Annotated in this window: 52 protein-coding genes and 1 tRNA gene (2 of these 53 cut by a window edge); 17 read left to right on the top strand and 36 right to left on the bottom strand. The window is 58.6% G+C overall.

The genetic code is table 11. The features are described from left to right. From ptsP to treP, 4 genes are all read right to left on the bottom strand, one after another. Positions 1–1,040, bottom strand: partial view of a phosphoenolpyruvate--protein phosphotransferase gene (gene ptsP / locus HF257_RS21275; protein ID WP_185708160.1) — the 5' portion only. 1,477 nt of this gene lie to the left of the window's left edge; only the first 1,040 of its 2,517 coding nucleotides appear in the window; the start codon lies at positions 1,038–1,040; its stop codon lies beyond the left edge, outside the window. Positions 1,041–1,210: 170 nt separating this feature from the next. Beyond that, complete coding sequence (locus HF257_RS21280; protein ID WP_185708161.1) at positions 1,211–2,431, bottom strand: maltoporin; 1,221 nt, start codon at positions 2,429–2,431, stop codon at positions 1,211–1,213. Positions 2,432–2,502: 71 nt separating this feature from the next. Then, on the bottom strand, positions 2,503–4,149 hold the full coding sequence (treC, locus tag HF257_RS21285) for an alpha,alpha-phosphotrehalase (RefSeq protein WP_185708162.1): 1,647 nt from the start codon (positions 4,147–4,149) through the stop codon (positions 2,503–2,505). A gap of 64 nt (positions 4,150–4,213) precedes the next feature. After that, the gene (gene treP / locus HF257_RS21290) at positions 4,214–5,656 is read right to left on the bottom strand and encodes a PTS system trehalose-specific EIIBC component (RefSeq protein ID WP_185708163.1); all 1,443 of its coding nucleotides are present in this window, start codon (positions 5,654–5,656) and stop codon (positions 4,214–4,216) included. Positions 5,657–5,909: 253 nt separating this feature from the next. Between treP and treR the strand changes: the two genes are divergently transcribed. Beyond that, positions 5,910–6,614, top strand: a complete 705-nt coding sequence (treR, locus tag HF257_RS21295) for a trehalose operon repressor (RefSeq protein ID WP_185708164.1) — start codon at positions 5,910–5,912, stop codon at positions 6,612–6,614. A 218-nt stretch (positions 6,615–6,832) separates the two neighbouring features. On the opposite strand, the gene HF257_RS21300 is transcribed toward treR, so the two are convergent. Further along, entirely contained in the window at positions 6,833–7,408 is a 576-nt protein-coding gene (locus HF257_RS21300) for a hypothetical protein (RefSeq protein ID WP_185708165.1), read from the bottom strand. A 549-nt stretch (positions 7,409–7,957) separates the two neighbouring features. Between HF257_RS21300 and HF257_RS21305 the strand changes: the two genes are divergently transcribed. Further along, positions 7,958–10,030 carry a TerD family protein gene (locus HF257_RS21305; RefSeq protein ID WP_185708166.1) on the top strand — a complete coding sequence of 691 codons (2,073 nt, stop codon included), beginning with the start codon at positions 7,958–7,960 and terminating at the stop codon, positions 10,028–10,030. A 271-nt stretch (positions 10,031–10,301) separates the two neighbouring features. On the opposite strand, the gene guaA is transcribed toward HF257_RS21305, so the two are convergent. The 4 genes from guaA to HF257_RS21325 all read right to left on the bottom strand — a co-directional run bounded on the left by guaA (position 10,302) and on the right by HF257_RS21325 (position 15,012). Continuing rightward, positions 10,302–11,879: a glutamine-hydrolyzing GMP synthase gene (gene guaA, locus HF257_RS21310; protein ID WP_016977685.1), complete on the bottom strand. Its 1,578-nt coding sequence runs from the start codon at positions 11,877–11,879 to the stop codon at positions 10,302–10,304. 81 nt (positions 11,880–11,960) lie between these two features. Further along, complete coding sequence (guaB, locus tag HF257_RS21315; protein ID WP_010207937.1) at positions 11,961–13,430, bottom strand: IMP dehydrogenase; 1,470 nt, start codon at positions 13,428–13,430, stop codon at positions 11,961–11,963. 104 nt (positions 13,431–13,534) lie between these two features. Beyond that, positions 13,535–14,083 carry a sugar ABC transporter ATPase gene (locus HF257_RS21320; protein WP_185708167.1) on the bottom strand — a complete coding sequence of 183 codons (549 nt, stop codon included), beginning with the start codon at positions 14,081–14,083 and terminating at the stop codon, positions 13,535–13,537. Positions 14,084–14,244: 161 nt separating this feature from the next. Further along, positions 14,245–15,012 (bottom strand): sulfite exporter TauE/SafE family protein, encoded by a 768-nt coding sequence (locus HF257_RS21325; protein WP_185708168.1) that lies wholly within the window; start codon positions 15,010–15,012, stop codon positions 14,245–14,247. A 99-nt stretch (positions 15,013–15,111) separates the two neighbouring features. Between HF257_RS21325 and HF257_RS21330 the strand changes: the two genes are divergently transcribed. The 5 genes from HF257_RS21330 (at position 15,112) to leuA (ending at position 24,149) form a co-directional block, all read left to right on the top strand. After that, positions 15,112–16,002 carry a LysR family transcriptional regulator gene (locus tag HF257_RS21330; RefSeq protein ID WP_185708169.1) on the top strand — a complete coding sequence of 297 codons (891 nt, stop codon included), beginning with the start codon at positions 15,112–15,114 and terminating at the stop codon, positions 16,000–16,002. A 10-nt stretch (positions 16,003–16,012) separates the two neighbouring features. Then, positions 16,013–17,392, top strand: a complete 1,380-nt coding sequence (gene xseA / locus HF257_RS21335) for an exodeoxyribonuclease VII large subunit (RefSeq protein ID WP_185708170.1) — start codon at positions 16,013–16,015, stop codon at positions 17,390–17,392. Positions 17,393–17,395: 3 nt separating this feature from the next. Further along, on the top strand, positions 17,396–18,217 hold the full coding sequence (locus HF257_RS21340; RefSeq protein ID WP_185708171.1) for a peptidoglycan DD-metalloendopeptidase family protein: 822 nt from the start codon (positions 17,396–17,398) through the stop codon (positions 18,215–18,217). A gap of 147 nt (positions 18,218–18,364) precedes the next feature. Continuing rightward, positions 18,365–22,063 carry a dermonecrotic toxin domain-containing protein gene (locus HF257_RS21345; protein WP_185708172.1) on the top strand — a complete coding sequence of 1,233 codons (3,699 nt, stop codon included), beginning with the start codon at positions 18,365–18,367 and terminating at the stop codon, positions 22,061–22,063. Positions 22,064–22,469: 406 nt separating this feature from the next. Next, the gene (leuA, locus tag HF257_RS21350) at positions 22,470–24,149 is read left to right on the top strand and encodes a 2-isopropylmalate synthase (RefSeq protein WP_185708174.1); all 1,680 of its coding nucleotides are present in this window, start codon (positions 22,470–22,472) and stop codon (positions 24,147–24,149) included. A gap of 173 nt (positions 24,150–24,322) precedes the next feature. Here leuA and HF257_RS21355 read toward each other — a convergent pair whose 3' ends face one another. From HF257_RS21355 to trmJ, 21 genes are all read right to left on the bottom strand, one after another. Then, the gene (locus HF257_RS21355; protein WP_185708175.1) at positions 24,323–25,114 is read right to left on the bottom strand and encodes an amidohydrolase; all 792 of its coding nucleotides are present in this window, start codon (positions 25,112–25,114) and stop codon (positions 24,323–24,325) included. After that, positions 25,102–26,250: a pyridoxal phosphate-dependent aminotransferase gene (locus HF257_RS21360; protein WP_185708176.1), complete on the bottom strand. Its 1,149-nt coding sequence runs from the start codon at positions 26,248–26,250 to the stop codon at positions 25,102–25,104. Before HF257_RS21360 ends, HF257_RS21355 begins: the two co-directional genes overlap by 13 nt. Positions 26,251–26,371: 121 nt before the next feature. Continuing rightward, positions 26,372–27,841, bottom strand: a complete 1,470-nt coding sequence (gene der, locus HF257_RS21365) for a ribosome biogenesis GTPase Der (protein ID WP_185708177.1) — start codon at positions 27,839–27,841, stop codon at positions 26,372–26,374. Positions 27,842–27,975: 134 nt separating this feature from the next. Then, positions 27,976–29,127, bottom strand: a complete 1,152-nt coding sequence (bamB, locus tag HF257_RS21370; protein ID WP_185708178.1) for an outer membrane protein assembly factor BamB — start codon at positions 29,125–29,127, stop codon at positions 27,976–27,978. Next, positions 29,120–29,761: a YfgM family protein gene (locus HF257_RS21375; protein ID WP_185708179.1), complete on the bottom strand. Its 642-nt coding sequence runs from the start codon at positions 29,759–29,761 to the stop codon at positions 29,120–29,122. The genes bamB and HF257_RS21375 overlap by 8 nt, the downstream gene beginning before the upstream one ends. Positions 29,762–29,802: 41 nt before the next feature. Then, positions 29,803–31,092: a histidine--tRNA ligase gene (gene hisS / locus HF257_RS21380; RefSeq protein WP_185708180.1), complete on the bottom strand. Its 1,290-nt coding sequence runs from the start codon at positions 31,090–31,092 to the stop codon at positions 29,803–29,805. Between the two features lie 23 nt (positions 31,093–31,115). Further along, positions 31,116–32,225, bottom strand: a complete 1,110-nt coding sequence (gene ispG, locus HF257_RS21385) for a flavodoxin-dependent (E)-4-hydroxy-3-methylbut-2-enyl-diphosphate synthase (protein ID WP_099585613.1) — start codon at positions 32,223–32,225, stop codon at positions 31,116–31,118. 2 nt (positions 32,226–32,227) lie between these two features. Then, positions 32,228–33,202: a RodZ domain-containing protein gene (locus HF257_RS21390; protein WP_185708181.1), complete on the bottom strand. Its 975-nt coding sequence runs from the start codon at positions 33,200–33,202 to the stop codon at positions 32,228–32,230. Next, positions 33,202–33,960, bottom strand: a complete 759-nt coding sequence (pilW, locus tag HF257_RS21395) for a type IV pilus biogenesis/stability protein PilW (RefSeq protein ID WP_185708182.1) — start codon at positions 33,958–33,960, stop codon at positions 33,202–33,204. The genes HF257_RS21390 and pilW overlap by 1 nt, the downstream gene beginning before the upstream one ends. A gap of 12 nt (positions 33,961–33,972) precedes the next feature. Then, a complete protein-coding gene (gene rlmN / locus HF257_RS21400) occupies positions 33,973–35,121 on the bottom strand; it encodes a 23S rRNA (adenine(2503)-C(2))-methyltransferase RlmN (protein ID WP_185708183.1) in 1,149 nt (382 codons plus the stop codon). A 29-nt stretch (positions 35,122–35,150) separates the two neighbouring features. Next, positions 35,151–35,576, bottom strand: coding sequence for a nucleoside-diphosphate kinase (gene ndk, locus HF257_RS21405; protein ID WP_083356869.1), 426 nt, complete (start codon positions 35,574–35,576; stop codon positions 35,151–35,153). A gap of 92 nt (positions 35,577–35,668) precedes the next feature. Further along, a complete protein-coding gene (gene iscX, locus HF257_RS21410; RefSeq protein ID WP_135291183.1) occupies positions 35,669–35,869 on the bottom strand; it encodes a Fe-S cluster assembly protein IscX in 201 nt (66 codons plus the stop codon). A 14-nt stretch (positions 35,870–35,883) separates the two neighbouring features. Then, positions 35,884–36,225 carry an ISC system 2Fe-2S type ferredoxin gene (fdx, locus tag HF257_RS21415; protein WP_017736823.1) on the bottom strand — a complete coding sequence of 114 codons (342 nt, stop codon included), beginning with the start codon at positions 36,223–36,225 and terminating at the stop codon, positions 35,884–35,886. A gap of 3 nt (positions 36,226–36,228) precedes the next feature. Next, a complete protein-coding gene (gene hscA, locus HF257_RS21420) occupies positions 36,229–38,091 on the bottom strand; it encodes a Fe-S protein assembly chaperone HscA (RefSeq protein WP_185708184.1) in 1,863 nt (620 codons plus the stop codon). Positions 38,092–38,144: 53 nt separating this feature from the next. Further along, positions 38,145–38,666: a co-chaperone HscB gene (hscB, locus tag HF257_RS21425; protein ID WP_185708185.1), complete on the bottom strand. Its 522-nt coding sequence runs from the start codon at positions 38,664–38,666 to the stop codon at positions 38,145–38,147. 8 nt (positions 38,667–38,674) lie between these two features. Further along, a complete protein-coding gene (gene iscA / locus HF257_RS21430) occupies positions 38,675–38,998 on the bottom strand; it encodes an iron-sulfur cluster assembly protein IscA (protein ID WP_003175963.1) in 324 nt (107 codons plus the stop codon). Positions 38,999–39,026: 28 nt separating this feature from the next. Beyond that, positions 39,027–39,413, bottom strand: a complete 387-nt coding sequence (gene iscU / locus HF257_RS21435; protein WP_028617851.1) for a Fe-S cluster assembly scaffold IscU — start codon at positions 39,411–39,413, stop codon at positions 39,027–39,029. 99 nt (positions 39,414–39,512) lie between these two features. Then, the gene (locus HF257_RS21440) at positions 39,513–40,727 is read right to left on the bottom strand and encodes an IscS subfamily cysteine desulfurase (protein ID WP_185708186.1); all 1,215 of its coding nucleotides are present in this window, start codon (positions 40,725–40,727) and stop codon (positions 39,513–39,515) included. Positions 40,728–40,777: 50 nt separating this feature from the next. Continuing rightward, positions 40,778–41,269, bottom strand: a complete 492-nt coding sequence (iscR, locus tag HF257_RS21445; RefSeq protein WP_003194020.1) for a Fe-S cluster assembly transcriptional regulator IscR — start codon at positions 41,267–41,269, stop codon at positions 40,778–40,780. Between the two features lie 302 nt (positions 41,270–41,571). Further along, on the bottom strand, positions 41,572–42,354 hold the full coding sequence (gene cysE / locus HF257_RS21450) for a serine O-acetyltransferase (protein WP_185708187.1): 783 nt from the start codon (positions 42,352–42,354) through the stop codon (positions 41,572–41,574). A 2-nt stretch (positions 42,355–42,356) separates the two neighbouring features. Continuing rightward, positions 42,357–43,127, bottom strand: coding sequence for a tRNA (cytosine(32)/uridine(32)-2'-O)-methyltransferase TrmJ (trmJ, locus tag HF257_RS21455; RefSeq protein ID WP_185708188.1), 771 nt, complete (start codon positions 43,125–43,127; stop codon positions 42,357–42,359). Positions 43,128–43,272: 145 nt separating this feature from the next. Here trmJ and suhB point away from each other — a divergent pair, with 145 nt between their 5' ends. After that, positions 43,273–44,088 carry a type III secretion system regulator SuhB gene (gene suhB / locus HF257_RS21460; RefSeq protein ID WP_185708189.1) on the top strand — a complete coding sequence of 272 codons (816 nt, stop codon included), beginning with the start codon at positions 43,273–43,275 and terminating at the stop codon, positions 44,086–44,088. Between the two features lie 200 nt (positions 44,089–44,288). Here suhB and HF257_RS21465 read toward each other — a convergent pair whose 3' ends face one another. The 6 genes from HF257_RS21465 to queA form a co-directional block, all read right to left on the bottom strand. Further along, complete coding sequence (locus HF257_RS21465) at positions 44,289–44,831, bottom strand: glycine zipper 2TM domain-containing protein (RefSeq protein WP_065908615.1); 543 nt, start codon at positions 44,829–44,831, stop codon at positions 44,289–44,291. 123 nt (positions 44,832–44,954) lie between these two features. After that, positions 44,955–45,869, bottom strand: coding sequence for a protein translocase subunit SecF (secF, locus tag HF257_RS21470; RefSeq protein ID WP_028617853.1), 915 nt, complete (start codon positions 45,867–45,869; stop codon positions 44,955–44,957). A gap of 9 nt (positions 45,870–45,878) precedes the next feature. Beyond that, positions 45,879–47,747 carry a protein translocase subunit SecD gene (secD, locus tag HF257_RS21475; RefSeq protein WP_185708190.1) on the bottom strand — a complete coding sequence of 623 codons (1,869 nt, stop codon included), beginning with the start codon at positions 47,745–47,747 and terminating at the stop codon, positions 45,879–45,881. 62 nt (positions 47,748–47,809) lie between these two features. Then, a complete protein-coding gene (yajC, locus tag HF257_RS21480; protein ID WP_003175975.1) occupies positions 47,810–48,148 on the bottom strand; it encodes a preprotein translocase subunit YajC in 339 nt (112 codons plus the stop codon). Positions 48,149–48,191: 43 nt separating this feature from the next. Next, the gene (gene tgt, locus HF257_RS21485) at positions 48,192–49,307 is read right to left on the bottom strand and encodes a tRNA guanosine(34) transglycosylase Tgt (RefSeq protein ID WP_162303237.1); all 1,116 of its coding nucleotides are present in this window, start codon (positions 49,305–49,307) and stop codon (positions 48,192–48,194) included. A gap of 5 nt (positions 49,308–49,312) precedes the next feature. Further along, complete coding sequence (queA, locus tag HF257_RS21490) at positions 49,313–50,362, bottom strand: tRNA preQ1(34) S-adenosylmethionine ribosyltransferase-isomerase QueA (RefSeq protein ID WP_185708191.1); 1,050 nt, start codon at positions 50,360–50,362, stop codon at positions 49,313–49,315. Between the two features lie 108 nt (positions 50,363–50,470). Here queA and HF257_RS21495 point away from each other — a divergent pair. From HF257_RS21495 to HF257_RS21535, 9 genes are all read left to right on the top strand, one after another. Continuing rightward, positions 50,471–50,555 (top strand) — tRNA-Leu (locus tag HF257_RS21495). A 165-nt stretch (positions 50,556–50,720) separates the two neighbouring features. Next, positions 50,721–51,962, top strand: coding sequence for a tyrosine-type recombinase/integrase (locus tag HF257_RS21500; RefSeq protein ID WP_185708193.1), 1,242 nt, complete (start codon positions 50,721–50,723; stop codon positions 51,960–51,962). Positions 51,963–52,207: 245 nt separating this feature from the next. After that, positions 52,208–53,146, top strand: coding sequence for a hypothetical protein (locus HF257_RS21505; protein WP_185708194.1), 939 nt, complete (start codon positions 52,208–52,210; stop codon positions 53,144–53,146). A gap of 82 nt (positions 53,147–53,228) precedes the next feature. Further along, positions 53,229–53,483, top strand: a complete 255-nt coding sequence (locus HF257_RS21510) for a helix-turn-helix transcriptional regulator (protein WP_172791591.1) — start codon at positions 53,229–53,231, stop codon at positions 53,481–53,483. Continuing rightward, positions 53,480–53,785, top strand: coding sequence for a hypothetical protein (locus HF257_RS21515; protein ID WP_185708195.1), 306 nt, complete (start codon positions 53,480–53,482; stop codon positions 53,783–53,785). Before HF257_RS21510 ends, HF257_RS21515 begins: the two co-directional genes overlap by 4 nt. A gap of 376 nt (positions 53,786–54,161) precedes the next feature. Beyond that, entirely contained in the window at positions 54,162–54,320 is a 159-nt protein-coding gene (locus HF257_RS21520) for a hypothetical protein (protein WP_185708196.1), read from the top strand. Next, the gene (locus HF257_RS21525; protein ID WP_075948570.1) at positions 54,317–54,598 is read left to right on the top strand and encodes a hypothetical protein; all 282 of its coding nucleotides are present in this window, start codon (positions 54,317–54,319) and stop codon (positions 54,596–54,598) included. The genes HF257_RS21520 and HF257_RS21525 overlap by 4 nt, the downstream gene beginning before the upstream one ends. Next, complete coding sequence (locus tag HF257_RS21530) at positions 54,595–54,879, top strand: DUF3077 domain-containing protein (RefSeq protein WP_185708197.1); 285 nt, start codon at positions 54,595–54,597, stop codon at positions 54,877–54,879. Before HF257_RS21525 ends, HF257_RS21530 begins: the two co-directional genes overlap by 4 nt. After that, positions 54,876–57,671 carry the 5' portion of a DUF927 domain-containing protein gene (locus tag HF257_RS21535; protein WP_185708198.1) on the top strand. Its footprint extends 96 nt past the window's final position, so the window shows 2,796 of its 2,892 coding nt (coding positions 1–2,796); the start codon lies at positions 54,876–54,878; the stop codon falls past the right edge of the window. The genes HF257_RS21530 and HF257_RS21535 overlap by 4 nt, the downstream gene beginning before the upstream one ends.

Genomic DNA, 57,671 nt, shown 5'->3' on the forward strand with positions numbered 1-57,671 from the left:
GTGGGGTCTTCAAGCAGCTCCTGGTGGGCACGGAAAATATCCGCTTGAGCACTGCCGACGGCCTTGCCCTGCAACGCTTGCAGCGCTCCGTTCGCGGCGCTCAGACCGCGCTGCAAAGCCGCACGTTCGAGCGCTTCTCCTGCGCCCGACTCAGTGATGTTCAGCTCAGGTTCGGTCACTTGCACCACCTGGCCAAACGCCGAACCCGGCGATGCACACACGCCCTTCAACACTGACGTCGACAACACCGGCTCAACCACCGCAGCCGGTGCCGCAACCGTCTCGCCACAGCCCTGCGCCAACAACGCAACCAACGCGGCGATCGCCGCTTCGGCATCTTCCCCTGCGGCGCTGACTTGCAAGCTATCGCCGTGCACCGTCTGCAGCGCCATGATCGCCACCAGCGACTTGGCGTTGGCGCTCTGGGTTTGCTTGTGCAGGTAGATACTCGCGTTGAAACCTTTCGCGGCCTGGGCAAATACCGCCGCCGGGCGCGCGTGCAGGCCATTGGCATTGGGTAAAGTCAACGGTTTGGAGAACAGCGCATCGCCCTCCTCCTCGTCCGCCGCTTCAATGGTTGCGCTTGTGGATAACTGCAACAGTGGCTGGCCTACTTCCACGAGGTCGTCTGCCAACACGGTGAACGGCTCGCCGCTGACCACCAGCATCAACGTCAGCAAACTGCGTGCATTGAGCGCCACATAGTCAGCGTCGAATTCAATCAGCGCTTGCCCGGCGGTCACCCGCTGGCCTTCCTGCACTAAGCGGGTGAAGCCCTGGCCGGCGAGGTTCACGGTGTCCAGGCCAATATGCAGCAATACCTGGACGCCATGGTCGTCGGTGATGCTGACCGCATGCCCACTGTCCTGGATATTGCTGATCACCCCGGCCAGTGGCGCGCAGAGAGTCTGCGAAGTCGGGTCGATACACAGGCCGTCGCCGATAACGCGGCTTGCGAACACCGGGTCGGGCACCGTGTCCAGTGCCAGCAGCACACCGGACAACGGCGCGAGCAGTTCCAGGGGTTGAGTTGTAGTCATGACTTCACCTGTTGTTTTGTTCTGTAAAAATCATCGGGCGGACGACAGTCCAAATGTGGGAGCGGGCTTGCTCGCGAAGGCGGTGTGTCTGATGGCAGATGTATTGGCTGAGCCGCCGCATTCGCGAGCAAGCCCGCTCCCACATTTTTAGCCCGTGTGCACCCGCCGGTTTATTTCCACCAATATTCGACTTGCACACCCACGTTCGATCCATGCCGCGCCGTGCCGTAGGCACCGGTGTCGGACAACGCCGAGCCCGCCGCCAGTTCATTGGCCGCGCGTTTGGCCGCTTCGTTCCAGCTCGCGTAGGTGTAGTACAAGCGCACCTCTGGCCGTGCCCAAAAATCCGGGCCGTTCGGCGACCATGTCGGGGCGAAGGTAAATTTGCTCAGTTTGCGCGTACCACCAGCAGCATCGACCTGATCATGCCCCAGCTCGGTCACCAGCTTGAACTGCTCGCTGATGGCATACGCCGGACGCACACCGACGGACATCCAGGTCTGGTCCTGGCTGCCGGGGCGGATGTCTTTCTGATACACGGCTTCGATCTGCCCACCAAAACGCGGGGTCACCTGCCAGTCAAAAAACTCCACGGCACGATAACTTTTGCTGCTCTTGTCCAGGAAGGTATTGCCGGTATACCCAAGGCCGGTGCCGGGCCCTTCGCCGTACTGCAAGGCGAACTTGTTCTTGCCGCCCAGGAAGGGTTTTTGCACATGCTGCGCGGTGATCGCCCAGCCGCTATTGGTGTCGCGTCCGCCGGCTTTTTCGATGTAGCTCAAGCCCAGTTCCAGCTCGCCGCCGGGGTTGGTCTTGAAGCCCGCCACGTTGAAGTCATGACGGGTGGCATAGTCCTTCTGGTACAGGTTGTCCTTGCGGGAAATGGCATAGCTGTACTTGAGGTCGCCGATCAGCACGTCCTCGATACCCCCGCCCGTGGCGCTCTGGTTCCAGTAGTAGAAGTCGGAGATATGGATGTCGTTACGTTTGTAGTAACGCCGACCGGCCCACATCGAACCGCCATTGAGGCTCGGCAGGTTGGACCACTGCGCATACATCTGCGGCATGCGCGCCGAGCCGTTGTCTTCACCCTGGAACTTGAGGGCGCGGTCGTACTTGTTGTACAGCGACGCCATGGCATCGACGCTCAGCACCGAGCCGTCGTCGAGGGTCAGCAGGTCCTGGCGCAGTTCCAGCTCGGCGTACTGTTCGCATTCGTTACCCAAACGGTACTTGGATTGCGCCCCCGGCAACTGGAAACACTGCTGCTTGCCGCTGCCCGTGGAGGTGCCCGCGCCGCTGCGCAGGTAACCGGCAAACTCCAGGGCCTGAGCGGCAAAAGGTGCGGTGAGACACGACGCAATGAGGCCCAGCTTTATTGTTGTTTTCATGAAGCACTCCGATATTTTTATTATGGTTTTTGAAGCGCCCCTGCACTCCCATACAGGGGTTGTTGCGGGCCTCAGTCCTTGAGGTGCAGCACAAACGATTCGTAAGGGCGCAGCATCACGGTGCTGGTGCGCACCAGGCTGTCGGGGTAGTTGCTGATCAGCAGGCGCTGCTCGCTCGCCGCGCTGATCACGTCATCGGGCAATTGGATTTCGCACGGCGCGGCATAGAAGTTGTTCAGCACCAGCAGGCGTTCGCCGCGGCCTTCGCGCAGGTAGGCCCAGACGTGCAGATGGTCTTGCAGCAGTTGACGGTAGACACCCTCCTGGATCAGCGGCTCGTGACGGCGCAACGCGATCAGCGCGCGGTAGTGATGCAGCACCGAGTCCGGATCATCCAGTTGGTTTTCGACGTTGATCTGCTTGGCGTTGGCCGGGATACCGATCCATGGCTCGCCGCTGCTGAACCCGGCGTTGACCTCGTTGCTCCATTGCATCGGCGTACGGCTGTTGTCTCGCGACTTTTGCTTGATCGCCGCCATGCTCGACGCCTCGGACTCACCCGCATCACGCTTGAGACGGAAGATGTTCAACGTCTCTACATCGCGGTACTGCGAGATGTTGTCGAAGCCGGGATTGGTCATGCCCAGCTCTTCGCCTTGGTACACATACGGCGTGCCCTGCAGGAAGTGCAGCGCGGTGGCGAGCATCTTGGCCGACACCACGCGGTGCTCGCCGTCATCACCAAAGCGCGAGACCACTCGTGGCTGGTCGTGGTTACACCAGAACAGTGCATTCCAACCGCCACCGGCCTGCATGCCCAGTTGCCAGTCGGAAAGAATCTGCTTGAGCTGCAGGAAATCGAAGTCAGCCCGCACCCACTTTTGCAGGTTCGGGTAATCAACTTTCAGGTGATGAAAGTTGAAGGTCATCGACAGTTCTTTCGACTCAGGATTGGAGTAGCGAATGCAGTGCTCCAGGCTCGTGGAGGACATCTCGCCGACGTTGATCAGGTCATGCCCTTCAAACACCTCGCGGTGCATTTCCTGCAGGTACGCGTGCACGTTCGGGCCATCGGTGTAGAAGCGGCGACCGTCGGTGTTGTCCTCAGGGAAATCGGCGGGTTTGGAGATCAGGTTGATCACGTCCAGGCGGAAACCACCCACGCCCTTGTCGCGCCAGAAGCGCATCAGCTTGAACACCTCGGCGCGCACCTTGGGGTTGTCCCAATTCAGATCGGCCTGGGTGTGGTCGAACAGGTGCAGGAAGTACTGGCCGGTTTGTGCTTCGTATTCCCAGGCCGAGCCGCCGAACTTGGACTCCCAGTTGTTCGGCTGGTCACGCCAGATGTAGAAGTCGCGGTACGGGTTGTCGAGGCTGCTGCGTGCTTGCTGGAACCACTCATGCTCGATGGAGGTGTGGTTGACCACGATGTCGAGCATCAGCTTGATGCCGCGCTTGGCCGCTTCGCTGATCAGCAGGTCGCAATCGGCCATGGTGCCGTAGCTGGGGTCGATGGCGTAGTAGTCGCTGATGTCGTAGCCGTTGTCGCGTTGCGGCGAGCGCAGGAACGGGGTGATCCACAGGCAGTCGACGCCCAGCCATTTGAGGTAATCGAGTTTGTCCACGATGCCCAGCAGGTCACCGGTGGCGTTACCCGCGTGGCTGTGGAAGCTTTTTGGGTAGATCTGGTAGATCACCGAGTGTTGCCAGGTTTGCATGAGGATTCCTTCAACTTGAAATGCGATCAAATGTGGGAGCGGGCTTGCTCGCGAAGACGGTGGTTCAGGCGACCCGATACCCCGGCCGAACAATCTTCATGCTCAACGCACAGGTCAAAACAAACGGCACTACCATCGCGATGACCATCCCAATCACAAAACTCGGGATGTACTGCGGAATGATCGAGATAAACCCAGGCAACCCACCGACGCCGATGGCCGACGCCTGCACCTTGTTCAGCGACAGGAAAATACTGCCCAGCGCCGAGCCCAGCAGCGCGGCGTAGAACGGAAACTTGAAGCGCAGGTTCACCCCGAACATCGCCGGTTCCGTAATGCCGAAGTACGCGGAAATCGCCGAGGTGGAGGCCATGCTTTTGTCCCGCGCATTGCGGGTCATGTAGAACACGCCGAGTGCGGCGCTGCCCTGGGCCAGGTTGGACATGACGATCATCGGCCAGATAAACGTACCGCCCTGGGTAGAGATGAGTTGCAGGTCCACGGCGAGGAACATGTGGTGCATGCCGGTGATCACCAGCGGTGCATACAGCAGGCCGAAAATCGCCCCGCCCAGCATCGGCGCCAGGTCGAACAGGGTGACCACGCCTTCGGTGATCAGGATGCCGAGGTGGCGGGTCACCGGGCCGATGATCGCCAGCGCCAACACGCCGGTGACGACGATGGTGGTGATGGGCACGACCAACAGTTGAATCGCATTGGGCACTCGCGCCCGCAGCCATTTCTCGATGACGCTCATCACATAAGCAGCCATCAGGATCGGCAGGATCTGCCCCTGGTAGCCGACTTTTTCGATCTTGAACCAGCCGAAGATATCGAAGTACGGCAGGCTCTGGCCGTCGAGCCCCGCCACCGCCTTGCCGTAGTTCCAGGCACTGAGCAGGTCCGGGTGCACCAGCATCAGCCCCAGCACGATGCCGAGGATTTCACTGCCGCCAAAACGCTTGGCCGCCGACCAGCCTACCAACGCCGGCAAGAACACAAACGAAGTGTTGGCCATCAGGTTGATCAGGCTCCACAGGCCATCCAGGTTCGGATACGCCTCCAGCAGTGTCTTGCCCTCGATGAACATGCCCTTGGCACCCATCAGGTTGTTCACGCCCATCAACAGGCCGGCGATGATCAGCGCAGGCAGGATCGGCATGAACACATCGGAGAACACCCGTACCAGGCGCTGCATGGCGTTGGTCTTGTCGGCGCCCTTCTTCTTCACGTCGGCGATGGTGGCGGCGGCGAGGCCGGTTTGCTCGCGCAGGGCGGCGTAGACCTTCTCCACTTCGCCGGGGCCGATCACCACCTGGAACAGGCCGCCGGTAAAGAACGAACCCTTGACCAGATCGACCTGGTTCAGCGCGCTGCTGTTGACCAGGCTCGGGTCCTTGAGTGCCAGGCGCAGGCGGGTCACGCAGTGGGCGGCTTGCTCAAGGTTGTCGCTGCCCCCGAGGTACTCAAGGATCTCGCGGGCAATATTGGAATAGTCGTGGCTCATGCTTGGTTTCCACTTTGATTTTTTTATTTGAGGGCAGTCATTGGCAGCACGCCGAGGGCAAAAGTACTCGTCTGTACGAGTTAAAGCAACAACTCGTCTGTACGAGTTACAAAATGTTTATTGTTTGCTGGCCCTGCATCGCTACAAGCCGCATAAATCCAAGGGTCTAATGGACAAACCCCAGCCGGCCCACTAAGGTTCCTGCCTTGAACGCGCAGTTCACCTTCACCAAGTCGGGCACAGAGCCATCCCCATGAGCAAATACAACCAGATCTATACGGATCTGCTTGCCAGCATCACCACTGAACGTCTGCAACGCGGCACGCGCCTTCCCTCCGAAACTGAATTGATGGACAGCTACCAGGCCAGCCGAGGCACTGTGCGCCGTGCTATCGAGCAGTTGCAGGAGCGCGGGTTTGCCCAGAAGATCCACGGCAAAGGCACCTTCGTTCTGTCCCCCAACCCGATTGAGTTCCAACTGGGCGGCATCGTCAGCTTCTACGAAACCCACGCCGACCTGGGCGACGACGTACGCACCGAAGTGGTCGAACTCACCCAGTTCCCGTTGGAAGGCTCACTGCTGCAACACATCGAAGCCGAACCCGGCACACTGATCACCCGCATCAAGCGAGTACGGCGCATTGGCGGCAAACGCGTGATCCTCGACATCAACCATTTCGTCGCCGAGGTAATCCCAGGCCTGGACCAGGCGATTGCCGAGCAGTCGATCTACGCGTTTATCGAACAGACCCTGCAGCTGCAAATCGCCTACGCCCAACGCACCATCGAAGCCCTGCCCCGCAGCAAAGACGACCAAGCGCATCTGGACCTCGACGGCCAAAGCCATGTGATCGTGGTGAGCAACCAGACGTTTTTGCAGGATGGGCGGCAGTTCGAGTACACCGAGTCGCGGCATACGTTGGATAAGTTTTATTTTTCGGATATTGCGCGGCGGTGAACCCACGCGCTGGGTGGACGAGCGAACGGCTTGAGCAACGCGCGTGTGTCAATCGATGATGTAGCCCCGTCGCTGATCAAACTCCTGATATTTTCGGGAGATCGCAGGATCGTCTGAATGCCCCTCGACAGTATCCGTCGTCACTAAGCCATTCAGGCCTCGGACGGAACGAATAGCGGCTTCTGAGCTAGCCCTTCGCGCCAAAGTCCTTGAATGGGTCAAACACGCTGCTTTTCCCTCAAGTAGTTGGCCAGCAAGTGAACCGCTTCCAGACCGGTGATTTTTTTCTCTTTCTTCAGCGCGATGACCAGGTTCTCAATGACATCGGTGCGAACATCGTCTCCCGCCAATCTAGAAACACTTTCCGCCCATTCATCCGCGTAAGTCCTGACATAAGCGACCTGGCAAGAGTCCGCCAGATCCATCACGTAACGCCGTAGTCCAGACTTCGGAATGATCAAGGCTCCCGTTTTGGGATGACGTCGTACCGAGCTTTTCGCTTTCCTGGGAGATGTGAGCTCGTTGACATAAACTACTGACCTTGCGCCGAGCGACAGCTTGCGACGAATTCGGCGACTACCTTTTACGCAGATTTTCGCGTCTTTTGAGGCAACTGAACGCCCGGATACAGATGAGCCGACCTGCACGGAAGCACTCACACCCAGTCGCTGAAACACCTCAACGGCAAGTGTTTCGAGGTCGGCCACAGGGGTAACAGCGCCTGTGTCAGGATTACGAGAAGCCTTCGCGTAAATGCCTATGCCCATGCGCACGATCACACCTTTGCGCTTCAACTCATCCAGAGCTACAGATACCTGTGAATGCCCCCTCCAAGCGCTGCAACACCCATGCGCAGGATGACGTTCCCCGGCATGCCATCGATGGCAGCCTGCATACGATCTTCCAGCTTCATGTACAGGCCTCCAGGATTGCGACCGCTCACAATGAGCAATGTCATCAGCTAGTACGCTCGATTTAGAACAATAGAGTAGCTTTGATTTATTTCGATTATGGGCAAGCTCGGGAGTTGCTCCAAGCCTTCCAGACTTGAAGTAGCGTTTGTAAGGGGTCAGTAGGAGCGGAGGCACGTTGCCGAGGGCGCTTAAGCGTCCCCTGCCCTTCTGGCGAAGCAGTTCGTTACGGTTGATATGCTTAGCGACCTGACAAACAGATTCAACCCTACGTAGAATGCCGGCGTGGCTATGGAACACCTTCCTTCTAACCTCCTATGACCTAGGGGTTTCGCTCTCCACACTGCGCCTGCTTCTTGCAGGCGTTTTTACACCTGCTGTAGAACGCTGCTGCAGCTCATCCGCGACGGTGGCCAAGGGAGAAAACCAAGCATGAATCAGGAGTTGTTCCTGCGTCGTCGTAGCAAAGTTCACGTACCGATGGGCACTGGCGGAGCTACACATGCTCAGGTTGCGTCAGCTGTCCGGGAAGTTGCGGCGTTCCGATGCGTACTATCAGAGCCTCTGATTGAACAAATCGGAAGGTTGTCAGCGATAGAGCTCAAGTGCTGGCTGCGCGAAATTGTCGGAGTCCTTCGGCGGGAGACGGGTGCTCACGTGCACTACTCGCCGCTTTATCCTGACTTCCCAGAGCAGGTTCTGGCCGCCTCAGAGGCGCAGTTGTACCTTAACGCCGTCATGCACTACCTCACGCTTCGACGCTTACCACCGTCTGAACACTCTCGACCTGCGATGCTTGAAGGCAACTTCATATCCCGTGTTATCGAACCGGGAAGTGTCTCTGAGTTCGAGTCACTGCTCGAGCAACTGGTTTCATCGCGCAGCTCGCTTTCCGAAGAGGAAACTGCCGATGTCATCTGGTTTATCCGGCGTTACAAAGACGATGTATTCCGCCTGCTGCCTGATGCCGTCCCGTTCCGGGAGATCCGCGCACAGGTTGGCAGCGCACTTATCCTGCATGTACCCGGCGATGCACGAGTGAACGCATTCCTGGAGCATAACGTCGAAACGGCGACTGACGTGCTACGGCTCGCCGTAGCACTGAATGGAGGAGACGTATCGCTGGCGACCGCTTCGACGCGTTTCACAGCGATGAAGCGCTCAATGCGCCGTCTGCTGTTGCGGTTACTCGAGCCCATACCCAACGCTGTAGAGGACGTGATGCGCCATTCTGAGCGTTGGAAACGACTGGCTGAAGTGCTGCATCCAGGCGACTACGCCGATAAATACCCAAGAGCGCTAGCCGCCATCACGGCAGCGCGTCGTAACGAAGCGCCAGCTTCATTTGGATCGCGTGTCGAAACATTGTTTGCCCAGCGTCACATCGCTACACTTACGCCCCTGCTACAAAGCCATCCTGGTGAGTTCGCACGACGGCTGGATGCGACCCTGCGGCGCTCCATGGAACCAGAGGCTGTTCTCGATGCGTTCGAGGCGGTTGCGGCACAAGTCTCCTCACCTGTCCTGCTGCAGTTGCTGGCCCAGGTAAGTGCTCCGCGCCCCCTACCTCTGCGGGCCTTCACACCGAAAGGATCATTGGCAAAAGTCTATGGCATCAAGGATCGGCGCGAACCTGTCACACCCGACGTGTTGGCGCGTGCAGCCCAAATCTGCGAGGACGCTCTCGTAACGCGTTTTGCGTTACTGCCGCCACTGGGCCGCTGCTTTATCGATCCGACATTACGCGAATACAGAGTGCCGCTGGCGCAGCGTGCTTCATCAAAATCGCTACGTACGCTAGTGCGCGGCAGTCGGTTGCCGATGCCCGACACACGCTTCATTCGCCTGTTCCTGTGGTGGAAAAACGGCCGTGGGCGCACGGACATTGACTTGTCCGCCGCTTTTTTCGACGCCAACTTCGTATTCAGAGAAGCGGTTGCGTACTACAACCTTAAGGGTTACGGCGGCTACCACAGTGGCGATATCGTGGACGCACCCAAAGGCGCTTCGGAGTTCATCGATCTTGACCTTGATGTCCTCGCGGAGAAGGGTATCCGCTATGTCGTCACGTCGATCAACTCATTCACCGAGCAGCCTTACTGCGATCTTCCCGAATGCTTCGCTGGCTGGATGGCCCGCACCGACACAGCTTCGGGTGAAGTATTCGAACCTAAATCCGTGTTCGACCGTATTGATATCGCATCTGACACCGTTATCTGTCTGCCATTCGTGATGGACTTGCAGGAGCGACGCATGATTTGGGCCGATCTGGGGCTCACTTCATCTCCGCGGTGGAACAACGTCGAGAACAACCTCGGCGGGGTATCGTTGATGCTGCGAGCCTTGATACATACGCCAAGGCCGGATTTGGAGACGCTGTTCGATTTACACGTTCGAGCGCGGGGACAACGCGTGGCTTCACCGCAGCAGGCGCAGACGGTGTTTGCGACTGATCAAGGGATAACACCGTTTGATACGGATTTGATTCGATCGCAGTTTCTCTGATACCTGCGCCAGCCTGTGCCGTTCGTTGAAAACGTCAATGTTTTACTTTTCGGATATCGCGCGGCGGTAGGGCCAAACAGAGATCAAATGTGGGAGCTGGCTTGCCTGCGATGCAGACGCCTGGGTATCAAGTCATACCGAGGTGATGCCATCGCAGGCAAGCCAGCTCCCACAATTTGGTCGGTTGTATTTGGTTTACCTTATTCCAAAATACAAAACCCCGGCACCTGGCCGGGGTTTTGTTGTTCAGCGCTCACCTGCTACTGCAGGATCATTCCCACTCAATCGTCGCCGGCGGCTTGCTCGACACGTCATAAGTAACGCGCGAGATGCCTTCGATTTCATTGATGATACGGCCGCTGACAGTTTCCAGCAGTTCGTACGGCAGGTGTGCCCAACGAGCGGTCATGAAGTCGATGGTTTCTACGGCACGCAGGGCCACGACCCACGCGTAACGACGGCCATCGCCTACCACGCCAACGGATTTCACCGGTTGGAATACTACGAATGCCTGGCTGACTTTGTGGTACCAGTCGGCCTTGCGCAGTTCTTCGATGAAGATGTGGTCGGCGCGACGCAGCAGGTCGGCGTATTCCTTCTTCACTTCACCGAGGATACGCACGCCCAGGCCTGGGCCTGGGAATGGGTGGCGGTAGACCATGTCGTACGGCAGGCCCAGTTCCAGGCCCAGACGACGGACTTCGTCCTTGAACAGTTCGCGCAGCGGTTCTACCAACTTGAGGTTCATTTCCTCAGGCAGGCCACCCACGTTGTGGTGGGACTTGATCACGTGGGCCTTGCCGCTCTTGGCGCCAGCCGACTCGATCACGTCAGGGTAGATGGTGCCCTGGGCGAGGTACTTGATGTTGTCCAGTTTGTTGGACTGGGCATCGAATACGTCGATGAAGGTGCGACCGATGATCTTGCGCTTCTTCTCTGGGTCGGACTCGCCGGCCAGGTTGTTGAGGAACTGGTCTTCGGCGTTGGCGCGGATCACCTTGACGCCCATGTTCTCGGCGAACATGGCCATCACTTGCTCACCTTCGTGCAGACGCAGCAGGCCGTTGTCGACGAAGACGCAGGTCAGTTGGTCGCCGATGGCTTTGTGCAGCAGGGCTGCAACCACGGAGGAGTCAACGCCGCCGGACAAGCCCAGCAGTACGTTGTCGGTACCCACCTGGGCACGGACTTGAGCAATCGCGTCTTCAGCGATTTTCGACGGGGTCCACAGGGCTTCACACTCGCAGATGTCGAGGATGAAGCGCGACAGGATGCGGCCGCCTTGCTTGGTGTGGGTCACTTCCGGGTGGAACTGCACGCCGTAGTAGCGACGCTCGTCGCTGAACATGCCGGCGATCGGGCAGCTCGGGGTGCTGGCCAGGATGTGGAAGTCTTCCGGCATCTTGGTGACCTTGTCACCGTGGCTCATCCACACGTCGAGGCCGAACAGGCCGTCGGCGTCGACGTGGTCTTCGATGCCGTCCAGCAGGCGGCTCTTGCCGACCACGTCTACACGGGCATAACCGAATTCACGCAGTTCGGAACCTTCGACCTTGCCGCCCAGTTGCTCGGCCATGGTCTGCATGCCGTAGCAAATACCGAAGACGGGCACGCCCAGGTCAAATACGGCTTGCGGGCAGCGCGGGCTGTTGGCTTCGTGCACGGACTCGGGGCCACCGGCGAGGATGACGCCTTTTGGTGCGAATTCGCGGATCGCTTCGTCGTCCATGTCGAACGGGTGCAGTTCGCAGTACACGCCGATTTCACGCACGCGGCGGGCGATCAGCTGGGTGTACTGGGAACCGAAGTCGAGGATCAGGATGCGGTGGGCGTGAATGTCGAGGGCCATGAAGTCAGTCTCGTCTAATGAATCAGAAACAACTCGGGGCTGAAAGAACAGCCCCGGTTACTTAACGTTTTGCTGGAAGCATCAACCTACGCGGTAGTTTGGCGCTTCCTTGGTGATCTGCACGTCGTGGACATGGGATTCAGCCATGCCGGCGCCGGTGATCCGTACGAACTCAGGCTTGGTACGCATTTCTTCGATGTCGGCGCTGCCGGTGTAGCCCATCGAGGAACGCAGGCCGCCCATCAGTTGATGGATGATCGCGCTCAGGGTGCCTTTGTAAGGTACACGGCCTTCGATGCCTTCCGGAACGAGCTTCTCGGCACCTGCCGAAGAGTCCTGGAAGTACCGGTCGGAAGAGCCCTGCGCCTGGGACATGGCGCCGAGCGAACCCATGCCACGGTAAGCCTTATAGGAACGGCCCTGGAACAGTTCGATCTCGCCTGGCGCTTCTTCGGTACCGGCGAACATCGAGCCCATCATCACGCAGGAGGCACCGGCGACGATGGCCTTGGACAGGTCACCGGAGAAACGGATGCCGCCGTCGGCGATCAGCGGAACGCCCGTGCCTTCAAGGGCAGCGGCGACGTTGGCGATGGCGCTGATTTGCGGCACGCCCACACCGGCGACGATACGGGTGGTGCAGATCGAGCCTGGGCCGATACCGACCTTGACCGCATCCGCGCCCGCTTCGGCCAGGGCCTTGGCAGCTGCGCCGGTGGCGATGTTGCCGCCGATCACTTGCACTTCAGGGAAGTTCTGCTTGACCCAACGCACGCGGTCGATCACGCCTTTGGAGTGACCGTGGGCAGTGTCGACCACTACCACGTCAACACCGGCAGCGACCAGGGCCGAAACGCGGTCACCGGTGTCTTTACCGGTACCAACCGCAGCGCCAACGCGCAGACGACCTTGGTCATCCTTGCTGGCCAGCGGGTAAGCCTTGGCTTTTTCGATGTCGTTGACGGTCATCATGCCTTTGAGGGCGAATTTGTCGTCGACGATCAGCACGCGTTCGATGCGGTGCTTGTGCAGCAGCTCGCGCACATCGTTCTTGTCGGCGCCTTCCTTGACAGTGACCAGGCGCTCTTTAGGCGTCATCACTTCACGGACGGTGACTTCAAGACGGTTTTCGAAACGCACGTCACGGGAAGTGACGATGCCAACCAGGTCGCCATCGTGCAGCACAGGAACACCGGAGATGTTGTGCAGGCGAGTCAGGTCGAACAGGTCACGCACGGTGGCGTCGGCTTCGATGGTGATCGGATCTTTCACCACACCGGCTTCGTAACGCTTGACCTTGCGCACTTCGGCAGCTTGCTGCTCGATGGTCATGTTCTTGTGGATGATGCCGATGCCGCCTTCCTGAGCCATGGCGATTGCCAAACGGGCTTCAGTGACGGTGTCCATGGCAGCAGAAACAAGGGGAATATTCAGCTCGATGCCACGGGTTAGGCGGGTCTTGAGACTGACTTCGTTAGGAAGCACCTCGGAATAACCGGGCACTAGGAGAATGTCGTCGAATGTCAGAGCTTCTTGGCTGATACGCAGCATCGCGGGGGCTCCCGAGCGGGAAAATGGAAGCGCGCCATTATATACATGCACCCTGCCGGGCTCAATGTAAAACTCTGACAAACTTGGTAATACTGATAGATGGATTAAAGTTCGACTTTGACCCAACTCATCTTCTGATCCAGCCAATCGGCAAATTCGTCGATAAAGCTCTGCTTGAACCCCGCCTCCGCCCAATTATTGAAGATGAATCCCAGGTTGGAAAACCCGCATTCCTGCAGGAAAAGAAACCCGTTGATGTCATCTTCATGCCCACACAGCGGGCAGGTGAAGTTGTCGGTGTGGCCAGGCATCCAGTCTTCCAGGCTTTCGAACAACGCTTCGCCGACTTCCTTGCGGCACTCCGGGCAACCGGCTTCTTCGAGAAAGCCCTTGGCCGGCGTGTAGATGCAGCGTTTGTAGATGATTTCCAGGCCGTTGACCGGCTCATTGAACGGCAACGCTTGCGGGTGCAGCACCACGGCGCGGGCGCCATCGGCCAACGCATAACCCATGCGATTGCCGGTGCGGCCGCAGGTGGTCAGTTCTTCCTTGATGATGTTCTTGCGCACCAGCCAACGCACGATCGCCCGGGCGCGGGGTTCGTGGACGGGCAAGGTGGAGATTTTCGGGACAAGGATGCTTTGGGAATTCATGGGGCCTGAAAGTCCTGCGGTGTGGCGATTGACGCCTTCGCGAGCAAGCCCGCTCCCACATTCGAGTGCATTCCTTCAGACAGAATGCAGTCGAATGTGGGAGCGGGCTTGCTCGCGAAGAGGCCCTAAAGGCAGGCAGCTTAATCCCTGCCCCACTCAGGTCAAGTACTCAAATACCGCCCAATCAACGCAACCCCACTGGCCAGCACCAACCACGTCACCAACCGCACAAACGCCTCCCGCGACAGGCGCATGGTCAGCCTTCGCCCACACCACAAGCCCAGCGCCATCGCCGGCAACAGGCACACCGCCAGCACCAACAAGGGTAATTCCGCATACACCCCGGCGATCAGGAACAGGCTCAGGCGCACCACCGTGCTGCAACTGATCAACGCGCTTTGAGTGGCACGGGCCGCGTCTTTGGGTAAACGGCTATTGAGATAGATCGCATATAAAAAGCCACCGCTGCCAAACAGCGCCCCAAACAACCCGCCGACTGTGCCCATCGGAATCGACCAGACCGCCGCCAGCTGCGTCGGCCGTGCCTTTACCGCCAAGCTGTAGACCGCATAGGCGCTGATAAACAGCCCCATCAACAGCAGCAACAAATCTGAATGCAGATTGAGCAAAAACACCACGCCCAATGTGCAGCCGATGGCCATGCACGGCAGTAAGCGCAGCAACTCCGGTTTATCCACGTCACGCCGCGACTGCAGCAGGTTGCCGAACGCTGCGACAAAATCCAGCAGCACCAGCAGCGGAATGATCTTCGACAACGGCATGAACAGGATCAGCACCGGCCCCGCCACCAGCGCCGTGCCAAAACCTGCGATGCCGAATACGATATAAGCCACTACCACGCCCAGGCCGATCACCAGCCAATCCACACTGTCAAACGACCACTGGCTCATCAGCTCAAGCGGGCTCATGGGTTATTCCTTGAAAGAGATGACCTTCACTTTAGTCATCGACGAGGGTTGCGACTAATATCTTCAAAGTCCTCTACCCATCTCGAAAAGGCATGACGCGTGATTTCCACTCGCCAACTGCGTTACTTCGTCGAAATCGCCGACAGCGGCAGCTTCAGCGCCGCCGCCGAGCGTTTGTTTGTCGCGCAATCAGCCCTGAGCCGACAGATCAAAGAGCTGGAAACCCAGCTGCAAACCCCGCTATTTGAACGCACCGCGCGCCAGCCCCGGCTGACGGCCGCCGGTGAGGCGTTTTACCCACGGGCGCGAAACCTGTTGAGTGAACTGCTCAAGGCCAGCGAGATGACCACTCAAATCGGCAACGGCCAACTCGGCACCCTGAGGTTGAGCCATTCGAGCACCGTGCCAATGAGCGGGTCGCTGCTGCAAGGCATCAGCAATTGGCTGGAGCGCTGCCCTGGTGTATCGATGGATATCGCCAAACTGTCCTCGGAAGCACAGTTGGAAGAAATCGCTGACGGTCGCCTGGAGGTTGGGCTGTTGCGCTTGCCAGTACTGCGTCAGCGCGAAGGTGTTCGAGTGGTGCCTCTCTACAGTGAACAACTGTTGCTGGCGGTACCGCCGAATCATCCGCTGGTGAACAGCAATATGCCGATAGAGCTGGAACAGCTCAAGGACGAAGCGTTTATCTCCATCCCTCATCCCCAGCGCGGCGGACTGAGTTATCTGTCAGCCGAGTTGTGCATGCGTGCAGGATTTTTCCCCAAGGCCGCACGGGTGATGTCACGCAAGACCACCCAACTGCAGCTGATCCAGGCAGGCTTCGGCATTGCCTTGTTACCAAAATCCATGCAGGACATGTCCCCCGCCAGCGTGCGTTTTTTACCCCTGGCGGACCCGGACTGCCTCAGCACCGTGGCGCTGGCCTGCCAGCAAACGCCAAGCGCGTTGGTGGAGCAATTCTGCCAAACCCTGCACGAATGCCTATAAACTGCCGCCCATGATTAAAGATCCTTTTGCCCGTCTGGGCCTGGACCGCGAAGTCCTGACTGTCAGCCAGCTCAACGGCCGTGCGCGGGTGTTGCTGGAGGACGTGTTCACCAATATCTGGGTCGAAGGCGAGATCTCCAACCTCGCCCGCCCGGCCTCCGGCCATGTGTATTTCACCCTCAAGGACAGCGGCGCCCAGGTGCGTTGCGCACTGTTCCGCAATAACGCAGCGCGGGTGCGCCAAGCGTTGAAGGATGGCCTGGCGGTGAAAGTGCGTGGCAAGGTCTCGTTGTTTGAGGGCCGTGGCGACTACCAGTTGATCCTCGACACGGTGGAGCCGGCCGGTGACGGCGCGCTGCGCCTGGCCTTCGATGCGTTGAAGGAAAAGCTCAGCGCCGAAGGCCTGTTCAGCGCCGAGCGCAAGGTGCCGCTGCCGGCCCATCCTCGGCGCATTGGCATTATCAGTTCGCCGACGGGTGCGGTGATCCGCGACATCATCAGCGTGTTCCGCCGCCGAGCGCCGAACGTTGAACTGACGCTGATCCCCACTGCCGTGCAAGGCCGCGAAGCCATCCCGCAAATTGTGCGCGCGCTGAAACTGGCGGATGCGCGTGGCTTTGATGCATTGATCCTGGCCCGTGGCGGCGGCTCATTGGAAGACCTCTGGTGTTTCAACGAAGAAGCCGTGGCCCGCGCGGTGGACGCCTGTGTCACGCCGATCGTGAGTGCCGTCGGCCATGAAACCGATGTGTCCATCTGCGATTTCGTCGCCGACGTGCGCGCGCCGACCCCCTCCGCCGCAGCGGAATTGCTCGCGCCGGACGCCAGCCACCTGGTACGTCAAGTGGAAAATCTGCATCGCCGCCTGGTGATGCTGATGCGCAACCGCCTGACCCATGACCGTTTGCGCCTGGAAGGCATGGCCCGACGCCTGCGCCACCCCGGCGAGCGCCTGCGCCAGCAAGCCCAGCGCCTGGATGATCTGGACATGCGCCTGCGCCGCGCCTTCGAGCGCAGCCTCAATACCCGTCGCGAGCGCCTGATCCGCCTGGAAACCCGCCTCGCCGGCCAGCATCCTGGCCGCCAATTGGCCCTGCTGCGCCAACGCCTGGACAGCCTCGCCGAGCGCTTGCCCCGTGCCATGCGCGAAGGCCTCAAGGCGCGGCGCCTGCAACTGCAAAGCCAGGTGCAGACGTTGCAGGTGGTGAGCCCTCTGGCGACCCTGAGCCGTGGCTACAGCATCCTGCTGGACGAGCGTGGCCAGGCGATTCGCAGTGCCGCGCAAACCCACACTGGCCAGCGCCTGACCGCGCGTCTCGGTGAAGGCCAATTGCAAGTGCGGGTGGAAGACAACCACCTGACACCCGTCACCCTTTCGTTATTGGATTGATTGATGCCTCGTTTATTTAGCCTGTTGATGCTGCTGTGCCTCACCTTCAACGCCCACGCCGACAGCTACATCACCCGCACTTTGAACAAACCGGTACCGGGTGGTGTGGCCGTGGTCGAACTGGGCCCTTCGGCGGCGGCGCCGAAAGCCACTTACCAGGGCAAGCCGGTATTAGTGGTGAAAGAGCAGGACAACTGGTTGGCGATTGTCGGTATCCCGTTGACGGTCAAACCGGGCAACGAGCGCATCAGCAGCGGCAGCCGTAGCCTGCCGTTTATCGTCGGCTACAAGAAGTACCCGGAACAGCACATCACCTTGAAGAACAAAAGCCAGGTCAACCCCGACCCGGCGCAGCTCAAGCGCATCGAGGCGGAGTTGGCGGTGCAGCTCAAGGCCTACCGCAGTTTCAGCCCAAACCTGCCAAGCAACCTGGTGCTGGATAAACCGGTGAACGGGCCATTGTCGAGCAAGTTCGGCGTGCGTCGCTTCTTCAACGGTGAAGAACGCAACCCGCACTCAGGCCTGGACTTCGCCGTGCCGGCTGGCACGCCGATCAAGACGCCAGCCAACGGCAAGGTGATTCTGGTAGGCAACTACTTCTTCAACGGCAACACCGTGTTCGTCGACCATGGCCAGGGCTTTATCAGCATGTTCTGCCATATGTCGAAGATCGACGTGAAAGTCGGCGACCAACTCACCCGCGGCGCAGTGGTCGGCAAGGTCGGTTCGACAGGCCGCGCTACCGGGCCACACATGCACTGGAATATCAGCCTGAACGATGCGCGGGTCGATCCGGCGATCTTTATCGGCGCGTTCCAGCCCTGAGCGATATGCACTGCATCGATGTCGGTGCAGTGTCTTGTCTTTCATTATATTTATTTCAGGAACCAACCCTCATTGAAGACTCACCCATCTGACGACTTACAAGGAGCGTAACGACCACCCTCGAAACTGCCTCAAGAGGTCTTCCTTATGTTTGCTCTCGGCCATGCCCTGATGCACCAGTCCTCGGTACAACGTAATACTCATAGCCACCAGCCACCAAAGCCCAACGTTGAAAACACCCCGGTTGCACCTGCCTCAACCCCCTCCACTTTTGCCCCCGACACTCCGCCCCTGCCTACCTCGCCTGGCATTCCACCGGCCACCGTGAAATACCCTGGACTCGCGAAACGATTCAACGTCAGTGACCAGCAAGCCTTCCTCATTCAACACGACGACCTCACCCTCGCCATGCAACGCTTGCAAGGCCAGCAGCCGAACTTCAAGGCCTTTGTCCAGGCTCAACTTGAAGAGGCATTTCCAGACGTACGCCCCCTGAACGCCGAAACACTGTCCTTCAATCGCTACCGCAGTGAGGATGACATTGAAACCCTGGAGTCTTCTGAACCGTTGATGACGGCTCTTGCGCGGACAATCCAGCAAATCCAGGCCACCCCAAACAAACTTCTACACGGTGAGCGCGACATACGCACCGGATTCATCACTCAACAAACCTCCTCCGACGCCGCCGTGCCGGCTGTCACCTCAGGCACATTACAAACCATCGCCAGGACCATCGCCACTCAGTACCCTGCGGTGCTCGAGGACTTCTGGACGACACCCCGTCCGACAGAACGCAACCCGAAGGTAATGGAGTCTCCTCAGAACCAATTATTGACCCTGCACAAACAACAACTTTCGACCCTCACCGCATTGCGCGTTAGCGACGGCACGCTGACGGCGGCGAGCAAAAATCTGATCGACAGCGCCCTGCAACACCCCACCCTGGCCGAGCGGGAAAAAGCCTTCACCGATGGCGCACGTCCAGGTGTGTACCCACTCACGATCGACGACGGTACCGAGCACGGTGCGCTGCTGGCCGGAACCTTTCTGATTACCCAGACCGACGGTTCCTTTTCTACGCCCCCACCATGGCCAAAAGGCAAGTCCCTTCGACTCGACGACGCCCATGGCCCCGTCGTGCTGTACACCCCAGGTGAGGGCTTCGAAGAGTTCGCAACGCCAGCCCAGGCCCGCCAGGCATTGGCCAAACGGCTGGACGAAGGCGGTGCAAACGCCGACCTGCTGCTGCAAACCGTGCCGCTAGCGCTCCAAAACGGCACCGAACCGCCCACCGGGGAAGACCTGATGCTCAGCGCTGCACCGCTGGATGGCGATGTACTGGCCGAAGGTATTCCCTGGATGCTCAAGCGCCAGCAGGCAGAGGCCGAGGCGAGCCAGCGAAAAGATCCCCTTTCTTCTGAGGCCATCGATGACGCCGCCGACTGGTCCTACCTGCTCGACGGCAGCAATGCTCTACAGGCACGTAACCAGGCATTGGCGGATAAACTGCAACCCGAATGGCTGAAAAACCTGAACCCGGCTCAGGAGGCGCTCTTTGCCCGCTTGGAGCAAGCGCAGGAAAAAAGTGTCGACGCACTGACCCCATTGCTTGAAAGCATTCCCTCCCTGGCAACCTTCACCCGCGACCGGATGAATGAGGCAATAAAAAAGAGCTACCCGAACGCCGTGGTGGATGCCGATCAATTAATGGTTCAGGTCCGCACCCGGACGCACATCAACAACGGTCGAAAAACCAGCAGCCACACCCCTTTCGAAAAAAACACGCGGGTATCGCTCACCGACCTCGCCCTGAAAAACCCCACCGAGTTCCCCGCCGGTGAAAGCGCGACGTTCACACAAACCACCTTCAAACTACCGCTGACCGACAAACAGGGCAAACCGGTGCTCGACACCGATGGCAAGCCTGTCGTACTGGACACAGACCAACTCAAGACACTGGTCAACAGCGCCGATGTCGGCGGTGAATACACTGCCCTGTTGAAAAAAGAACTGGCCACGGACGCCGTGGCGGGCAAGGCGGGTGAACGCCGTGACGCGTGGAAAGCCAGCCAAGCGGACCTGATGAGCAAAGAGGCGTTTCTTGCAGAGCTCAACCCTGATGCCTACAAGGCTGAGGCAAAAAACGACAAGACGTCCAAACGCGGCGCGCAATGGGTCGCCGCGGTGCTGGATCACCCCGACCCGGCCAACCGCCCACTGGTCGATGGTGAAACCATTGTGACCCACACCCTCGTCCAGCGCGGCCTGCCGGTTCAAGGTGTGATGGTGATCGGCAACAGCAAGGATGCGGAGCAGGTGCTGTACACACCGAATGCCCCCGATGGCATCACTTTTCGCGAAGTGGCAAGCCAACAGGCGCTCAATACCCTGCTGGATAAAAACGAGTGGAAGCTGTACACCGCGGGCCGTAAATCGCCGGTCAATAAAGATGACGTCGCCAAAGCGAAGGAGACACTCAACAAACACAAATTCGATTTGGCAAGGAACCCCGCCGCCGCCATCGACACTTTCGTCAAGGCCCTCAAGCTGACAGGTGACGCCTCCACCCTCGCCCCCATGACCGGCAATAGCCTGGATGAGTTGTATAAACAACACGTGCAGTTGGTGATCGACAAGGCCGACCACCAATCTGTCAGCAGTGCCGAGGTGAAGGCACAATCAACGGCCAACAAGGTCCAGTTCGGGATTGATGTCGCCTTGATCTTCATGGACCTGCTGCCGGTGGTCGGCAAAGGTGCTTCCACAGCACTCCGACTGGGGAAGGCGGGTGTCACGGCACTGCGCGTCAACGCAAGAGTCTTGCCTAAATTGATCAAGAACCCGGCTCTGGGGCGAGCGATCTACGCGGACTTTTCCACCGCCGGGGCGGGTATACCGCTGATTCGGACCTCGCCGCTGCGCCCTGTTGCCAAGACGTCCTTGAGAGCCATTGAGCCCGTACCGCGCGCTATGCCCAGGGCGCTGCAGACGCCTGGCGGCTCGTCGCCAGCAACATCCTCGACCAGTAGAGGGGTTGTGGCTAATGCCGAGCAACCTGCCATCACCCATATAACCCGTGATCTGAGTGCCTTTGCCGTACCGGATGAGGTGATTCGGGGCACTGTACTGGGCTCAAACGGTACCTACAATGTCGGCGGCACTTGGTACGTTCGGTTCACCGACAGTACCGGTCTCAATAAGGTTTATCAGATCGAGTCACCGTTCCACGTCAACAGCGGACGGGTGAACATCATCGATCCCCATTTACCTTCAAGTGCCTCACGAAGCGCAAGACGGCAGGTAACGTTGCAATCTGCCGGCAACGGGGAGTGGCGACTGGCCAGCAATCAGGGTGGTGTAAATACTCCATCGCAAAAACGATCCCCATTGAAAGGAAACTCGCTAACAAATGCTTCTGCGACGCCGCAATTGGCCAATCATCAGGATTGGCAATCGATAGTGGATTCTGGCTTTCACAACGGGCAACCCGTCTATATTCACTACACCAGCAGGGCAGGGTCAGAAGCGATCGCTCAGCAGCAAAGTATTAACGATTTAGCCCGCGCAGAACGGCGCGCCGGCTCGAAGGGCGGCGTGTACGTCAACCCTCCCGGCCAGCAGTTCAATGGCGAGAACGTCGAAAACTTGCTGTTTTTAGGCAATGAACGCTATGTGGGCAGTGGCGACTATATGGTGATATTCAGCACTGACCAGACCCCGGTTAATCTAGGAGCTGTCACTACCGGTAGTCAGTTCGTCGAGCTCAAGATGGATAAGGCAATAAAACTGACTCCATCGAACTTTTTGTATTTAGGGCCCAATAAATTCCCCAACTATTTCGGCTGAGTACACGTTAAAAAATACCGAAGTAGCCGGTTATTTCCCGGCTACTTCTGCGCCCGCGTGCATCTCGCCACGCCAACACCCAGCGACCATCGATTGCGCAGCAGCGGAACCAGCAAGCAACAAAAACGCTAAAAAAACACAAAGCCAACAAATAATTCTCGAAAAATCGCAAAAAACCGAGAAAACCCTCATTTTTTTTTTGCACCTTGCCAACCTCGCATGCCGCGGTTAGGGTTGGGTCCATGAAAACCTCTCACACCCTCATTCAGCTTCGCCAGCACCGCAGCCTGTGCCTCGTCAGCGCACGACTGCCAGGCTGAATCGATCTGCCTCGCCCCCGTTTTATCCCCAACAATAGTTCCACGGCAGGCCGCCTCTTTTCGGCCCCAAAACAAAGGATTCCCCGATGAGCATGCTCAAAGACCCGTCTTCGAAGTACCGCGCGTTCCCGACCATCGATATCCCGGATCGCACCTGGCCTTCGAAAACCATCACCGCCGCGCCGATCTGGTGCAGCTCCGACCTGCGTGATGGCAACCAGTCGCTGATCGAACCAATGGATGCGGTGAAAAAGCTGCGTTTCTGGAAGACGCTTGTCGCCGTGGGCGTAAAGGAAATCGAAGCGTCGTTCCCGGCGGCATCGCAAACCGACTTTGACTTCGTACGTACCCTGATCGAAGACGGCCACATCCCCGAGGACACCACCATCCAGGTGCTGACCCAGGGCCGTGAAGACCTGATCGCGCGCACGTTCGAATCCCTGCGCGGTGCCAAGAAAGCCATCGTGCACTTGTACAACGCGACTTCGCCGTCCTTCCGCCGCATCGTATTCAACCAGGACAAGGACGGCATCAAGGCCATCGCGGTCAACGCGGCCAAGCTGTTCGTCAAATATGCTGCCCAGCAGCCGGAAACCCAGTGGACCTTCGAATACTCTCCAGAGACTTTCAGTGCCACGGAGCTGGAGTTCGCCAAGGAAGTCTGTGACGCAGTAATCGAGGTGTGGAACCCGACGCCTGAGCACAAGATGATCCTCAACCTGCCAGCCACCGTTGAGTGCGCCACGCCGAACATCTATGCCGACCAGATCGAATGGTTCGGTCGCCATATCAACCGTCGTGACAGCGTGATCATCAGCCTGCACACCCACAACGACCGTGGCACCGGCGTAGCAGCTACCGAACTTGGCCTGATGGCCGGCGCAGACCGTGTCGAAGGCTGCCTGTTCGGCAACGGCGAGCGTACCGGTAACGTTGACCTGGTGACCGTGGCACTGAACATGTACACCCAGGGTCTGGACCCACAACTGGACTTCTCCGACATCGACGGAGTGCGTAAAGTCGTCGAGGAGTGCAACCAGATCCAGGTACACCCACGTCACCCTTACGTTGGCGACTTGGTGCACACCGCGTTCTCCGGCTCTCACCAAGACGCGATCCGCAAGGGTTTCTCCCAGCAGAAGGACGACGCCCTGTGGGAAGTGCCGTACCTGCCAATCGACCCGGCCGACATCGGTCGCAGCTACGAAGCCGTGATTCGTGTGAACAGCCAGTCCGGCAAAGGCGGTATTGCCTACCTGCTGGAGCAGGAATACGACATCAGCTTGCCGCGCCGCATGCAGATCGAATTCAGCCAGGTGGTACAGGCTGAAACCGACCGCGTGGGCCTTGAGATGACCGCACCACAGATCTACGCCTTGCTGCAGCGTGAATACCTGCAAGCCAACACCCCGTACGCGCTGGTCAGCCATCGCTTGCAGGAAGAAAACGGCAATAGCTTTGTCGAGGTTGAAGTCTCCGGCAAGGGCCAGGGCGAAACCAACCTGCACTGGAAAGGCAAAGGCAATGGCGCACTGGAAGCCCTGGTGGCCGGCCTGCCGATTGGCGTGGAGATCATGGACTACAACGAACATGCGATTGGCGCGGGCACCAACGCCAAGGCAGCGGCTTACATTGAGCTGCGCGTGAACGGTGAGCGTCCGGTGCATGGTGTGGGTATTGATGAAAACATCACTACCGCCAGCTTCAAGGCACTGTTCAGCGCACTGAATCGCTCGCTGAGTCAGCAGGAAGCAAAAGCGGCCTAACTACTGCTGAAATGCTAAAGGCCCCTGGGTGCGAGTCCAGGGGCCTTTTTATTTGAGGGGTGTGGTGATAGTTCTGGCCTCTTCGCGAGCAAGCCCGCTCCCACTTTCGACCGCATTTCTACAGACGGAATGCGGTCGAAAGTGGGAGCGGGCTTGCTCGCGAATGCGGTATGTCAGACAAACTGAAAAGTATCGGCATCCAGATTCGCCGGAAACCGCGTGCGATACGCCGCCAACTCCGCCGCATCCAGGCACACCTGAAACACCCCGTCCGCCTCCCCCGCGCTCAGCAACGTCTCACCCTGAAAGTCCAGCACCTGGCTGTCACCGGTGTAGGCAAACCCTTTGCCGTCCGTACCGACGCGATTCACAGCGGCCACATAACACAGGTTTTCGATAGCACGCGCCGGAAGCAACCGATTCCAATGCAAGCGCCGCGCGCCCGGCCAGTTGGCGGTGTAAAGCAGCAAGTCGGTGTCCTGGGCATCACGACTCCACACCGGGAAGCGCAGGTCGTAGCAAATCAGCGGGCGTATGCGCCACCCCTTCAATTCGAACTGCACTTGGCGCTCGCCAGGCGTGTAGTGATTATGTTCACCAGCCATGCGGAACAGGTGGCGCTTATCGTAGTGCAACACCTCACCATCGGGCCGCGCCCACAGCAGGCGGTTGCGATGGCTGCCATCGGCGGCCTGGATGATCACGCTACCGGTGATCACCGCGTTGTACTTGGCGGCCTGAGCCTTGAGCCAGTGATGAGTCGGACCGTGTTCCGGCTCGGCAAGGGTGGCCGACTCCATGGAGAAACCGGTGGTAAACATCTCCGGCAGTACAATCAGATCGGCGCCCTTGGCCTGCTCCAACAGCAGTTCAAAATGCTCAAGGTTAGCCTGGCGGTCGTGCCAGGCCAGACTGGTCTGGACCAGAGCGATGTTCAGGTTCGGCAGCGCACTCAGATCACGCATAGTTTTTCAGCTGCTTGTTGCAGCGTCTCCTCGCGTTTGGCAAAACACAGGCGCACCAGGCGCTGGCCTTGGGGTGGGTTCTGGTAGAACACCGAGACCGGAATCGTCGCCACGCCGTGTTCACGGGTCATCCACAGGGACATGGCAACGTCATCCAGGTCCGGGCGAATCTGAGAGTAATCCACCAATTGGAAGTAGGTGCCGGTCACTCGGGTAAAGCTGAAACGCGACGGCGCCAGCAGGTCGCAGAACAGGTCACGCTTGGCCTGGTAGAAGGCCGGCAGCTCATCCACATGCTCTGGGTGTTCGGCCATGAAGTCGGCCAAGGCGAACTGCAACGGCGTCACACCGCAGAAATTGACGTATTGGTGCACCTTACGAAGCTCGGCAGTAAGGGCCGGTGGCGCAACCACGTAGCCGGTTTTCCAGCCAGTGACGTGGTAAGTCTTGCCAAAGGAGCTGACCACGAACGCGCGTTGATACAGCTCTTCGTGGGCCAGCACGCTGACGTGGGGCACACCGTCGAAGACCAGGTGTTCGTAGACCTCATCGCTGACCAGGTAGATATCACGGTCGCGGATCAACTCGGCCAACTGGTCCAACTCGGCGCGGCTGATCAAGGCGCCTGTGGGGTTGTGTGGGGTGTTGAGGATGATCATGCGTGTGCGCGGTGATAGCGCGGCCTTGATCTGCTCAAAGTCCAATGCAAAGCCTTGCAGGCTCAACTGCACGTGCACGCAACGCCCACCGGCCAGTTCAACCGAAGGCTCGTAGCTATCGTAGCTTGGGTCGAACACGATGACTTCATCGCCACTGCGGATCACGGCCTGGATCGCACAGAAGATCGCGGCAGTGGCGCCTGGGGTGATGGTCACTTCGCTATCGACGTTGACCGTCGCACCATAGCTGCGGGCGATCTTGGTCGCCACCTGCTGACGCAGGGCCGGCAGACCGGTCATCGGCGAATATTGGTTGTGCCCGCTGGCGACGTGCTTGCCCACCGCATCGAGCAAGCCTTGGGGGCCATTGAAGTCCGGGAAGCCCTGGGACAGGTTGAGCGCGCCAGTTTCGGCGGCAAGTTGCGACATCGTGGTGAAAATGGTCGTGCCGACATTCGGCAGCTTGCTGGTGATCATCAAAAGGCCCCTGCAGGTGAGCCCCAAGTTTTAAGCTGCCAATTGCACCGGGTCAAGGCACAAACCACCGCGCACAAAAAAGGGCTCCAAAGGAGCCCTCTCTCACAACGTGAAGCTGCCGTTATTTCTTGTCACGGCGCTTCTTGTCGGCCTTCTTGTGGTGAGTCATCAAACGACGCTTCTTGTTCACCTGACGGTCGGTCAAGGTGTTCTTGTTGCCTTCGTACGGGTTATCACCGCCTTTGAACTCGATGCGGATCGGCGTACCGACCAGTTTCAAGACACGACGGTAGGTGTTTTCCAGGTAACGCACGTAGGACTTCGGCACCTTCTCGATCTGGTTACCGTGGATCACGATAATCGGCGGGTTGGCACCACCCAAGTGGGCGTAACGCAGCTTGATCCGGCGATTGTTGACCATCGGCGGTGCGTGCTCGCCAACAGCGTCTTCCAGGATCTGGGTCAGGCGGTTGGTCGGCCAGCGGGTCACTGCGGACTTGAACGAGTTCTGTACGGACGCGTAGAGGTTGCCCACGCCAGTACCGTGCAGTGCCGAGATAAAGTGGATATCGGCGAACTCGACGAAGAACAGGCGACGCTGCAGCTCGATCTTGACGAAGTCGCGCTCGCTCGGCGTCATGCCGTCCCACTTGTTGATCGCGATGACCAATGCCCGACCGGCCTCCAGGGCAAAGCCCAGCAGGTTGAGGTCGTGGTCCACCACGCCTTCGCGGGCGTCCATCACGAAGATCACCACGTTGGCGTCTTTGATCGCTTGCAGGGTTTTGACCACCGAGAACTTTTCAACTTCCTCGTGGATCTTGCCGCGCTTGCGCACACCGGCGGTGTCGATCAGCGTGTACTTTTCCTCGTTGCGCTCGAACGGGATGTAGATACTGTCGCGAGTGGTACCGGGTTGGTCGTACACGATGACCCGGTCCTCACCGAGCATGCGGTTGACCAAGGTCGACTTGCCGACATTCGGACGACCGATGATGGCGATCTTGATACCGTCTTTTTCGCTCGGGCCAGGAATGCGCTTGGCTTCCTCACCTTCGGCGACGATCTCTTCCTCACCCTCTTCTTCCTCAGCGTTGTCCTTCGGGAAGCTGCTCAGGGCAATTTCCAGCATCTGGGTAATGCCGCGACCGTGGGCACCGGCGATCGGGATCGCGTCGCCCAGGCCCATCGGGCTGAATTCGGCGCGGGCCAACTCAGGATCGATGTTGTCGATCTTGTTGGCGACCACGTAGGAACGCTTGTTGCGCTTGCGCAGGTGCTCGCCAATCATCTGGTCGGCGGCGGTGTAGCCCGCACGGGCGTCCACCAGGAACAACACGACATCGGCTTCTTCAATGGCCAGCAGCGACTGCTCGGCCATTTTTTCGTCCATGCCATGCTCGTCACCGGAGATACCACCGGTGTCGACAATAATGTAGGAGCGCCCTTGCCACTTTGCCTCACCGTATTGGCGATCACGGGTCAGACCGGACAAGTCGCCGACGATGGCGTCGCGAGTCCTGGTCAGGCGGTTGAACAAGGTGGACTTGCCGACGTTAGGTCGGCCCACCAGGGCGATTACGGGAACCATGCGGCTCTCCACTTCGTTATTTCAGAAAATACAAAAGCCGCTGCAGGGCAGCGGCTGGTGCTCGGGGCAGCATAATCAAATGCCGCATGCCCCGCCGAAGCGGGGCCGCCTGGGTGTTACCCCAAGCATAGTTCTTACTTGATGGTCAGGGCTTCCAGCTTGCCGCTGTTGCCAAACACATAAAGCATGTTACCCACGACCAGCGGACGAGCGCGCAGGCCGTCGCTGTCGATACGCTCGCGACCGACAAATCGACCGTCTACCTGGCTCAGCAGATGCAGGTAGCCTTCGAAGTCGCCAACCGCTACGTAGCTGGAGAACACTTCCGGTGCCGACAGCTGACGGCGAGCCAGGGAGTCGTTGCTCCACAGGGCAGTAGTGGAACGCTCGTCGACACTTTCAACGGTGCCAGACGCCAGGCTTACGTAGACGCTGCCAAACCCTTGGGCGACACCGGCGTAGCTGGAAGCATCACGCTGCCAGTTCACACGGCCGCTCTGCAGGTCCAGTGCCGCTACACGGCCCTGGTAAGTGGCAACGTAGATGGTTTCACCAGACAGCAGCAGGCCGCCGTCGATGTCCACTACGCGGTCCAGTTCGGAACGACCTTGCGGGATAGCCACACGGGTTTCCCAAGCCGGCACGCCATTCTGGGTATCGAGGGCGACCACTTTACCGGTCGACAGACCTGCAACGGCCAGATTGTTGGTCACAATCGGACCACTGGTACCGCGCAAGGTCAACACCGCCGGGGTGTTGTCGTATAGCCAACGCTGGTTGCCGGTGCTCGCATCGAGGCCGATCAGGCGGTCATCCTGGGTCTGCACTACGACAACATCGCCGTTGGTGGCAGGGGCTGCAAGGACCTCACTGGTCACGCGAGCGCGCCATTTTTCCTCACCGGTGCTGGAGTCCAGCGCCACGACTTCGCCCTTGAGCGTACCGATCAGCACCAGGCCATAACCGACACCCACACCACCGGAAACCGGCAGCTCGAGGTCTTTCTTCCACTTGACGTCGCCGTTCATGCGATCCATGGCAACGATCACACCAGTGGAGTCAGTGGCCACGATGTTGTCGCCGTCGATTGCCGGCTGCAACAGGTTGTAGAGGTCGCCCTGACCGTCACCGATGGAACGGCTCCACTGCTTCTGCAGGACCACTTCTTCCTTGAAGCTGGTCAGCTCCGCAGGAGGCAGTTCTTTTTTACTGTTGCTGCTGCAACCCGCGGCCAGAACGGCCAGAGCCAGCAATGCTGCATGTTTCCAACGGATCACGTCACGCATCCCCTTTGGCCAAGTCGTCCAGCTTGATTTGTAAGCCACCGACCGCCGCTTCATCAGACAGCGCCGCCTTGGCTTTTTGGTACGCAGCATTGGCTTCGTCGGTACGACCCAATTGGACCAACAGGTCGCCCTTGAGCTCTTCGCGAGTGGCAACAAATGCCTTGTCAGCATCGCCGTCGAGCAGTTTGAGTGCTTCGTCAGCCTTGTTCTGTGCGGCAAGTACCTGAGCCAGGCGCTGACGTGCGATTTCACCCAGGGTCGGGTTGGTCGGCTTGTCGGCGATAGCCTTCAGTTCTGCTGCGGCATCATCCAGCTTGCCGGTATCGACCGCGACTTTCGCGACGAACAGGCTGCCGTATTGGGCGTAGGTGCTGCCGCCGAATTCGTTTTTCAGCTTGCCGGCCAGGTCTGCGACCTGAGCAGGATCAGGCTTGCCGTCCGGGGTCAGCGTGGTTTCCAGCAATTGCTGATACAGGATCGAGGCGCCTTGGGATTGGTTGGCCTGATACTTGTGCCAGGCTTGCCAGCCGAACACCACCACTAAAGCCAGCAGGCCGCCGGTAACCAGGGGTTTGCCGTTACGCTGCCACCAGTCCTTGAACTCGGCCAACTGCTCATCATCAGTACTCGACACCCCAATACTCCTTAATCGCTAAATTCGGCTGTTCGACAGCTTCAACCCTGCACGACGCAGGTGGCCAAGTGCGCAGCGAGCGCATCAAAGGCAATGTTCTGTTGCTCGCCCTGGCCACGCAGGGGTTTGAAACCTATCACTTGCTGGGCCAGTTCGTCATCGCCGAGGATCAGTGCGTACAGCGCACCGCTCTTGTCGGCCTTCTTGAACTGGCTCTTGAAACTGCCGGCGCCGGCATTGACCTGCAGGCGCAGGTTGGGCAACTCATCACGTACTTTTTCGCTGAGGGCCAAGGCTGCCAGTTCGGCGGCCTCGCCAAAGGCGCAGAGGTACACATCGACCTGACGGGAAATTTCTTCCGGGACCTGCTCCAAGGTTTCCAGCAGCAGGATCAGCCGCTCGATGCCCATGGCAAAACCTACGCCAGTGGTCGGCTTGCCGCCCATCTGCTCGACCAGGCCGTCGTAGCGCCCCCCGGCGCACACGGTACCCTGCGCGCCAAGTTTGTCGGTGACCCACTCGAACACGGTCTTGCTGTAGTAATCGAGGCCGCGCACCAGCTTGGTGTTGATCACGAACGGAATACCGGCCGCATCCAGGCGAGCCTTGAGGCCCTCGAAGTGAATGCGCGATTCGTCGTCCAGGTAGTCGGCCATTTTCGGCGCGTTGACCAGGACGGCCTGAGTGTCGGCGTTCTTGGTATCCAGTACACGCAACGGGTTGGTTTTCAGACGGCGCTGGCTGTCTTCGTCCAATTTGTCGAGGTGGGCCGACAGGTACTCGACCAGGGCTACCTTGTAGCGGCCGCGAGATTCGCTGGTACCCAGGCTGTTGAGCTCAAGCTTGACCGCATCGCGGATGCCCAGCAGGCCCCACAGGCGCCAGGTCAGCACGATCAGTTCGGCGTCGATATCCGGACCGTCGATGTTGAACACTTCCAGGCCGATCTGGTGGAACTGGCGATAGCGGCCTTTCTGGGGGCGCTCGTGGCGGAACATCGGGCCGATGTACCACAATTTTTGCGGTTGGCCAGCACCGGTGAGGCCATGCTCCAGCACGGCGCGCACGCATGCGGCGGTGCCTTCCGGACGCAGGGTCAGGGAGTCGCCGTTGCGGTCTTCAAAGGTGTACATCTCTTTTTCGACGATGTCTGTAACTTCACCGATAGAGCGCTTGAACAGCTCGGTGAACTCGACGATCGGCATGCGGATCTGCTTGTAACCGTAGTTATCCAGCAGGCGCGCGACAGTGCCTTCGAAATAACGCCACAGCGGCGTCTGCTCCGGCAGGATGTCGTTCATGCCACGAATGGCTTGCAGAGACTTGCTCACATCAAATCCTTAAATTCGTTCAATCAGCCGCGCGCGATCAGCGCTGCGTCAGCCGCGACCTTCTCGGCCGCTTTCTCGCGGATCAGTCTTTCGAGCTCATCCACCAGATTGTCATTCGTTAACTTCTGCGCCGGTTTGCCGTCGATGTAGATCAGGTTCGGTGTACCGCCAGTCAAGCCCACATGGGCTTCCTTGGCTTCGCCAGGCCCGTTGACCACACAACCGATCACCGCAACATCCAGCGGCACCAGCAGGTCTTCAAGGCGCAATTCCAGATCGTTCATGGTTTTCACCACGTCGAAGTTCTGCCGCGAGCAGCTCGGGCAGGCGATGAAATTGATACCACGGGAACGCAAACGCAGGGATTTGAGAATGTCGTAACCGACCTTCACTTCCTCTACGGGGTCTGCCGCCAGCGAGATGCGAATAGTATCGCCAATCCCTTCGGCGAGCAGCATACCGAGACCCACCGCAGATTTCACTGTGCCTGAGCGTAAACCGCCGGCTTCGGTGATGCCCAAATGCAACGGTTGCACGATTTCCTTGGCCAGCAGGCGATAGGCTTCTACGGCCATGAACACGTCGGAAGCCTTTACGCTGACCTTGAAGTCCTGGAAATTCAGGCGTTCAAGGTGTTCTACGTGGCGCAGTGCCGACTCAACCAATGCGGCCGGAGTAGGTTCGCCGTATTTCTTTTGCAGGTCTTTTTCCAGGGAACCGGCGTTGACGCCGATACGGATTGGAATGCCGCGATCACGGGCCGCGTCCACCACGGCGCGAACACGGTCTTCACGACCGATGTTGCCTGGGTTGATACGCAGGCAGTCCACACCCAGTTCGGCCACGCGCAGGGCGATCTTGTAGTCGAAGTGGATGTCGGCAACCAACGGCACCTTGACCAGTTGCTTGATGCGGCCAAAGGCTTCTGCAGCGTCCATGTCCGGTACGGATACCCGCACAATGTCCACGCCAGCAGCTTCCAGACGATTGATCTGGGCGACAGTGGCGGCCACATCGTTGGTGTCGCTGTTGGTCATGCTCTGTACTGCGATGGGGGCGTCGCCACCCACAGGCACCGAGCCGACCCAGATCTTGCGCGATACGCGACGTTTGATTGGAGATTCGCCGTGCATGACTATTGTCCCAACTTCAGGCGAGCAGTCTCGCCACTGGTGAACGGCGCCACGTCCACAGGCTGGCCGTTGTAGGCCACTTGCGCGCCACGGGCAAAGCCCAGACGCAGCGTCAAAGGAGGCTTGCCGCCCTGGTCGAGCGTATCTCCCTTACGCTTCAGACCGCTAAACAGCACTTTGCCATTGCCATCGGTGACTTGCGTCCAGCAGTCAGCGACGAAGGTGATTTGCACGCGGCCATCACCGGCAATGAGTGCTGGGGTGGTAGGCGCAGAAACAGCAGGAGCAGCCGGTGCGGCTGGAGCAGGAGCCGGCACCGGCACCGGCGCGGCGGGAGCATGGGCTACCGGGGCAGTTGCTGGCGTGGCCGGTACCGCAGCGGTCGCGGACGGCGTAGTTTCCGGCGCAGGTTGTTCTACGGTGGCTGGCGCTTCTGGCGCGGCCTGGCCTTCGGCAACGGCTTGGTCTTCCGGCTCGTCCAGCGGGTGAATCTGGGTGGTGCCGTCGGCGCTTTCGACTTCGACGTGCTCCATGGCGTTGCTGGTCAGGTCCTTGGTGCGCTGGGACGTCTGGTCTTGCCACCAGACGAAACCGCCGCCGATCACGGCGATCAGCAGCAACAGGCTGACAATTCGCAAAATAGTGTGGGAAACACGCACAGGCTCTTCGATACGACCCAAGCCATGGACATTGCTGCCCTGGGAGTCAGTACCGGTGAACTGATCAAATTCCTGGACCAGCACGGCCTGGTCGATGCCCAGCAATTTGGCGTAGGCGCGGATATAGCCGCGAGCAAAGGTATGCCCAGGCAGCTTATCGAACGCGCCGGCTTCCAGATTGGCCAGGGATGTGGTGGTCAAATTGAGCTTGAGGGCCACTTCTGCCAGCGACCAACCATTGCTTTCGCGGGCCTGGCGCAAGGTGTCGCCTGGGTTTACGCGATTAGCTGCTACAACTTCCGGGTGCGCCGCTTTCATCATTGCTCCGACAGGTATTGCTGATATTCCGGCGTACCGGGATAGAGTCGTTCGAGTTGCTGGCCAAAACGTGCGGCCGTGTCGCGTTCTTCATGAACCGTCGCCAGGCGCACACCGAGCAATAGACTACGTGCATTTTGCCCGCTGAGCAGGCTAAAACGCTCGTAATAGTCACGTGCCGGCACATAATGCCTGTCTTCGTAGGACAACTCAGCCATTTCGAGCAATGCCCGAGGCTGACGACCATTCATGTGCAGGGCTTTTTCCAGTTGCTTGCGTGCGCTGTCGCGCTGGCCGAGTCGCATCGAGGTCACCCCAAGGTTCTCGAATACACGAGAACGCTCAGGATAGAGGGTATCGGCGCTGGCTTGCTGGAAATAAAGGGCTGCCTGGTCATAACGTTTCTGCTCGAACAGGAAGCTGCCGTAGTTATTCAGCAGCCTCGGGTCTGCAGGGCGGGAGGCCAATGCCTTGAGGAAATAACGGTCAGCCAGTTCAGGCTCCGCCTGTGCCTGGAACACCAGGGCCAGCGCGGCATTGGCATCCGCATCGTTGCTGTCGAGCTCAAGGGCCTTTTTCAACGGCACTTTGGCCTGCTCGCTCATGCCCTGTCGCAGGTAGCCCAAGCCCAGTTGCACATAGGCAACTCGCGCCTCGTCACGGCCTTTACTGGTTTGCAAAGGGTTGTCAGAACCCGATGAAACACAACCGGCCGCTAGACCGGTAACAAGCAAAAGCAGCGCAAGGCGCAAGGGCATAGAGATCCTCTCTCAGATTCGATTCACAGCGATTAGCGGCAAATCGTCGGCGGCGTTCAATTCGCGCCCGGCGATGTAACGTTCGCTGCGGCGGGTGCGGTCCATTACCTGCCCTACCAATTGGCCACAAGCGGCATCGATGTCTTCACCTCGCGTGGTGCGCACGGTGACGTTGTAGCCGGCCTGATGCAGTTGATCCTGGAAACGGCGGATGGCGTTGTTGCTCGGCCGCTCGTAGCCAGAATGTGGAAACGGGTTGAACGGGATCAGGTTGATCTTGCACGGGGTGTTCTTGAGCAACTCGATCATCTCGACCGCGTGTTCGACCTTGTCGTTGATGTCCTTGAGCAGGGTGTACTCAACGGTCAACACGCGTTTCTCGCCCAAGGTCGCCATGTAACGCTGGCAGGATTCGAGCAGCATCTTAAGCGGATACTTCTTGTTGATCGGCACCAATTGGTTACGCAATGCGTCATTGGGTGCGTGCAGCGACAACGCCAGGGAGACGTCGATGTGCTTGGCCAGCTCATCGATCATCGGTACCACGCCGGAGGTCGACAGGGTCACACGGCGTTTGGAGATGCCGTAGCCCAGGTCGTCCATCATCAAATGCATGGCAGAGATGACGTTGTCAAAGTTCAGCAGCGGCTCACCCATGCCCATCATCACCACGTTGGTGATGGCACGGTCGACGGTTGCCGGGACGCTGCCAAAGGATTTGTTGGCAATCCACACCTGGCCGATGACTTCGGCGGCGGTGAGGTTGCTATTGAAGCCTTGCTTGCCGGTGGAGCAGAAACTGCAGTCCAAGGCACAGCCTGCCTGGGACGAAACGCACAAAGTGCCGCGTTTGCCCTGGGGGATATATACAGTCTCGACACAGCTGCCGGACGCCACGCGCACTACCCACTTACGGGTACCGTCGCTGGAGATGTCCTCGCTGACCACTTCGGGACCACGGACCTCAGCAATGGCCTTGAGCTTGTCACGCAGGGCCTTGCTGACGTTCGTCATGGCGTCGAAATCGTCGACGCCAAAGTGGTGAATCCATTTCATTACCTGACCGGCACGGAAACGCTTCTCCCCGATTGAGTCGAAGAATTTCTCCATTTCCGGCTGGGTCAGACCCAGCAGGTTGGTTTTAACAGTCGATGTAGTCATGGATTCACCCTCACTCTTTAAGCCAATGCTTAGCGAGCGGTTACTTCAGTAGCAGCGAAAAAGTACGAGATTTCGCGAGCAGCGGCAGCTTCGGAGTCCGAGCCGTGTACAGCGTTGGCGTCGATGGACTCAGCGAAGTCAGCACGGATGGTGCCGGCAGCAGCTTCTTTAGGGTTGGTAGCGCCCATCAGCTCACGGTTCAGAGCGATAGCGTTTTCGCCTTCCAGAACCTGAACAACAACAGGACCGGAGATCATGAAGGAGACCAGGTCGCCGAAGAAACCACGAGCGCTGTGCTCAGCGTAGAAGCCTTCAGCTTCAGCTTTGGACAGTTGCTTGAGTTTCGAAGCTACAACCTTCAGGCCGGCTTTTTCGAAACGAGTGGTGATCTCGCCGATGACGTTTTTTGCAACAGCGTCAGGCTTGATGATGGAGAAAGTACGTTGAACAGCCATGGTGTAACTCCAGAAACGGTAATTTACGAAAAATTAAACCCGCGAATTATACGCGGGTTATTGGGTATTGCCTAACTGCGTAAAAAGACGGTTCAGTCTGCTTCTTCGATCCACAGGCCTTGAATCGCCTCCAGAACCTTTTCGCCACCCCGATCCGGGATGTCGTCGAATTCCGGCAGCGCCATCACCAGATTGCGCAGGGTGACGAAGTTCACAGACAGAGGATTGACGTCCGGGTGCGCTTCAGCAAGTTGTATAGCGATTTCTTGTACATCAACCCATTTCAGGCTCATGACATTTCCTTGAATCAGTGCGGCGCTTCGGCAGCATGGTTGAGCGAATATTTCGGAATTTCGACAGTAATGTCTTCCGTTCCGACTTTTGCCTGACAGCTTAGGCGCGAATGCGCTTCCAAGCCCCACGCACGGTCAAGAAAGTCCTCTTCCAGCTCGTCGGCTTCTTCCAGGGTGTTGAAACCCTCGCGGATGATGCAGTGACAAGTGGTGCAGGCGCAGACGCCGCCGCAGGCACTTTCGATCTCGATGTGGTTGTCATGGGCAACTTCGAGGATGGACTTGCCGGTCTCAGCCTCCACGACCATACCGTCCGGGCAATGCTCGGCGTGTGGCAGAAAAATGACCTGCGGCATTAATTATTCCTCGATTTCATTCAGGTTGCGTCCCGCCAGGGCGGCTTTTACCGTCTGGTCCATACGACGGGCGGCAAAGGCATCGGTCACTTGCGACAGGCGCTTGGTCTGTTGCTCGATGGCATAACCATCAGTGCCTTTCATCAGTTCGGCCAATTCCTGCATCTGCAGGTCGATGACCATGCGCTCTTCGGCGTCCAGCAGGCGCTCGCCATCGACATCCAGGGCACCCTGCACTGCTTCGAGCAGGCGCTGGGCATCGACTTGCTGCTCACGCAATACGCGGGCGACTTTGTCGTCACCGGCGTACTGGAACGAGTCCTTGAGCATCTTGGCGATTTCACCGTCGGTGAGGCCGTAAGACGGCTTGACCTGGATGCTGGCTTCAACGCCCGAGCCCAGCTCGCGCGCGGCGACATTCAGCAGACCGTCGGCGTCGACCTGGAAGGTCACGCGAATCTTCGCCGCACCGGCCACCATCGCCGGAATACCGCGCAACTCAAAACGTGCCAGGGAACGGCAGTCGCTGATCAGTTCGCGCTCACCTTGCAGCACATGGATCATCATGGCCGTCTGGCCATCTTTGTAGGTGGTGAAGTCCTGGGCGCGGGCGACGGGAATGGTTGTGTTGCGTGGAATCACCTTCTCCATCAGGCCACCCATGGTTTCCAGCCCCAGGGACAACGGAATGACGTCGAGCAGCAGCAGTTCGCCACCGTCACGCTTGTTGCCGGCCAGGGTATCAGCCTGGATCGCAGCGCCAATAGCGACCACTTGATCCGGGTCGATTTCAGTCAGGGGCGGGCGGCCAAACGCCTCGGCGACAGCGTCACGAACACGCGGCACGCGGGTGGAGCCGCCCACCATGACCACAGCACCGACGTCTTGCAGCTCGATACCGGAATCACGCACGGCACGGCGGCAAGCCTTAAGGCTGCGGGCGACCATCGGCTCGATCAAGGCATCGAAGGCTTCGCGGGTCAGTTGGGCAGACCAGGAGCCGTAGGAAACATCGACAACGGCAGCATCAGTCAGCGCCTCTTTAGCGGCGCAGGCAGTTTGCAACAAGTTGCGCTGCGCGCCTGGGTCCAGGTCGGCAGACAAACCAGCACTGTTGATGATCCAGCCTGCAATGGCGTGATCGAAGTCATCGCCACCCAGGGCACTGTCGCCACCGGTAGCCAAAACTTCGAAGACACCGCCGGTCAGGCGCAGGATCGAAATATCAAAGGTACCGCCGCCCAGGTCGTAAATAGCCACCAGGCCTTCGGCGTGCTGGTCCAGGCCGTAGGCCACAGCCGCTGCAGTCGGCTCATTGAGCAGGCGCAGCACATTCAGGCCGGCAAGTTTCGCCGCGTCCTTGGTGGCTTGGCGCTGGGCGTCATCGAAATACGCCGGAACCGTAATCACCGCCCCAACCAGTTCGCCGCCCAAGGTGTTTTCCGCGCGCTGGCGGAGCACCTTGAGGATATCGGCCGACACTTCCACCGGGCTTTTCGGGCCCTGGACAGTATCGATGAACGGCATGTGGGATTCACCGCCAACAAAGCGGTATGGCAGTTGATCGCCCAGTTGCTTGACGTCGGACAGACCACGACCCATCAAGCGCTTGACCGACAACACGGTGTTCAGAGGATCGGTAGACGCCGCCAGCTTGGCCGACTCACCGACTTCGGTGCGATCAGCGTGATAACGCACGGCGGACGGCAGGATAACCTGGCCATTGGCGTCGGGCAGCGGCTCGGACAGGCCACTGCGCAAGGCAGCAACCAGGGAATTGGTGGTGCCCAGGTCAATCCCGACCGCCAGGCGACGCTGGTGCGGTTGAGGGCTTTGGCCGGGTTCGGCGATTTGCAGTAGGGCCATGGTAATCAGGTCTTATCTGTCTATCAGGCGTGCATCACGGGCAGCACACGGGGTTAATCGTCGAGGCGCTCTTCTAGCTGGCGCACTTCGTAGGTGAGCTTGTCGAGGAACTGCATGCGCCGCATCAGGCGCTCGGCCTGTTCACGTTGCGCTGCATCATCCCAACAGGCTGCGAAGCTTTCGTTGAGCTCATCCTGGGCCTTTTTCAGACGACGCTTGAAGACTGCGATACCCGCCAGGTCTGCTTCGTCCTGCAAGTCTTCGAGCTCTTCGCGCCACTGCATCTGCTGCATCAGGAAGTCGGGATCGTGCACCGTGACTTCAAGTGGCAACTCGCCCCCTCTCATCGCAAGCAAATAGCGTGCGCGTTTGGGCGGGTTTTTCAGGGTCTGATAGGCTTCGTTGAGGCTGGCCGATTGCTCCAGCGCCAAGCGCTGCTCACGCTCGGAAGCGTCAGCGAAGCGGTCCGGATGCACCCCACGCGCCAATTCTCGGTAGCGCGTGGCAAGCTGCTCAAGGTCCAGCCGAAAGCTCGGCTGCAGCTCGAATAAAGCGAAATGACAAGGAGTACCCACGAATAGCCTCAGATGTTGAAGCTTTCGCCGCAGCCACATTCACCGCGTACGTTGGGGTTGTTGAACTTGAAGCCTTCGTTCAACCCTTCCTTGACGAAATCGAGCTCGGTGCCGTCCAGGTAGGTCAGGCTTTTAGGGTCGATGATCACTTTCTCGCCGTGACTTTCGAACACCTGGTCTTCCGCAACCACCTCGTCGACGAACTCCAGCACATAGGCAAGGCCGGAACAGCCCGTGGTGCGAACACCCAGACGAATCCCCTCACCTTTACCGCGCCCATTCAGGGAGCGGCGAATGTGCTGCGCAGCCGCTTCTGTCATGCTGATAGCCATCGTTGACTCCTTACTCGTCGCCAAATGCTTAGATCAAGCCTTTCTTCTGCTTGTAGTCGCGAACGGCCGCCTTGATAGCGTCTTCAGCGAGTACGGAGCAGTGGATTTTCACTGGCGGCAGAGCCAGCTCTTCGGCCAACTGGGTGTTGCTGATGGTGACAGCCTCGTCCAGGGTCTTGCCTTTCATCCATTCGGTCGCCAGGGAGCTGGAGGCAATGGCCGAACCGCAACCGTAGGTCTTGAACTTGGCGTCTTCGATAACGCCAGCGTCGTTGACCTTGATCTGCAGGCGCATTACGTCGCCGCACGCCGGGGCGCCGACCATGCCGGTGCCGACGTCTGGGTCTTCCGCGTCCATCTTGCCGACGTTACGCGGGTTTTCGTAGTGGTCGATGACCTTTTCGCTGTAAGCCATGGTACTGAATCCTCACTCATCAGGGCCGCTCTGGAACCCTGTAGAAACGCCTGCGTTTTCCGCCACGTTCCTACAGAGCTTGGGTGGCGGCTTCTATATTTAGTGTGCCGCCCACTCGATCTTGGAAATATCGACACCGTCTTTGTACATGTCCCACAGCGGCGACAAGGTACGCAGTTTATTGACGGCTTCGCAGACCTTCTGCGCCGCGTAGTCGACTTGTTCTTCGGTGGTGAAGCGACCGAACGTAAAGCGGATGGAGCTGTGTGCCAGTTCGTCGTTGCGGCCCAGGGCGCGCAGTACGTACGAAGGCTCAAGGGAGGCCGAGGTGCAGGCCGAACCGGACGAAACGGCCAGGTCCTTGAGCGCCATGATCAGCGACTCGCCTTCGACGTAGTTGAAGCTCAAATTCAGGTTGTGCGGTACACGGGCGGTCATGCTGCCGTTGATGTACAGCTCTTCAAGGTTCTCGACCTGCTTGTAGAAGCGGTCGCTCAGGGCCTTGATGCGTACGTTTTCGGCAGCCATGTCTTCCTTGGCCACACGGAAAGCTTCACCCATGCCGACGATCTGGTGGGTCGCCAGGGTGCCCGAACGCATGCCGCGTTCGTGACCGCCGCCGTGCATGGTGGCTTCGATACGCACACGTGGCTTACGGCTCACGTACAGGGCGCCGATGCCTTTAGGACCGTAGGTCTTGTGGGCAGAGAACGACATCAGGTCGACTTTCAGCTTCGACAGGTCGATATCAACCTTACCGGTAGACTGAGCGGCGTCGACGTGTAGCAGCACACCTTTGGAGCGGGTCAGCTCGCCAATGGCCGCGATGTCGTTGATGGTGCCGATTTCGTTGTTCACGTGGATCACGGAAACCAGAATGGTGTCTTCACGCAGCGCGGCTTCGATCATGGCCGGGGTGACGATACCGTCGGTGGTTGGCTCGAGGTAGGTGACCTCGAAACCTTCACGCTCCAGTTGGCGCATGGTGTCGAGGACAGCCTTGTGCTCGATCTTGGTGGTGATCAGGTGCTTGCCTTTGCTCGCGTAGAAATGCGCGGCGCCCTTGATTGCCAGGTTGTCGGACTCGGTAGCACCGGAGGTCCAGACGATTTCGCGCGGGTCGGCGTTAACCAGGTCGGCGACTTGGCGACGAGCGTTCTCGACCGCTTCCTCGGCTTTCCAGCCGAATACGTGGGAACGGGAGGCTGGATTGCCGAAGTTTCCGTCAACCAGCAGGCATTCGCTCATCTTTTGCGCGACACGCGGATCAACCGGGGTGGTCGCTGAGTAATCAAGGTAAATCGGCAATTTCATGGACTTTCTCCTAAATCAGGCTGGCTGGCGTGCCGTTAGCTCTTCGGCTGTCACTCGACGGCGGACGCTTCAATCTTGTCCAGACGCGGCGCCTTGGTGTTGCAACGGCGCTGGTCCTGACGCTGGGCTACTTCTTGCACCTCACGGCGAGTCACAAGATCGGCCAAGCTGATACCACTCAAAAACTCATGGATCTGCAAGCTCAGGTCGCACCACAAGTGGTGCGTCAGGCAGGTGTCGCCAGCATGGCAATCACCCAGACCCTGGCATTTGGTGGCGTCGACGGATTCGTTGACCGCATCGATCACCTGGGCCACCTGGATGCCCTGCATGTCGCGAGACAACTGATAGCCACCACCTGGCCCACGCACACTGGACACCAGGTTGCTGCGACGCAACTTGGCGAACAGTTGCTCAAGGTAGGACAGGGAAATGCCTTGGCGCTCGGAGATATCGGCCAGGGACACCGGCCCAGTTTGCGCGTGCAAGGCCAGGTCAAGCATGGCGGTCACCGCGTATCGGCCTTTTGTAGTCAGTCTCATGGACAATTACCAAGGTGTTTCAGAATGTGGGCAAGTATGCGATTCCCGAGTATTTAAGTCAACTATAAGACCTAGTACTTTAGTCAGGATTACCCGTAAAAAGGGCGCGCGAATCATAGCAGGATGGGGTGGGGAGGAACAGCGGGAACAGGACTGACCGGGAATTGCGAGACCAATGGAGATCAAATGTGGGAGCGGACTTGCTCGCGAAAGCGGTGAACCAGCCAATACATTTGACGACTGATACTCCGTATTCGCGAGCAAGCCCACTCCCACAAGGGCAATAGCGTTACGATTAGACCTCAGCTCGCCTTGGTGGCGGCTTCTTCCTTGATCTCGGCGAAGTCTTCCTCGCGCAATTCAGGCAGGTCCTTGGCGCAGTAAGGGCTCCCTAGCTCCTTTAGCGCACCGCACATGCCGTCCAGCTTGCCGTCGACCGCCTGCAAATGATCAAGCAACTGACCGATAGCGCGCGCTACCGGATCGGGCATGTCTTCGCTGACGCCGTAGGCATCAAAACCAATCTTCTCAGCCATGGCCTTGCGCTTGGCTTCCTGCTCGTCGCCGGCTTCCGGCTTGACGATGATCCGGCCAGGGATACCGACGACGGTAGCACCAGGCGGTACCGCCTTAGTCACGACGGCATTGGAACCCACCTTGGCACCCGCACCGACGGTAAACGGGCCAAGCACCTTGGCGCCCGCCCCCACCACCACGCCATCACCCAGCGTCGGGTGGCGCTTGCCTTTGTTCCAACTGGTGCCACCGAGGGTCACGCCTTGGTACAGCGTCACGTCATCGCCGATTTCAGCGGTCTCACCGATAACAATGCCCATGCCATGGTCGATAAAGAAACGGCGCCCCACCTTGGCTCCCGGGTGAATCTCGATCCCGGTCAGCCAGCGACCAAAGTTCGACACCAACCGAGCCAGCCATTTCCAACCCATGCCCCACAAGGCACCGGACAAGCGGTGAATCCAGATCGCGTGCATCCCCGGATAGCAAGTCAGCACTTCAAACGCGTTGCGCGCCGCCGGATCACGGTGGAAAACACTCTGGATATCTTCTCGCAAACGCTCGAACATTTTTAATCCTTCCGATTAAGAAGCTCGCCACGGGCCGCTTTCTGGGTTTCCGTGAGGATGCCACGCAATATATTCATTTCTGCCCGACTGACCGAGCTACGTCCGTACAAGCGACGCAGGCGCGCCATCAAGTGCCGTGGTTTTTCAGGATCGAGAAATTCGATGGCTACCAGGGTTTGCTCCAGGTGCTCATAGAATCGCTCCAGTTCGTCCATGGTGGCCAGCTCGCCACTTTTGGTCGACGCGACCTCCTCTTTTTCCACTTTGCTTGGCTGACCAGCCGCCGCCAACCAGGCCATGCGCACTTCGTAGGTCAACACCTGCACCGCCGCACCGAGGTTCAGCGAGCTGAACTCGGGGTCTGATGGGATGTGCACGTGATAATGACATCGCTGCAGTTCGTCATTGGTGAGGCCTGAGTCCTCACGACCGAACACCAAGGCGATCTCAGCACCGCCAGCGGCCTCCTCTACCACTTTGGTGCCGCATTCGCGCGGATCCAACAATGGCCAAGGGATTCGACGGTCGCGAGCGCTGGTGCCAAGCACGAGATTGCAGCCGACCAAGGCGTCTTCAAGGGTGGCGACGACCTGGGCTTTTTCAAGGATGTCATTGGCGCCGGACGCGCGGGCATCAGCCTCGTGGTGCGGGAACACACGCGGCTCGACCAGCACCAGGCGCGTCAGCCCCATGTTTTTCATGGCTCGCGCCACCCCACCGATATTGCCGGGATGACTGGTATTGACCAAGACGACACGAATGTTTTGCAGCAAGGGAGGCGCTCTCGGACACGGGAAAGGGGAGCAAATCTTACAGAACAGCCTAAGGTTATGCCATGAAAGCTAACGTCGTCCTTCACCTGAAGAAAGTTTCTGCTAGAATGCTCGGCTTTCTTTAACAACCTTAGGTGACACATCCATGCAGCCCATGCTGAATATCGCGCTGCGCGCCGCCCGCAGCGCCAGTGAATTGATCTTCCGCTCCATCGAGCGCCTGGATACCATCAAGGTCGACGAAAAAGACGCCAAGGATTACGTATCCGAGGTGGATCGCGCCGCCGAACAGAAAATCATCGACGCTCTGCGCAAGGCCTACCCTACCCACGGCATCCTCGGTGAAGAAACCGGCCTGCACAAAGGTAGCGGCGAAGGCGAAGACTACCTGTGGATCATCGACCCACTGGACGGCACCACCAACTTCCTGCGCGGCATTCCGCACTTTGCCGTGAGCATCGCGTGCAAATACCGTGGCCGCCTGGAACACGCCGTCGTTCTGGACCCAGTTCGCCAGGAAGAATTTACCGCCAGTCGTGGCCGTGGCGCCCAACTGAACGGTCGTCGCCTGCGTGTCAGCGGCCGCACTAGCCTGGACGGCGCATTGCTGGGTACCGGCTTTCCGTTCCGTGACGACCAGATGGACAACCTGGAAAACTACCTGGGCATGTTCCGCGCCCTTGTTGGCCAGACCGCTGGCATTCGTCGCGCTGGCGCAGCAAGCCTGGACCTGGCGTATGTTGCCGCCGGTCGTTTTGATGCGTTCTGGGAGTCAGGCCTGTCCGAGTGGGACATGGCTGCAGGCGCACTGCTGATCCAGGAAGCTGGCGGCTTGGTGAGCGACTTCACTGGCGGTCACGACTTCCTTGAAAAAGGCCACCTGGTTGCTGGCAACACCAAATGCTTCAAGGCAGTACTGACGGCGATCCAGCCGCACCTGCCGGCTTCGCTGAAACGCTAAGCGAGCGAGCACAAAAAAGCACCCTTCGGGGTGCTTTTTTTGTGCCTAGGATTTGGTCTACCCCAACCTCAGCAACACACAAACAAATGTGGGAGCGGGCTTGCTCGCGAATGCGGTAGATCAGTCACAGTAGCTTTGACTGTCACTCCGCTTTCGCGAGCAAGCCCGCTCCCACATTTTGATTTACGCAAGGCGTGGAATTACTGTTGGTTCTGGCCGAGGATCAGACGACCTTCTTTGTCCACCGGAATCTGACCACCCGGATCGCGATCCATACGCACGCTGCCTTCCTTGCCGTCCAGGTTGTAACGCACGTCATAACCGACCACCTTGTCGCTGATGTCATTGACGGTGTTACAGCGTGTTTGCGTAGTGGTATAGGTATCGCGGTTCTGCATACCTTCCTGAACCTTGTTACCCGCGTAACCACCACCGACCGCACCCGCTACAGTGGCGAGCTTCTTGCCATTACCGCCACCGACCTGGTTGCCCAACAAGCCACCGGCCAGCGCACCGACCACGGTACCGACGATCTGATGCTGATCCTGCACCGGCTTCTGCCGGGTTACGGCGACGTCCTTGCAGACCTCGCGAGGGGTTTTGATCTGGGTTTTAACCGGCTGCACCGCCAGCACTTGCGCATACTCAGGGCCGCTTTTAACCAGGCTGTAGGTGGCAACAGCGCCCCCGGCAGTCACACCGACAGCACCCAATACCGCACCAACCAGCAACGACTTGTTCACGTGAACCTCCTGACCATCACAAGCGGACCGAAACGTCCGCGCTATACCCAGCCTTGGAGCAAAAAAAAAGGCACGAGTTCAATACTCGTGCCTTTCTTGTAACAGCAGATCAACAATCGCCCATCAAGGGCGGTCGTCGACCTCCTTGCCAGTGCTGGCTGGAGGGATCAGGTCTTCGCTGTTGAGGTTCAGCCAGATCAGCACCACGTTGGCGATGTAGATCGACGAGTAGGTACCCGCCAGAACACCGATGAACAGCGCCAGGGAGAAGCCCCACAGGTTGTCGCCACCGAAGATCATCAGTGCAGCAATCGCCAGCAAGGTGGAGATCGATGTCGCCATGGTCCGCAGCAGGGTCTGGGTGGTGGAGACGTTGATGTTCTCGATCAACGAAGCCTTGCGCAGCACACGGAAGTTCTCACGAACTCGGTCGAATACCACGATGGTGTCGTTGAGGGAGTAACCAATAATCGCCAGTACAGCCGCCAGTACGGTCAGGTCAAAGGTGATCTGGAAGTACGCCAGGATACCCACGGTCACGATCACGTCATGAATCAGCGACACGATGGCGCCAACACCGAACTTCCACTGAAAGCGGAAAGCCAGGTAGATCATGATGCCGACCAGCGCCATCAGCATGCCGAGGCCGCCCTGGTCGCGTAGCTCTTCACCCACTTGCGGCCCAACGAACTCAACGCGCTTGACCGACGCAGGGTTATCGCCGCCGACCTTCTGCAAGGCCTCGGCTACCTGATGACCCAGTTGCGGGTCTTCGCCAGGCATACGCACCAGCAGGTCGGTGGTCGCGCCGAAGCTCTGCACGATGGCTTCGTGATAGCCAGCCTTGACCAGCTCGTTGCGCACCAGGGTAACGTCGGCTGGCTTCTCGTAGGTCAGCTCGATGAGCGTACCGCCGGTGAAGTCCAGGCCGTAGTTCAGCCCCTTATGGAACCAGCTGAACAACGCCAGTACGGTAAGGAGCACGGTGACGCCGAACGCAACGTTGCGAACGCCCATGAAGTTGATTGTACGTAACATGGCAGCCCCTTAAATCCACAACTTCTTGAAGTCACGCCCGCCAAAGATCAGGTTGACCATTGCGCGGGTCACCATGATGGCCGTGAACATCGAGGTAAAGATACCGAGGGACATGGTTACCGCAAAACCTTTGACCGGGCCGGTGCCCATCGCAAAGAGAATCCCACCGACCAACAAAGTAGTCAGGTTGGAGTCGAGAATCGCAGTAAATGCCCGGCCGAAGCCTTCGTTGATTGCACGCTGTACAGTCATGCCCGCCGCGATCTCTTCACGAATCCGCGAGAAAATCAGTACGTTGGCGTCTACCGCCATACCCATGGTGAGTACGATACCGGCAATACCTGGCAGTGTCAGTGTAGCGCCCAGCAACGACATCAAGGCCAACAGCATCACCATGTTGCCCGCCAGGGCGACGGTGGCGATGATGCCGAAGAAGCGGTAGATGGCGATGATGAACAGGGATACGAACAGCATGCCCCACAAGGCCGCGTCGATACCCTTGGTGATGTTGTCAGCACCCAGGCTCGGGCCGATGGTGCGTTCTTCAGCGAAGTACATCGGTGCAGCCAAGCCACCAGCACGCAGCAGCAGGGCCAGCTCCGAGGACTCGCCCTGGCCGTTCAGGCCAGTGATACGGAATTGAGCACCCAGCGGCGACTGGATGGTCGCCAGGCTGATGATCTTCTTCTCTTCCTTGAAGGTCTGCACCGGCACATCTTTCTCGACGCCGTTGACCACTTGCTTAGTGTAAGTGGTGACCGGACGTTGCTCGATGAAGATGACCGCCATGCTACGACCAACGTTGCTGCGCGTCGCGCGACTCATCAGTTCGCCGCCATGACCATCCAGACGGATGTTCACTTCAGGGGTACCGTGCTCGCCGAAACCAGCCTTGGCGTCAGTCACCTGGTCGCCGGTGATGATCAAGCCACGCTCGATCAACGCGGGTGGACGGTTGCCTTCGCGGAACTCGAACTCTTCAGCGGTGGCGCGGGTAGCACCCGGTTCAGCAGCCAGACGGAACTCCAGGTTGGCCGTCTTGCCCAGGATACGCTTGGCCTCAGCCGTGTCCTGCACGCCTGGCAGCTCAACCACGATACGGTTGGCACCCTGACGCTGAACGATCGGCTCGGCTACACCCAGCTCGTTGACGCGGTTACGTACCGTGGTCAAGTTCTGCTTGATGGAGTATTCGCGGATTTCCGCCAGCTTGGCTGGGGTCATCGCCAGACGCAGTACAGGCTGGCCATTGAGGTCGGCCGGTACGATGTCGAAATCGTTGAAGTTCTTGCGGACCAGAGCGCGGGCTTGTTCGCGGGAAGCTTCGTCAGAGAACCCCAGCTGGATGGCACCGTTGAGCTGCGGCAGGCTGCGATAACGCAACTTCTCTTTACGCAGCAGGCTCTTCACATCGCCTTCATAAACCTTCAGGCGTGCGTCGAGGGCCTTGTCCATATCGACTTCCAACAGGAAGTGCACGCCACCGGACAAGTCCAGACCCAACTTCATCGGATGCGCGCCAATGCTGCGCAGCCATTTTGGCGTGGTCTGTGCCAGGTTGAGCGCGACAACGTAGTCATCACCCATGGCCTTGCGCACGACGTCTTTGGCCGGCAATTGGTCTTCTGCCTTGGTCAGGCGCAGCAAGCCGCCCTTCGCATCAGCCGCCAACGATGCCGCCTTGACCTGGATACCCGCGTCGGTGAGCGCTTTGCTCGCGCGGTCCAGATCAGCCTGATTGACCTGCAGCGAAGTGCTGGCGCCAGTGATCTGGATCGCAGGGTCATCAGGATAGAGATTGGGAGCGGAATAAATAAAACCGATCGCCAGCACCGCCAGGATCAGTACGTATTTCCACAGAGGGTATTTGTTCAGCATCACGCCGCCCGCTTATAACGCGGGGCGCCTTGCGCGCCCCGTCGATTGGTAAAGGTTGGAACTTAGATCGCTTTGAGCGTGCCTTTTGGCAGCGTGGCGGCGATGGCGCCTTTCTGGAACTTCATTTCCACGGTATCGGAGACTTCCAGTACCACGAAAGCATCGGAGACCTTGGTGATCTTGCCGGCGATGCCGCCAGTGGTTACAACTTCGTCACCTTTCTGCAGGCTACCCAGCAGGTTTTTCTGCTCTTTGGCACGCTTGGCCTGTGGACGCCAGATCATCAGGTAGAAGATGACCAGGAAGCCGACCAGGAAAATCCACTCGAAACCACCGCCCATAGGACCGGCAGCAGCAGGCGCGGCAGCATCAGCCATGGCGTTAGAGATAAAAAAGCTCATTTAGCACTCCAGTTGCAAATAGTGAATCTTAGGGTCGGAAAACTCAGTCCAAGGGCGGTACAGGGAGCCCGCGCTTGGCATAGAAGGCATCGACGAAGGCGGCCAATGTACCCTGTTGAATAGCCTCGCGCAAACCAGCCATCAGGACTTGGTAGTGACGCAAATTGTGGATGGTATTCAACATGCTACCCAGCATTTCCCCACACTTGTCCAGATGGTGCAGATAAGCACGGGAGAAGTTCTGGCAGGTGTAGCAATCACAGGTGGGATCGAGCGGCGAATCATCATGGCGATGAAACGCGTTACGGATCTTCAGCACGCCTGTATCAATGAACAGATGCCCGTTGCGGGCATTACGGGTTGGCATCACGCAATCGAACATGTCCACACCGCGGCGCACACCCTCTACGAGATCTTCCGGTTTGCCAACGCCCATAAGGTAACGAGGTTTTTCAGCCGGCATCAGGCCTGGCAGGTAATCCAGCACCTTGATCATCTCGTGCTTGGGCTCGCCTACCGACAAACCGCCGATTGCCAAACCATCAAAGCCGATTTTATCGAGGCCCTCAAGCGAGCGTTTGCGCAGGCTTTCATGCATACCGCCTTGGACGATGCCGAACAGCGCTGCAGTGTTGTCGCCATGCGCATTCTTCGAGCGCTGGGCCCAACGCAACGACAGCTCCATGGAAATACGGGCAACGTCCTCATCGGCTGGGTACGGTGTGCACTCGTCAAAAATCATCACGATGTCGGAGCCCAGGTCGCGCTGGACCTGCATCGACTCTTCGGGGCCCATGAACACTTTGGAGCCGTCCACAGGCGAGGCGAACGTCACGCCCTCTTCCTTGATCTTGCGCATGGCGCCCAGGCTGAACACTTGGAATCCGCCGGAGTCGGTGAGGATCGGACCTTGCCACTTCATGAAGTCATGCAGGTCGCCGTGCTTCTTGATGACTTCCGTGCCAGGGCGCAACCACAGATGGAAGGTGTTGCCGAGAATAATTTCTGCACCGGTAGCGACGATGTCACGCGGCAGCATGCCTTTAACGGTGCCGTAGGTGCCCACGGGCATGAAAGCCGGGGTTTCAACGGTGCCACGCGGAAAAGTCAGGCGACCACGACGAGCCTTGCCGTCCGTGGCCAACAGTTCAAACGACATACGACTCATAGTTGTTCCTCAGGGCCGCGCGGCGCCGGGTTACGGGTGATAAACATCGCATCACCGTAGCTGAAAAAACGGTACTCGTTATCGATGGCGGCTTGATAAGCGGCCATGGTTTCCGGGTAGCCGGCAAATGCCGAGACCAGCATCAACAGCGTGGATTCAGGCAAATGGAAATTGGTCACCAGGCAATCGACCACGTGGAATGGTCGGCCTGGGAAGATGAAGATATCGGTGTCGCCGCTGAAGGGCTTGAGTACGCCATCACGCGCCGCACTCTCCAGCGAGCGCACGCTGGTGGTTCCCACAGCCACTACGCGCCCGCCACGCGCCTTGCACGCCGCTACAGCGTCAACGACTTCCTGGGTAACTTCCAACCATTCGCTGTGCATATGGTGGTCTTCAATGTTATCCACACGTACCGGCTGAAACGTGCCGGCCCCCACGTGCAGGGTCACATAGGCGGTCTCAACGCCCTTGGCGGCAATCGCATCGAGCAGCGGCTGATCAAAGTGCAGGCCTGCAGTCGGTGCTGCTACAGCACCCAGGCGCTGGGAGTAAACCGTTTGATAGCGCTCGCGGTCCGAGTCTTCGTCGGGACGATCGATATAAGGAGGCAACGGCATGTGGCCGACGCGCTCCAACAGGGGCAACACCTCTTCGGCGAACTTGAGCTCGAACAGCGCGTCATGACGCGCCACCATCTCGGCTTCGCCACCGCCATCGATGAGGATCTTCGATCCCGGTTTCGGCGACTTGCTGGAGCGCACATGGGCCAGTACGCGATGACTGTCCAGCACCCGCTCCACCAGAATTTCCAGCTTGCCGCCGGAAGCCTTCTGGCCAAACAGCCGTGCCGGGATCACCCGGGTATTGTTGAACACCATCAGGTCGCCAGGGCGCAAATGTTCAAGCAAATCAGTGAATTGACGGTGTGCGAGGGCACCGCTCACCCCATCCAGGGTGAGCAGTCGACTGGCGCGACGCTCGGCCAAAGGGTGGCGAGCAATCAGCGAATCTGGGAGTTCAAAAGTAAAGTCAGCAACGCGCATGATTGAGTTCGTCTAGCAGGGCCGGGAAGTCTAGCGGAAATAGTGAAAATTGACCATGAAAGGTGATTGACCAACGGTAATCTCATCTCTATACTTCGCCGCCATTGAGCCCTGATGGCGGAATTGGTAGACGCGGCGGATTCAAAATCCGTTTTCGAAAGGAGTGGGAGTTCGAGTCTCCCTCGGGGCACCATATAGCAGTATCTGAAAGTCTCTACCAGACTCTCAGACCCAGAGAAACCGGCCACTTGAGCCGGTTTTTTTGTGTCTGGCTATCTACCTCTGTATCCCCTTATCCGTTGTATCCCTGTATCCCTGCTTGTATCCTGAGAAAAATGCCTAACTTTGGGATACAAGGATGAAGCGCGCAGATATCAAGCGCCGCCCTCTCGCAGACACGACGCTTGCGGGGCTGGAGCCAGAATCAAAGGAATACAGGGAGCTGGACGGAAACGGCCTCTACTTCAGGGTCAAACCTGATGGTGGGAAATCCTGGCAGCTCCGCTACAAACGTCCGGCGGGCAATTGGGCCTGGATGGGGCTCGGGGGTTACCCGGAAGTAAGCGGTGCATTGGCACGGGACAAAGCTGCTGAACTACGCAAGGTAGTTAGCAGCGGCGCCGATCCTCTCGAACAGAAACGCTCCGCCAAAGCTGCCATTGACGCTGCCAGGACTCGGACCTTCCGAGCTGCTGCTGAAGCTTGGCTCAAGGCCAAAGAAGAAAAGGGCCTCGCTCCCTCCACTCTTAACAAAATCCGCACTTACCTCGACAAAGACATCCTCCCGGCATTGGGAGATAAGCCCCTCGACGAAATCACCCGTACCGACTGCGCAGAACTCCAGGCATCCCTCGAGGCGCGAAACGCACACAACGTGGCGGAAAAGTGCCGCACGTGGATCAATCAGATCTTCGGCCGAGCCATCGGCCTAGGGCTCACCGAAAACGATCCAGGCAGCCGCCTGCGTGACATTGCAGCACAAGCTCCTAAGACTCAGCAGCATCCACATTTGCTGGAGCCTGAGCTGGCTGAATTCCTCCAAGCGCTCAGAAACACACCGAGCAGACTGACAGCCCGCACTGCTGCATGGCTTTGTGTCTGGACAGCATCACGACCCGGCATGGTTCGATTGGCTGAATGGAAAGAATTCGACCTTGAAAAATCCATTTGGACTACACCTGCTGCCAAGATGAAGATGCGCCGGGATTTTGTATGCCCCCTTCCCCACCAAGCCGTTGCGGCACTGAAAGAGCTGTATTGCTTAACCGGTCGCAGCCGCTGGCTCTTTCCAGGAGTGGGAGCAAAAAATCCGACCATCAGTGAAAACACAATCAACAAGGTCTTCGCCACCATAGGCTACAAAGGTCGTCTCGTTGGACACGGGACTCGCCACACGGCGAGCACATTGCTTCGAGAACATGGCTGGCCTAAAGAACACGTTGAGGCGCAGCTTGCACACAAAGAGGAAGGTATTTCAGGGGTATATAACAAGGCTCAGTACCTAGAACAGCGTGTAGTGATGATGCAGTGGTATGCAGACCACCTTGAGCAAATGGCAGCGGGTAATGTGGTGCAGGGACAGTTTGGGAAGGCGGTATGAGCGCACGTAATCGCCTCCCCTCAAAAATCGGTGTAACGCGTGTTACGGGTGTAACGGATCCATCCAACTCATTGATAATAATGAATTATTTATCGGTTACACGTTGTTTTCACCTCGAATGCCTCAAGTGTAACGACACGAAGTCGTGTAACAGAAATATCCCCGAGTCCTTCCTGTCGGCAGCGGCTTTATCCAATCCACGACGCTGGAACAGCGCGCCTGTCTCGGGGCGAGGGGCGGCCTAAATGGATATCGAGCTAGGTATTGAACCTGAAGAACTAGAAATCGCAGGGACGGACGTGAAGTGTCTGATTTGGGACATGGATGACGCCGAACTAGCAGTGCGTGAGTTAGCGTTGTATCCCCATTTCCACGAGCATTTCCGAGAAGCTTTCGACCTCATCGGCGTGGCAACTTCGTTCTGGCTTGAGGATGGCTCCTACGCGACCAGTGCAGAATCAGTCACAAGAACCTTGTTTCGACTCCGGGATGCCATCGGTGAACGTGCAAGCTCTGCGGAAGCAGCTTCACTGCCTAACGTCATTCGAGGCTTTCTCGGGGTCGATCATCCAGCTAAAGATTCACAACTCGCTGCAGCTTTTGCCCTGGTACTCGGCGTACAAGCTGTGGAAATACTTTCAAATTGGCTCTTCGAGCTCGAGGTCGCTACCTACGATATAGATGCGGATCTGATAGAGGGGCTAAGAAAGGACTCACCCCGCCAGTACGCGAATCTTATCGATAAAGAACGAGATCGCCGCGCCGGCTTTGAAATAGAAGCGAGAGAGCAGTTTGCAGTCTTGAAAGGTGAGGCTAATCAGACATTGTTGATGGCAAGCCTCTATCGCCAGGTGGAGAGCATCGATGTATCCAAAAATGGCTTCAACACATCGAGTCTGATGCTTCGACTACTTGACGAAGCCTTCTCAGCGAAGGCATCTAAACGCGGGCAAGAGGCTGGCAAAGGTAATCAAGAGGCAGGCTCTAAAACGCAAATAGAAACGATGGATAGGCGCTCAAACATAAAGGCAGCCGCAGAGCAAATTATTGCAGGCCGGCGAATCGAGAAACGAAACCTGACAGATGCAGAGCTAACCAACCTGCTGTTCGACCAGGCCGTTCACGGCACCAAGAAAACCATCCGCGATCATTTGACCGCGCTAGGTCTTCGACCACTCAAATAAAAAAGGGAACGGACACAGTCCGTTCCCCTCCCTCTCCGTAGCGTATGGCCTGTCGTCTCAATAAACGCAGGTTTGGATCGCTATGACTACCGCAATAAAACACCTTGCTTCACACGACCCCGCCACGACTCTCATCCGTATGCCAGAGGTGGTATCAATCGTTGGGCTTGCCCGCCCGACCATCTACAAGCTCATGCGCCAACCTGAGAGTGGATTTCCACTCCCAGTGAAGCTAAGTAACAGCAACGCCCGAAGTGCGCCAGTCGCGTGGGTACTCGGAGAGATTCAAGCATGGACTCGCGCGCGCATCGCTGCACGTGATCGGGTGGCAGCATGAGAAAAAGACCTATCACTACGGCAGTGTTGCAACCCTTCTCAATTCTGCGCCAAGTCGGTTTTTCGCCGCGTTACATGCAACGCCTTGAGCGTTATCGCAGCCGGCAGGAAAAACAAAGTCGCGTCGTTGGTGTGCTCAGTTGGCCTGACGGCACCTGGTGCGCCATTACCTTCCACACCGAAAAATTCAATGCAGTGACTGTCGACGAAGGCCAGCAAGCAGCCGCCTACGAAGATGCTCGCGCCATGATCGATAGTGACTTCCTGCCCCTGCTTTCCCTGCGCTGGGAAGTTCATGCCTGAAATGAAAACGCCCCCGGGAGCGATCCGGAGGCGTTGAGGTAAATCTACATGCCAGAACAATTTATGCCGCACCTGAAAATTTCGCAAGTTATACGCACGGTTGCACTTTCGAAAAACGGACGTTACTCTCTGGCCGTCGCTGCAAAATCAGCGACCGGGTTTGACGGCCCGAGTACATACAGGCGCACAGGCGCCCCCATATCGATTGCAGGCGCTTTTTTTGTGCCCGCATTCCCGTTTTATGGTGGCTGTGCGTGGGAGATCTTCGGGTCTGCCGGGGTCCTGTATGCCCGGTCCGTCAACCTGCGCACAGCTGCCACCCCAATTCGTTTGACGGCGAACCGTGGCAGCTCCTCACATACAGGAGCTTCACCCCATGCACACCCTCAATCCGTCCAAAATTCGCGCCGCTGCCCATCGTGCAATGGCTATCGCCGCTTTACACGCCAACTCCAGTCTCGCTACCCGTCTCGCCCGTTTCAATTCTCATATGGCCAAAGCCCGCGCTCTCGAAGCCGCAGGCGGTGCCCAATGAATTCCGCTCTGAGTTTCGCCCTGCCCGAGGACTTGCTTTGCGTCCACAACGACGCCGAAGCCGGTGTTCCGATTGATGCCCTTACCTGTGCTGTGGAACGCGCCAACTCTGTACTTTTGCTTCTTGAAGATCAGTTCGACTGCGACGGCCCACGTCTAGCCAACCACGTCATCGCGGCTGCCTTGTGGGATGTTCGGGGCACCTTGGGATTGATCCGCACCCTCGCCGTGCACGCCGACAACTCCACCCGACAAGCCATGGGCGGAGGCGCGCAATGAATCATTCCATGGTGATCAATACCGTTGGCGGCGCTACCTTTGCCAAGTGCAACGCTCAGAATCAGCCACTGTTCCGAATCAATGCCGGCGTCTCGTGCGAAGAGGCGCTTGAGCAAGCCTCCTTGCTCATGGATTGCGTGAACAAACTCACCTTCCTGAGCGGTATGGAGAATGACAACGCCTCAATGGTCTGGGCTTCGCATTACTTGAGTGAGATGGCCAAGGCGATCATCGATGACGTCACCAGTGGGTTGCAATTGGCCCAAGGCGGTGGCGCATGACCACCTCTACTTCCAACGTCCGTCGACCCACGTTCGCTCAAGTCAAAGCTGCTGCGTTGCAGAACATTGATCGTGTGCTTGCTCACTGGCTGCCCAACGGCAAGCGCGTGGATGGCGGTAAGGAATACACCGCTCCCAATCCAACCCGCACCGACAAGCGCGCAGGTTCCCTCAAGGTCAACTTGAGCAAAGGCACCTGGGCGGATTTTGCCACCGGTGACAAAGGTGGCGATCTGATCGACCTAGTGCGCTATTTGGATGGCGGTACCGACGTCGAAGCCTGCAATAAACTGGCGGATCTATTGCACGTGACTGCCGAGGCGGTTCAACCCAAGCCGAGCCCCAGCAAAAACAGAACACCGGAATGGATTGCCATCCAGCCGATCCCGGCCGAGGCCATGAACAAGTGCCCGGCCACACATCGGCAACACGGCGCACCGTCCAAAGTCTGGCTATATCGCGACGCTCAGGGCCAACCGGTCATGGCGCTCTATCGCTTCGACTTGGACCCCGATGAAGACGGCAAACCGCGCAAGGTGTTTGCACCGTTGACCTGGTGCCAGCGGTCCGACAGTCAAACGCGGCAATGGCGTTGGCAAGGCTTGCCGGAGCCGCGTCCACTGCTACGCCTGGACGAACTGGCGCAACGCGCAAAAGCTCCGGTCATTCTGTGCGAAGGCGAAAAGGCCGCCGACGCCGTAACGGATCTGCTGCCCAAATACGTGGCCACGTGCTGGCCGAACGGCTCGAACTCCTGGCACAAAGCAGACCTGACACCGCTCAAAGGACGGTCTGTAGTGTTGTGGCCAGACAACGACGCCAGTGGCAAAAACTGCATGGTCGCCGTCGCCGGAAAACTACATCAGATCGGCGCCGCGTCGGTGTGCTTGATCGCCCTGGACGTATTCAAACGCAAGCCAACTGTCAAAAGTGGCCAGCCCACTTTTGCCAAAGGTGGTCAATGGGACGATGGCGACGACGCGGCCGATGCCCAAGCTAAAGGTTGGACGGCAGCGCATTTCGCGGAGCTGGAGCGCAGCGGCGAACTGTTCAGCGATGAGCCGGAGAAAGCACCGAACGAAACACCTGAAGTCAAAGCGAAGCCAACGACCAAGCGTACCGCGAAACCCAAAAACGATCTGCTACCCGGCGGCTTCCGCCTAACGCCAGATGGCGTGTTTTATTCCGGTGACGATGGGGAAGCGCGTCCGGTGTGTTCGCCACTGGAGATCCTCGCTCGTACTCGCGATGCACAGGGCCAGAACTGGGGCTTGCTGGTCGAGTTCGACGATCCAGATGGCGCGAAAAAGCGCTGGAACATCCCGGCACGGACCATGACCGGCGACTTTGGCAAGGACGTGCTCGGCCCGCTGGTGGATATGGGCTTGCGACTGGCCGGCAGTCGCTCCGGACGCAATGCCCGCAACGACCTGCAGAGCTATCTCGGCGGCTTCGACAGCGCGCAACGCGCTCGCTTGGTTACCCGTTTGGGCTGGCACGACAGCGCCTTTCTGCTACCCGAACAACAGGTCGGTTCGCACGCCGAACACCTGCACTTCTATGAGGCCGGCGCTCAGCTCCCGCCTATCAGCGAAGCCGGCACCTTGGAGCAGTGGCAGGAGCAGATCGGTGCCTTGTGCATCGGTAACCACCGCTTGGCGTTTGTGGCCAGCGTGGCGTTTGCTGGTCCGCTGCTGCACATGCTCGGTCATGAGTCGGGGGGGTTTCACCTCTATGGCGACAGTTCGGGCGGTAAGACCACCCACCTGCAAGTGGCCGCCTCGATCTACGGTGGACCGCGCCTGGTGCGTTCGTGGCGCTCCACCGACAACGCCTTGGAGTCCATTGCCGCTGCGCACTCCGACGGGCTCTTGGTGCTGGATGAAATCGGCATGTGCGACCCGCGCATTATTGGTGAAACGGTGTACATGCTCGGCAACGGCACAGGGAAGGCTCGCGCCAATGATCGAGGACAAGCAGGCCGACAGGTGCAGGAGTGGCGCTTGCTGTTTCTCTCGACCGGCGAGAAGACATTGGCACAGCACATGGCCGAAGCGAACAAGGAATTGAAAGCCGGTATGGAGGTGCGAATGCTCGCCGTGCCCGCGGACGCCAGCAAAGGCCTAGGCATGTTCGACGTGTTAAATGGCTTTGACGATGCGGCCGCCCTCTCCGATGCGCTCAAGGCACGGGTGGCCAAGTACTACGGCACACCTTTGACCGCCTTCCTGTCGGCCCTCTGTGACCCCGGCAAGCGACATGGCTGGTCCGCGATCCTTCGCCACACCTTGGAGGGCTTTATCGCCAAGGCATTACCCGTCTCGGCCAGCGGTCAGGCGCATCGAGCGGCCGCTCGCTTCGGCTTGGCTGCCGCCGCTGGCGAACTGGCCACCGCGATGGGGATTACCGGCTGGCCTGATGGCACCGCCACCACCGCAGCCCGGGTGTGCCTCAGTGCCTGGATGAATGAGCGCGGCGGCGCCGGAAATTTCGAAGGAGACGCAATCTTGTCGCGGTTGCGCCAGGTCATCGAACGCTTTGGTGAAAGTCGTTTTACCCGCTGGGAGTCAGCCGCCGCAAAGATCGATGAGCACGGTCCGCGCACCATCGACCGACTGGGTTTTCGCAAGTCGCTGGAACACGGAATGGGCGACACGCTGCATACGACGACTACTTACTACGTGCTGCCCGAAGCTTGGCGCTCCGAAGTATTCAAGGGCATGAACATCACCGCGGTAAACAAGGAGCTGTTACGTCGAGGTGTGTTGGAGCCGGGGACTGATGGCAAAGCG

The organism is Pseudomonas cremoris, from assembly GCF_014230465.1.

Bases quoted from the DNA above. Each gene is read 5' to 3' on its own strand.
- HF257_RS21280 (WP_185708161.1), bottom strand. From the start codon at position 2,431: ATGAAAACAACAATAAAGCTGGGCCTCATTGCGTCGTGTCTCACCGCA.
- treC (WP_185708162.1), bottom strand. From the start codon at position 4,149: ATGCAAACCTGGCAACACTCGGTGATCTACCAGATCTACCCAAAAAGC.
- treP (WP_185708163.1), bottom strand. From the start codon at position 5,656: ATGAGCCACGACTATTCCAATATTGCCCGCGAGATCCTTGAGTACCTC.
- treR (WP_185708164.1), top strand. From the start codon at position 5,910: ATGAGCAAATACAACCAGATCTATACGGATCTGCTTGCCAGCATCACC.
- HF257_RS21305 (WP_185708166.1), top strand. From the start codon at position 7,958: ATGAATCAGGAGTTGTTCCTGCGTCGTCGTAGCAAAGTTCACGTACCG.
- guaA (WP_016977685.1), bottom strand. From the start codon at position 11,879: ATGGCCCTCGACATTCACGCCCACCGCATCCTGATCCTCGACTTCGGT.
- guaB (WP_010207937.1), bottom strand. From the start codon at position 13,430: ATGCTGCGTATCAGCCAAGAAGCTCTGACATTCGACGACATTCTCCTA.
- HF257_RS21320 (WP_185708167.1), bottom strand. From the start codon at position 14,083: ATGAATTCCCAAAGCATCCTTGTCCCGAAAATCTCCACCTTGCCCGTC.
- HF257_RS21325 (WP_185708168.1), bottom strand. From the start codon at position 15,012: ATGAGCCCGCTTGAGCTGATGAGCCAGTGGTCGTTTGACAGTGTGGAT.
- xseA (WP_185708170.1), top strand. From the start codon at position 16,013: ATGATTAAAGATCCTTTTGCCCGTCTGGGCCTGGACCGCGAAGTCCTG.
- HF257_RS21340 (WP_185708171.1), top strand. From the start codon at position 17,396: ATGCCTCGTTTATTTAGCCTGTTGATGCTGCTGTGCCTCACCTTCAAC.
- HF257_RS21345 (WP_185708172.1), top strand. From the start codon at position 18,365: ATGTTTGCTCTCGGCCATGCCCTGATGCACCAGTCCTCGGTACAACGT.
- leuA (WP_185708174.1), top strand. From the start codon at position 22,470: ATGAGCATGCTCAAAGACCCGTCTTCGAAGTACCGCGCGTTCCCGACC.
- HF257_RS21355 (WP_185708175.1), bottom strand. From the start codon at position 25,114: ATGCGTGATCTGAGTGCGCTGCCGAACCTGAACATCGCTCTGGTCCAG.
- HF257_RS21360 (WP_185708176.1), bottom strand. From the start codon at position 26,250: ATGATCACCAGCAAGCTGCCGAATGTCGGCACGACCATTTTCACCACG.
- der (WP_185708177.1), bottom strand. From the start codon at position 27,841: ATGGTTCCCGTAATCGCCCTGGTGGGCCGACCTAACGTCGGCAAGTCC.
- bamB (WP_185708178.1), bottom strand. From the start codon at position 29,127: ATGCGTGACGTGATCCGTTGGAAACATGCAGCATTGCTGGCTCTGGCC.
- ispG (WP_099585613.1), bottom strand. From the start codon at position 32,225: ATGCACGGCGAATCTCCAATCAAACGTCGCGTATCGCGCAAGATCTGG.
- HF257_RS21390 (WP_185708181.1), bottom strand. From the start codon at position 33,202: ATGAAAGCGGCGCACCCGGAAGTTGTAGCAGCTAATCGCGTAAACCCA.
- pilW (WP_185708182.1), bottom strand. From the start codon at position 33,960: ATGCCCTTGCGCCTTGCGCTGCTTTTGCTTGTTACCGGTCTAGCGGCC.
- rlmN (WP_185708183.1), bottom strand. From the start codon at position 35,121: ATGACTACATCGACTGTTAAAACCAACCTGCTGGGTCTGACCCAGCCG.
- ndk (WP_083356869.1), bottom strand. From the start codon at position 35,576: ATGGCTGTTCAACGTACTTTCTCCATCATCAAGCCTGACGCTGTTGCA.
- iscX (WP_135291183.1), bottom strand. From the start codon at position 35,869: ATGAGCCTGAAATGGGTTGATGTACAAGAAATCGCTATACAACTTGCT.
- fdx (WP_017736823.1), bottom strand. From the start codon at position 36,225: ATGCCGCAGGTCATTTTTCTGCCACACGCCGAGCATTGCCCGGACGGT.
- hscA (WP_185708184.1), bottom strand. From the start codon at position 38,091: ATGGCCCTACTGCAAATCGCCGAACCCGGCCAAAGCCCTCAACCGCAC.
- iscA (WP_003175963.1), bottom strand. From the start codon at position 38,998: ATGGCTATCAGCATGACAGAAGCGGCTGCGCAGCACATTCGCCGCTCC.
- iscU (WP_028617851.1), bottom strand. From the start codon at position 39,413: ATGGCTTACAGCGAAAAGGTCATCGACCACTACGAAAACCCGCGTAAC.
- HF257_RS21440 (WP_185708186.1), bottom strand. From the start codon at position 40,727: ATGAAATTGCCGATTTACCTTGATTACTCAGCGACCACCCCGGTTGAT.
- iscR (WP_003194020.1), bottom strand. From the start codon at position 41,269: ATGAGACTGACTACAAAAGGCCGATACGCGGTGACCGCCATGCTTGAC.
- cysE (WP_185708187.1), bottom strand. From the start codon at position 42,354: ATGTTCGAGCGTTTGCGAGAAGATATCCAGAGTGTTTTCCACCGTGAT.
- suhB (WP_185708189.1), top strand. From the start codon at position 43,273: ATGCAGCCCATGCTGAATATCGCGCTGCGCGCCGCCCGCAGCGCCAGT.
- secF (WP_028617853.1), bottom strand. From the start codon at position 45,869: ATGTTACGTACAATCAACTTCATGGGCGTTCGCAACGTTGCGTTCGGC.
- secD (WP_185708190.1), bottom strand. From the start codon at position 47,747: ATGCTGAACAAATACCCTCTGTGGAAATACGTACTGATCCTGGCGGTG.
- yajC (WP_003175975.1), bottom strand. From the start codon at position 48,148: ATGAGCTTTTTTATCTCTAACGCCATGGCTGATGCTGCCGCGCCTGCT.
- tgt (WP_162303237.1), bottom strand. From the start codon at position 49,307: ATGTCGTTTGAACTGTTGGCCACGGACGGCAAGGCTCGTCGTGGTCGC.
- queA (WP_185708191.1), bottom strand. From the start codon at position 50,362: ATGCGCGTTGCTGACTTTACTTTTGAACTCCCAGATTCGCTGATTGCT.
- HF257_RS21500 (WP_185708193.1), top strand. From the start codon at position 50,721: ATGAAGCGCGCAGATATCAAGCGCCGCCCTCTCGCAGACACGACGCTT.
- HF257_RS21505 (WP_185708194.1), top strand. From the start codon at position 52,208: ATGGATATCGAGCTAGGTATTGAACCTGAAGAACTAGAAATCGCAGGG.
- HF257_RS21510 (WP_172791591.1), top strand. From the start codon at position 53,229: ATGACTACCGCAATAAAACACCTTGCTTCACACGACCCCGCCACGACT.
- HF257_RS21515 (WP_185708195.1), top strand. From the start codon at position 53,480: ATGAGAAAAAGACCTATCACTACGGCAGTGTTGCAACCCTTCTCAATT.
- HF257_RS21520 (WP_185708196.1), top strand. From the start codon at position 54,162: ATGCACACCCTCAATCCGTCCAAAATTCGCGCCGCTGCCCATCGTGCA.
- HF257_RS21525 (WP_075948570.1), top strand. From the start codon at position 54,317: ATGAATTCCGCTCTGAGTTTCGCCCTGCCCGAGGACTTGCTTTGCGTC.
- HF257_RS21530 (WP_185708197.1), top strand. From the start codon at position 54,595: ATGAATCATTCCATGGTGATCAATACCGTTGGCGGCGCTACCTTTGCC.